Source organism: Pantoea sp. ACRSC (assembly GCF_022346785.1).
GTDB lineage: Bacteria > Pseudomonadota > Gammaproteobacteria > Enterobacterales > Enterobacteriaceae > Pantoea > Pantoea alvi.
This window is the reverse complement of sequence record NZ_JAKRNN010000003.1, coordinates 226,191-268,918: the sequence shown is the minus strand read 5'-3', so window position 1 is coordinate 268,918 and position 42,728 is coordinate 226,191. Positions and strand designations below refer to the sequence as shown.

The window sequence follows — 42,728 nt, the reverse complement described above, 5'->3', positions numbered from 1 at the left end:
CAGTCTCCTTTGAGTTCCCGACCGAATCGCTGGCAACAAAGGATAAGGGTTGCGCTCGTTGCGGGACTTAACCCAACATTTCACAACACGAGCTGACGACAGCCATGCAGCACCTGTCTCAGAGTTCCCGAAGGCACCAGTCCATCTCTGGAAAGTTCTCTGGATGTCAAGAGTAGGTAAGGTTCTTCGCGTTGCATCGAATTAAACCACATGCTCCACCGCTTGTGCGGGCCCCCGTCAATTCATTTGAGTTTTAACCTTGCGGCCGTACTCCCCAGGCGGTCGACTTAACGCGTTAGCTCCGGAAGCCACTTCTCAAGGAAACAGCCTCCAAGTCGACATCGTTTACGGCGTGGACTACCAGGGTATCTAATCCTGTTTGCTCCCCACGCTTTCGCACCTGAGCGTCAGTCTTTGTCCAGGGGGCCGCCTTCGCCACCGGTATTCCTCCAGATCTCTACGCATTTCACCGCTACACCTGGAATTCTACCCCCCTCTACAAGACTCTAGCCTGCCAGTTTCGAATGCAGTTCCCAGGTTAAGCCCGGGGATTTCACATCCGACTTGACAGACCGCCTGCGTGCGCTTTACGCCCAGTAATTCCGATTAACGCTTGCACCCTCCGTATTACCGCGGCTGCTGGCACGGAGTTAGCCGGTGCTTCTTCTGCGGGTAACGTCAATCGACGCGGTTATTAACCACGTCGCCTTCCTCCCCGCTGAAAGTACTTTACAACCCGAAGGCCTTCTTCATACACGCGGCATGGCTGCATCAGGCTTGCGCCCATTGTGCAATATTCCCCACTGCTGCCTCCCGTAGGAGTCTGGACCGTGTCTCAGTTCCAGTGTGGCTGGTCATCCTCTCAGACCAGCTAGGGATCGTCGCCTAGGTGAGCCGTTACCCCACCTACTAGCTAATCCCATCTGGGCACATCCGATGGTGTGAGGCCCGAAGGTCCCCCACTTTGGTCTTGCGACGTTATGCGGTATTAGCTACCGTTTCCAGTAGTTATCCCCCTCCATCGGGCAGTTTCCCAGACATTACTCACCCGTCCGCCACTCGTCACCCGAGGAGCAAGCTCCTCTGTGCTACCGTTCGACTTGCATGTGTTAGGCCTGCCGCCAGCGTTCAATCTGAGCCATGATCAAACTCTTCAATTTAAGTTTGATTTGCTTAAACCAGTTAAGCGGTGCTCATCTGTAAAACGTCATAATGAATGTCATTATGTGTCCACTCGTGAGGCTTGATGTTTTTTAAGCCCGAAGGCTTTTGATATCTGCTCTCGAGTGCCCACACAGATTGTCTGATAAATTGTTAAAGAGCGGTGCAGTCAGCGGCGGAGCCTGCTGCTGCGAGGTGGCGTATATTACGCTACTCTCCTTCGGAGTCAACCACTTTTTTCAGTGATTTCATCCGGCGACCCGGTAACCCGGCTCTCCTGAACACCGCATTTCGTAAGCCGTTGTGCCGTGTCAGTGGAGGCGCATTATAGGGATCCGATTTTATTGCACAACCCTTTTTTCGATCTTTTTTTCCGTATGGCGATAAAACACACTTATTGAAGAGATCTTCAACGATCGCAGGCCTTTTACGCTTGTCTGGCCCCGCGATCCGCTCCAGTCTGTAGCCGAATCTATAAGGAGAAAGCAGATGTCAGCTCTACGACGTTATAAAGAGAGTTATCCGCAGTGTGGGCAGCGCGTCATGGTTGACGCCTCTAGCGTAGTGGTTGGAGACGTTACGCTAGGAGACGATGCCAGCATCTGGCCGCTGGTCGCGATACGCGGCGACGTGAATCAGGTACGCATCGGCGCGCGCACCAACATACAGGATGGCAGCGTGCTGCACGTAACCCATAAGTCCGCCAGCAACCCGCAGGGATTTCCTCTGACCATTGGCGCGGACGTAACCGTCGGCCATAAAGCGATGCTGCACGCCTGCACTATCGGCGATCGCGTACTGGTGGGGATGGGATCAATCGTGCTGGACGGCGCCATTATTGAAGATGATGTGATGATTGGCGCTGGCAGCCTGGTGCCGCCGGGCAAGCGCCTGGAGAGCGGCTACCTTTATCTGGGTAGCCCGGTCAGGCAGGTGCGCCCGCTAAGCGAGCAGGAGATTGCGGGCCTACTTTACTCCGCCAACAACTATGTTCGCTGGAAGGATGACTATCTGGCAGAGGCGAGCCAGACCCACTCCTGATCGTCAAATGCCTGATTAGCAATGGCCGCTTCCGCCTCATCTTCCAAATCCCAGCGATGCGCGGTAAATAAGGCCATTGCTTCTCCCTGACCGAAGCGCTGTGAAAGGGCTTCGGCAGAGATCGCGCAGGTCAGCATCATGCCGTTAACCAGCGCCGGAAAGCAGACGGCTGCTTTATCCGCGTTCCACTCTTCGCGATCGGGAAACTGAATCGCCTGATTCATGGCTGCATCGCCTGTTTAAGCTGTGCGATAACGGGGGCGATCTCCGGCAGGACGCCGTGCCACAGCTGAAATGCGTGCGCGGCCTGCCCCACCAGCATGCCCAGACCATCGGCGCGCTGCTGCGCGCCATGCTGCTCGCACCAGTGCAAAAACGGCGTCGCGCCCGCCTGATAAAACATGTCGTAGCAGCGTACCTGCGCATCAATCAGCGAAGCTGGCAGCGGCGGCACTTCGCCGCTTACGCCGCTCGAGGTCGCATTCACGATAAGATTGAAGGTCCGTCCGGTCAGCTGATCAAAGCGGCAGGCGTCGATCTCGCCGCTCTGGCGGAAAAGCTGCGCCAGCTCCTCCGCACGAGCCTGGGTACGATTAACAATCGTCACCGCGCAGCCGGCGGAAAGCAGCGGCAGAATGACGCCGCGCGCCGCGCCGCCAGCCCCCACCAGCAAAATGCGATCGCCCGGGCGGATCAACGCAAGACGTTCCAGATCGCTCAGCAAACCAATACCGTCGGTATTGTCGCCCAGGATCCGCCCGTCGCTGCGCTTTTTCAGGGTATTAACAGCGCCGGAGAGCGCCGCTCGCTCACTCAGCTCGTCGGCAAACTCGCAGGCCTGCTGCTTAAAAGGCAGCGTGACGTTCGCGCCGCGTCCGCCATGGGCGAAAAAGGCAGCGATAGTCTCGGGAAATGCTTCAAGCGGCGCGCAGACCCGGCCATAACGATGCGCAATCCCGGTCTGCTCCGCAAACGCCTGGTGGATCAAAGGCGATTTACTGTGGCTGATGGGATTGCCGAATACCGCAAACTGATCCATGAATTAGCCCTGACGAATAAGATTGCCGGTTAAAACATCGCGAATTTCCGACGGATTCTGTCGGCCGCCGGTTTCGCCCACCAGTACGGGAAAGGCAGAGCCAAATTGCGCCCTGACCGCTTCGACCGTGCGACAAGGCGCTTCGCCCGACAGGTTAGCGCTGGTCGATACCAGCGGCTTGCCGAAGGCGCGGCACAGGGCCTGTACGTCTGGATGATCGCTTACGCGGATGGCCAGCGAATCGAAACGCCCCGTCAGCCAGCGCGGCGTTTGCGGCGTGGCAGGCACAACAAAGGTTACCGGGCCCGGCCAGTGAGCGAACATGCGTTCGCGCTGCTCGACGGACAGCTCACGGTCGGAGATATAGGGTTCAAGCTGAGCATAATCGGCGGCGATGAGGATCAATCCTTTCTCAACGGGACGCTGTTTTAATGCCAGCAGCGCCATGACGGCGCTTTCGCTGTCTGGGTCGCAGCCCAGACCAAATACGGCTTCGGTTGAATAAGCAATAACGGCCTGCTGGCGCAGCTGCTCAACGCAGGCATCCAGCGAACCGGAAAAAGTGTGGTTTTGCATGATATTATCTTAATTCTCTGATGCGGCGGCCTTGCCGCAACTTTTACTGGCGCAAAAGCGTTTAACGCCCTGCGCGGTTTTCTTCTCTACCAGCAGCGGAAAAGCGCAGTGCGGGCATATACCTGCGACTGGCGTTGCATTGACGGCGAACTGGCAGGCCGGATAGCGGTTACAGGCGTGGAAAGTCTTGCCGTAACGCGAACGACGCTGTACCAGTTTGCCTTCCAGACACTGCGGGCAGGCAATAAGGGTTTCATCCGGTTTATCTATCGCTTCGCTATAGTCGCATTCGGGATAGTGGCTACAGCCGATGAACATGCCGTAGCGTCCCTGACGCAACGCTTTATCTGCGCCGCACTGCGGGCAGGCGTGCCCTTCGAGCACCTTGACGATATGACCGTCAGCCTGATTTTTTAGCGGCCGGATATAGTCGCAGGCTGGATAGTTTGAACAGCCTAAAAAGGCGCCGTGTTTACCGCTGCGGATAACGAGATCTGCCCCGCAGGCGGGGCAGGGATCCTGTTTACGCACGGTGAAGAGTGCTGATTTGCTCATAACGATGGCTGCATAACCGATAATTAATGCAGCATGCCTTCATTGACGTCGAATAACAGTTCTTCCATTTGCTGATAGGCGTTTTCGCATCCCGGAAGATTGAACAACACCATCAGCACCACCCATTTGAGATCTTCCAGATCGAACTCGAGCGTATCGAGCGCCATGACTCGTTCGATGACCATTTCACGCGTTTCCATATTGAGCACCTGAATTTGCTCAAGGAACAGCAGGAAACCACGACATTCGGCATCTAAACGCTGGCCTTCTTCTTCCGTGTAGATGCGCATTGAAAGCGGATCGTTGGCTAACAGAATCGGATCGACTAAACCTTCCTGATAATCTGCCAGCTTTTCTAACCAGTTCAACGCATTGTAGATATCTTCACGATGAAAACCGGCATCGGTTAAGTCATCAGTTAATGTATCCTGATCAACCTGCATTTCTGCTTCGTTGTGGATATATGTCTCAAACAAGTACATTAGTACGTCGAACATGGCATGCCCTCCTCAATCGGACATAGCCGCCGGGTACAGCTGCGATCCATCCTGCTAACTCCAGCTCCAGCAGTTGGGCTGCAATCACTGGCACAGGTTGGCCGGCACGTTCAGCGACGACGTCAACAGGTGTAACCTCATCACCTACGTTAGCCAACACCTCAGCAAATGGCAATGCCACATCACCGCTGTCCTCAGAATATATTACTTCCGGCTGTGTAAAAGGTAGCCAGTTAAGCGCAGCGCGAAGATCTTCTACGATGTCGCCGGGTTGGGCCACCAGCAGCGCGCCCTGCTGAATAAGCCAGTGGGTGCCTTCGCTGCCGGGGTTGCCCAGCGCGCCCGGCAAGGCGTAGACATTACGATTCTGCTCCAGCGCATAGCGCGCGGTTACCAGCGAACCGCTTTTAAGCGTCGCCTCCACCACCAGCACGCCGCGGCTTAGCCCGCTAATAATGCGGTTACGTCGCGGAAAGTTAAGCGCATGCGGCGGCGTGGCCAGTGAAAACTCGGAAACCAGGGCGCCGCCTTTTTCCACGATCTCCTCCGCCAGCGCACCATGATGTTTTGGATAGAGATGCTGCAGGCCACTGCCCAGTACCGCTACGGTTTTCCCCTGCACCGCCAGCGCCGCGCGGTGCGCGATGCCGTCTATGCCGCGCGCCAGTCCGCTGGTAATGGTCAGGTCACTCAGCGCCAGCTGCTGGCTAAACCATTCGCCCCACCGCCGCCCGTAGTGCGAACAGTTACGGCTACCCACCACCGCCAGCTGCATGGAAGAGAGCAAGGCGGGCTCGCCTTTTATATAGAGCAGCGGCGGGAAGCGGTGGATCTCACGTAATGCGGCGGGATAGGCGCTATCCAGGGCCGTGATCAGGTGGTGGGCGTCGCTGGCCGCAAGCCACGCCTCGGTCGCGGCTATCTGACGCGCAGGAAGATGAGAAAACTGATGAATCTGCTGCTCACTCAGGCCGGCCGACCTCAATAGCTGCGGCGCATCGTCACCTGCATCGAGCGCCTCCGCTATGTCTAGCCAGCGTTTTCCGGTCAGTCCGGTTACGGCGGCAAGCCGCAAATAGCGCTCGATATTTCCCATGTTCGCTCCCTGCTTTAGGCACCGCTTCCTGCGGGTGAATGCTGTCAATCAGGCCTCAAAAAGTCTACAATATGAAGCAATAATCTTTTTTAATCGCATACAGATCTGGATATTTATGTCAGTTTTGCAGGTATTACATTTCCCTGACGATCGTCTCCGCAAAATCGCGGCGCCGGTGAAAGAAGTTAACGCTGAAGTTCAGCGCATCGTCGACGATATGTTTGAAACTATGTACGCCGAAGAGGGTATCGGCCTGGCGGCAACGCAGGTGGATATTCATCGTCGCATCATCGTCATCGACGTGTCGGAAAATCGCGACGAACGTCTGGTTTTGATTAACCCGGAGCTGCTGGAGAAAAGCGGCGAAACCGGTATTGAAGAGGGCTGCCTCTCTATTCCTGAGCAGCGCGCTTTCGTTCCGCGTGCCGAACGCGTGAAAGTGCGCGCGCTGGATCGCGAAGGCAACAGTTTCGAACTGGAAACCGACGGCCTGCTCGCTATCTGCATTCAGCATGAGATCGATCACCTCGACGGCAAACTGTTTATTGATTACCTGTCGCCACTCAAGCGTCAGCGCATTAAGCAAAAGCTGGAAAAACTGGCGCGCCAGAACGCGCGTCCTTCCTGACGTTCAAAGAAGAGATAACCGTGTCTGCTCCGCTGAAAATCATCTTCGCTGGCACACCTGATTTTGCAGCGCGTCATCTCGACGCGCTGCTCGCTTCTGAGCATCAGGTCGTTGGCGTCTTTACCCAACCCGATCGCCCCGCTGGCCGCGGCAATAAGCTGACGCCCAGCCCGGTGAAAACGCTGGCGCAATCTCGCGACATTCCTGTCTTTCAGCCAAAATCGCTGCGTCCCGCCGAGAATCAGCAGCTGGTCGCCGACTTAGAAGCGGATGTGATGGTGGTTGTCGCCTACGGGCTTATTCTGCCGCAGGCGGTGCTGGCAATGCCGCGTCTCGGCTGCATCAACGTACATGGCTCGCTGCTGCCACGCTGGCGCGGCGCGGCGCCTATCCAGCGCGCGCTCTGGGCTGGCGACAGCGAAACCGGCGTGACCATCATGCAGATGGATGTTGGCCTGGATACCGGCGATATGCTGTATAAGCTGAGCTGCCCGATTACCGCGCAGGACACCAGCGCCACGCTGTATGACAAGCTGGCGCAGCTCGGCCCGCAGGGACTGCTGGAAACGTTGTCTCAGCTGGCGGACGGCCGCGCGCAGCCGGAGAAGCAGGATGACGCGCAGGCTAACTATGCCGAAAAGCTTAGCAAAGAGGAGGCCCGCCTTGACTGGCAGCTCTCCGCCGCTCAGCTGGAGCGCGCTATTCGCGCCTTTAATCCCTGGCCGGTCAGCTATTTCCTGATTGAAGATCAGCCGGTGAAGGTGTGGCAGGCCAGCGTGCTGCCCCACGTCGCGAAACAGCCGGGCGAAATCCTTGCCGCCGACAAGCACGGCATTCAGGTCGCTACCGCTGAAGGCGTATTGAATCTTCAGCTGCTGCAACCCGCCGGTAAAAAAGCGATGTCGGCACAGGATCTGCTGAACTCGCGTCGCGAGTGGTTCACGTCAGGCCGCGTCTTAGCCTGACTCCAGCCCGGCTCTGTCCGGGCTTTTTGTTTAATGACGTAACGCGAATGACTAAATCAACGAATCTGCGAAGCCTTGCCGCGCAACTTATTGAGCGTGTTATTGATAAGGGCGAATCGCTCAGCGCGGTGCTGCCTGCCGCGCAGAAAAAAGTGGCCGATAAAGATGGCGCGCTGCTGCAGGAGCTCTGCTTCGGCGTGCTGCGCACGCTGCCGCAGCTCGAAGCCGTTATCGGAAAACTGATGGCGCGCCCGTTAGGCGGCAAACAGCGCGTACTGCACTATCTCATTATGGTTGGCATCTACCAGCTGCTCTATACCCGCGTACCTGCTCACGCTGCGCTGGCGGAAACCGTCGCCGGCGCTGAAGTGCTGAAGCGCGCCAACCTTAAGGGTTTGATTAACGGCGTGCTGCGTCAGTTTCAGCGTCAGCAGGCGGAGCTGATGGCAGAGGTCGATCAGGCGCCGCAGCGCTATCTGCATCCAGGCTGGCTGCTGCAAAGACTGCAAAAGGCGTGGCCGGAAAACTGGCAGCCGATCGTCGAGGCCAATAACCAGCGCCCGCCGATGTGGCTACGCGTTAATCGCCAGCATCACAGCCGCGATAGCTGGCTGGCGCTGCTGGCTGACAGCGGAAAAGTGGCCGTGCCTGACGAGACGGCTCCTGACGCGCTGCGGCTTGAGGCGCCTGCGCCGGTCGGCCAGCTGCCAGGCTTCGCAGAGGGCTGGGTTACGGTTCAGGATCTTTCCGCCCAGCGCTGCGCCCTGCTGCTGGCGCCTGAAGATGGCGAAGATATCCTCGATCTCTGCGCCGCGCCGGGCGGCAAAACCACGCATATTCTTGAAATAGCGCCCAGGGCGCGGGTATTGGCGGTCGATGTCGACGCGCAACGTCTGACGCGCGTTAAAGAGAACCTGCAGCGCCTTAATATGCAGGCAGAGGTCAAACAGGGCGACGGACGTACCCCAGCGGCATGGTGTGGCGAGCGTCAGTTCGACCGTATTTTGCTGGACGCTCCCTGCTCCGCCACCGGCGTTATTCGCCGTCATCCCGATATCAAGTGGCTGCGTCGCGACCGGGACATTGCCGAGCTGGCTACGCTGCAGCGCGAAATTCTCGATGCGGTATGGCCGCATTTGAAACCGGGCGGCGTGCTGCTGTATGCCACCTGTTCCGTGCTGCCGGATGAGAACGACGCGCAGATCGCCGCCTTTTTATCGCGCCACGCCGATGCGCGCGCCGAAGCCTTGCCGGGCGGCAAGACAAGCGGGCTGCAGGTCTTTCCGACCATCGACGGCGGAGACGGTTTTTTCTACGCTAAGCTGATAAAAGCGCACTAACAGAAGAGCACGAGACGCAATGAAAATTATTATTCTGGGCGCCGGCCAGGTTGGCGGCACGCTGGCGGAGAACCTGGTCGGCGAGAACAATGACATAACGGTGGTTGATACCGATCCTGACCGCTTACGTCAGCTGCAGGATAAGTTTGATTTGCGCGTCGTTCAGGGGCACGGGTCGCATCCGCGTATTTTACGCGAAGCCGGCGCGGAAGATGCCGATATGTTAGTGGCGGTTACCAGCTCCGACGAAACCAATATGGTGGCGTGCCAGATAGCCTATTCGCTGTTTAACACGCCTAACCGCATCGCGCGTATTCGCGCGGCGGATTATCTGCGCGACGCTGAGAAGCTGTTTATTCCCGAAGCGGTACCTATTGATCATCTAATTTCACCCGAACAGTTAGTGATCGAAAATATCTACCGGCTGATCCAGTACCCTGGCGCGCTGCAGGTGGTCAATTTTGCTGAGGGCCTGGTTAGCCTCGCCGTGGTTAAAGCCTATTATGGCGGTCCGCTGGTAGGCAATCCGCTCTCTATTCTGCGCGAGCACATGCCGCATATCGATACCCGCGTCGCCGCTATTTTCCGTCAGGACCGCCCTATTCGTCCGCAGGGCTCAACCATCGTCGAAGCGGGCGATGAGGTCTTCTTTATCGCCGCCAGCAAGAATATCCGCGCGGTGATGAGTGAAATGCAGCGGCTGGAAAGACCCTATAAGCGCATTATGCTGGTAGGCGGGGGCAATATAGGTTTCGGCCTGGCGCAGCGGCTGGAGAAAAATTACAGCGTGAAGCTGATCGAGCGCAATCCGCGCCGCGCCGCCGAGCTGGCGGAGCAGCTGCAGGACACCATCGTTTTTTACGGCGACGCGTCGGATCAAGAGCTGCTGGCGGAAGAGCATGTCGATCAGGTCGATCTTTTTATTGCGGTCACCAATGACGACGAAGCCAATATCATGTCGGCAATGCTGGCGAAAAAGATGGGCGCAAAAAAAGTAATGGTGCTGATCCAGCGTCGCGCCTATGTCGATCTGGTTCAGGGCAGCGTGATCGATATTGCGATCTCGCCTCAGCAGGCAACGATCTCTGCGCTGCTGGGCCACGTGCGCAAGGCGGATATAGTAGGCGTCTCCTCTTTACGACGCGGCATCGCTGAGGCGATCGAAGCGATCGCCCACGGCGATGAAACTACCTCGCGCGTGGTCGGCCGCATGATCAACGACATTAAACTGCCGCCGGGTACGCTTATCGGCGCGATAGTGCGCGGCGAGGATGTGCTTATCGCCAAAGACAACCTGCGCATTGAACAAGGCGATCACGTCATTATGTTCCTGACCGACAAAAAATTTGTGCCTGACGTTGAGCGTTTATTCCAGCCGAGCCCATTCTTCCTGTAAGCGCGGCCGCGGCGCAATAGCAACAAATGCCGCCGCTTAGATGGCAATTGCCGTAAGGTTTGTTAGACTTTAGCGATTGGCAAGGGAAAGGAGATAAGTATGAGTTTTTTCAAAGAGTTTCGTGATTTTGCAATGCGCGGTAACGTGGTCGATCTCGCCGTCGGTGTGATTATTGGTGCCGCCTTTGGCAAAATCGTCTCTTCACTGGTGGCGAATATCATCATGCCGCCGCTGGGACTGCTTATCGGCGGCGTTGATTTCAAACAGTTCAAGTGGGTGCTAAAACCTGCTGAAGGCGCTACCCCGCCGGTCATTATGGAATATGGCGTATTTATTCAGTCAGTATTCGACTTCATCATTGTGGCTTTCGCTATCTTTGTCGCCATCAAGCTGATGAATAAGCTGCACAAGAAGAAAGAAGTTGAAAAACCGGTAGCGAAACCCTCTAACGAAGAGGTGCTGCTGAGTGAAATTCGAGATTTGCTGAAGCAGCAGAACGGCAAAATCTAAACCTGGCCGCCCATGAGGCGGCTTTTTTATGCCCAGAAAGCAGAAGGCCAGTGATAAGCGCTTTTCTTATCACTGGCCTCCCAACCGCCACGTTTTGCATGTTTGTCTTTACGCCGATAGCTGCCTTTGCCTTTTTGCTTCGCTTCGACACGCTGGCGAAACAGCGGATCGTGTAATAAAGCCTGGATTGCGTTATCGCGGATCTCGCCTTTTGTATGCTGATATTTACTCATCACTGTCTCCTGATTTCAACCGCATAAATATAGGCCCTTTTGCGCAAAATTCAATCCCGCCGGTGCGCATGTTCCGGCCGGGGTTCCGTCCCTTTCTCAAGCGCTTCAAGAATGGAGCAGCAGTCGCTGCTGTGGGCAGCGCCGCAGCAGGCGTCGGATAAGCGCTGCAGCGAGCGCTGCACATGTTGCAGTTCGCTGATAAGGGTATTCACTTCATTCAGACGCGCCTGAACAATCGCCTTTGACTCCTCGCAGGTATGATGCGCGGGATCGACGCGGATCGAGAGAAGATCGCGGATAGCGTCCAGCCCAAAACCCATCTGCCGACCCACGCGAATAAACTTAAGCCGCTGAAGATCGCTGTCGCTGTAGAGGCGAAAGCCGCCTTCAGTTCGGATCTCGTGCCCCATCATTTGTTGTTTCTCATAGAAACGGATGGTGTCGACGGTAACGTTGGCCAGTTTGGCCAGCTGTCCGATACGGTACACTACTCCTCCTTAAGCAGACGTCCACGGATCGCTTCGCCGTAGGCGCCCTGCAAAAAAGCGGTGCTCATTCCCGCCTGGCGCAGCTGAAGCTCAAGCACAAGCAGGCGTTTGCTCTGCTCGCGATAGCGCTGGTCTTCCGGGTCGAGATTGCGCAGCAGGTCGCTGATTTCCAGCGCTTCGCGCCGCATCTCCAGCTCTGGCGGTAAAAAACCGGCGTTTTTCAGCAGTCGGTAGCCGCTGCGTAATTCAGCCGGCACGTTACTGTCGTCATCCAGCTCGAGGGGCGCGCCTTCTCCAGGCAGATTGCTGAGCTCACCCTTTTCCTGCGCCGCGCGAATATGCTGTTCAGCCAGTTGATCAATTAACCACATTAACGCCTCCTGATGTAGCCAGAATAGTGAGCTTAACGGACGGCATAAATTTTGGGCAATAAAAAACCCGCCGAAGCGGGTTTTTTACGATGCTACAGATTACTCTGCGGCAGCTTCTGCTTGAGCTTCTGGACGATCAACCAGCTCGATGTATGCCATCGGAGCGTTGTCACCAGCACGGAAGCCACACTTCAGAATGCGAGTGTAACCACCGGCACGGCTCGCGAAACGCGGGCCCAGCTCGTTAAACAGTTTTGCCACGATCTCGTTATCACGAGTACGGGCGAATGCCAGACGACGATTAGCTACGCTGTCGGTCTTGGCAAGAGTAATCAGCGGCTCAACTACGCGGCGCAGCTCTTTGGCTTTCGGCAGAGTCGTTTTGATGATCTCATGACGAACCAGAGAACCGGCCATGTTGCGGAACATAGCCTGACGATGGCTGCTGTTGCGGTTCAGTTGACGACCACTCTTACGATGGCGCATGACCTTATCCTTCTCAGTGAAACCTTAACCTGTGATCCGGTTATTCATCAGCAATGCTTGCCGGCGGCCAGTTCTCGAGGCGCATGCCCAGAGAAAGACCACGTGAGGCGAGCACATCTTTAATCTCGGTAAGAGATTTTTTACCCAGGTTAGGCGTTTTGAGCAGCTCAACCTCGGTACGCTGTACCAGATCACCGATGTAGTGGATAGCTTCTGCCTTAAGGCAGTTAGCAGAGCGGACAGTCAATTCCAGATCGTCAACAGGGCGCAGCAGGATCGGATCGAATTCTGGTTTCTCTTCCTTCACTTCTGGCTGACGTACATCACGTAAGTCAACAAAAGCTTCCAGTTGTTCTGCCAGGATGGTCGCCGCACGACGAATCGCCTCTTCAGGATCGATTGTGCCGTTGGTTTCCATTTCGATGACCAGCTTGTCCAGGTCGGTGCGCTGTTCTACACGCGCTGCTTCAACATTGTAGGCGATACGGTCTACAGGGCTGTAGCAAGCGTCGACCAACAGGCGGCCGATTGGGCGCTCATCTTCTTCCGAATGAATTCGGGCAGAAGCCGGCACATAACCACGACCACGCTGAACTTTGATACGCATGCTGATAGCGGCGTTCTCATCGGTCAGGTGACAGATCACGTGCTGCGGCTTGACGATTTCGACATCACCGTCATGGGTAATGTCGGCTGCAGTCACAGGGCCAATGCCAGATTTATTCAGGGTCAGAATGACTTCATCTTTACCCTGAACTCTTACCGCCAGCCCTTTCAGGTTGAGCAGGATTTCCAGGATATCTTCCTGTACGCCCTCTTTGGTGCTGTACTCATGCAGTACACCATCAATTTCAACCTCGGTCACCGCGCAACCCGGCATGGAAGAAAGCAGAATACGGCGCAGTGCGTTACCAAGAGTATGGCCAAAGCCACGCTCTAAAGGCTCAAGGGTCACCTTGGCGTGCGTCGAACTCACTTGCTCGATATCTACCAGGCGCGGTTTTAGAAACTCTGTCACAGAACCCTGCATTGTGTCCTCTCTTTGGTACTAAGCTTTACTTGGAGTAAAGCTCGACGATCAGGTGTTCGTTAATGTCCGCAGACAGATCGGTACGCTCAGGAATACGCTTGAACACACCTTCCATCTTAGTCGCATCAACTTCCAGCCAGGTTGGCTTTTCACGCTGCTCAGCCAGCTCCAGAGCGGCCTTCACGCGAGATTGCTTTTTGGCTTTCTCACGGATGCTTACGACATCATTCGGAGATACCTGATAAGAAGCGATGTTAACAACGCGGCCGTTAACCATTACAGACTTGTGGCTGACCAGCTGGCGTGCTTCTGCACGAGTGGCGCCGAAGCCCATACGGTAAACTACGTTATCCAGACGACCTTCCAGCAGAGCTAACAGGTTTGCACCGGTGTTGCCTTTCAGACGTGCTGCTTCTTTATAGTAGTTGCGGAACTGACGTTCCAGAACGCCGTAGATACGACGAACTTTTTGTTTTTCACGCAACTGGCCGCCGTAATCAGACAGACGCGGTTTACGCGCACCATGCTGACCAGGGGCTTGTTCAATTTTACACTTGGTATCAATCGCGCGAACGCCAGACTTCAGGAAAAGGTCTGTGCCCTCACGACGGCTCAGCTTGAGCTTAGGACCCAAATATCTTGCCATTTTCTTTCTCCAACTATCCTAAAAACGCGGCGTTATACGCGACGTTTTTTCGGCGGACGACAACCGTTGTGAGGGATCGGAGTCACATCAGTAATATTAGTGATGCGGAAACCTGCGGCGTTCAGAGCACGAATAGTTGATTCGCGACCCGGACCCGGACCCTTAACCATAACTTCCAGGTTCTTAATACCGTAATCTTTCACGGCTTCTGCACAGCGCTCTGCAGCGACCTGAGCAGCAAACGGAGTAGATTTACGTGAACCGCGGAAACCGGAACCACCGGCGGTTGCCCAACCCAGTGCGTTACCCTGACGATCGGTAATGGTAACGATGGTGTTGTTAAAAGAAGCATGGACATGAGCCACGCCATCTGAGACTTGCTTTCTTACACGCTTACGTGCACGAACTGGTGCCTTTGCCATTATTTACTCACCCCGATTATTTCTTGATCGGTTTGCGCGGACCCTTACGGGTACGTGCATTGGTCTTAGTACGCTGACCGCGTACTGGCAGACCACGACGATGGCGCAAACCACGGTAGCAACCAAGGTCCATAAGACGCTTGATGCTCAGGGTGATTTCACGGCGCAGATCACCTTCAACAACGAATTTACCAACTGCATCACGCAGCTGATCAATTTGTTCTTCAGACAGCTCACTGATCTTAACATCTTCAGCGATACCCGTTGCAGCACAGATGGCTTTAGAACGGGTCTTGCCGATACCGAAAATCGAAGTTAATGCGATAACGGTGTGTTTATGATCAGGAATGTTAATGCCTGCTATACGGGCCACTATGCACTCCTATAATTAAATAAATGCGCCCCATGCTGAAAAGCCCGTTTTCAGGATACTCAAATGGAAACGCATTGACATACAAAAGATTGGCTGGCTAATCTAGCCAGCTCAACCCGACTTTGCAAGAAAAATATGTGAAAAAATCAGCCCTGGCGCTGTTTATGCTTAGGCTCGGCGCTGCAAATCACACGTACGACACCGTCGCGGCGGATGATTTTGCAGTTACGACATAATTTCTTGACGGAAGCACGAACTTTCATTTTTACTCTCCGTAACTTCTCAAGCGCCTGAATTAACGGCCGTAGCCTTTCAGGTTTGCTTTCTTCAATGCAGACTCGTACTGACTAGACATCATCAGAGTTTGCACTTGAGCCATAAAGTCCATGATGACGACCACTACGATGAGCAGTGATGTACCGCCAAAGTAGAAGGGAACTTTCATCGCATCACGCATGAACTCCGGGATCAGGCAAATAAAAGTAATGTACAGTGCGCCGATTAAGGTCAGACGCGTCATTACTTTATCGATATACTTCGCCGTTTGCTCTCCCGGACGAATTCCCGGTACGAATGCACCAGACTTCTTCAGGTTATCTGCCGTTTCGCGCGGGTTGAAAACCAACGCCGTGTAGAAAAAGCAGAAGAAGATGATTGCAGTCGCATAGAGTAGCACATATAGCGGCTGTCCTGGCTGCAAATACAGCGAAATTGTTGTCAGCCAGTTCCAACCGGTACCGCCCCCGAACCAGGATGCTATCGTCGCGGGGAACAGGATAATGCTGGAAGCAAAAATAGCCGGAATAACACCCGCCATATTCACTTTCAACGGTAAATGTGTGCTCTGTGCAGCGTATACACGACGACCTTGCTGACGTTTCGCATAGTTCACCACAATGCGGCGCTGGCCACGCTCAACGAAAACAACGAAGAAGGTCACTGCAAATACGAGAACTGCAACCAACAGCAACAGGAGGAAGTGCAGGTCGCCTTGCCGCGCTTGCTCGATGGTATGGCCAATGGCCGGCGGAAGACCCGCAACAATACCCGCGAAGATAATGATCGAAATACCGTTACCGATACCTCGTTCAGTAATCTGTTCGCCCAGCCACATCAGGAACATCGTCCCGGTAACCAGACTTACAACAGCGGTAAAGTAGAAGGCAAAGCCTGGATTCAACACCAGGCCCTGCATTCCAGGCATATTCGGTAAACCGGTAGCAATACCGATTGACTGAAATATCGCCAATACCAACGTACCGTAGCGGGTGTACTGGCTAATCTTACGACGGCCAGCCTCCCCTTCTTTCTTAATCTCCGCTAACGCTGGATGAACCACCGTCAGCAACTGGATAATAATAGAGGCCGAAATATACGGCATAATACCCAGCGCGAAGATTGAAGCACGGCTGAGAGCACCACCAGAGAACATGTTGAACATTTCAATGATGGTGCCACGCTGTTGCTCAAGCAGTTTGGCAAGTACAGCGGCATCAATACCGGGGATTGGAATAAAAGAGCCAATTCGGAAGACAATCAGTGCACCGATTACAAACAGCAGTCTGCGTTTCAGTTCACCAAATCCGCCTTTGGCACTTTGAAAATCTAATCCCGGTTGTTTAGCCATCTGCTACTTATTCCTCGATTTTACCGCCAGCAGCTTCGATTGCAGCACGAGCACCTTTGGTGACACGCAGACCGCGAACCGTTACCGGTGCAGAAACTTCACCAGACAGAATCACTTTCGCGAATTCAATCTGAACACCGATAATGTTGGCTGCTTTCAGCGTGCTCAGGTCAACGATACCGCCTTCCACTTTCGCCAGGTCAGACAGACGCACTTCTGCAGTCACGAATGATTTACGCGAGGTGAAGCCGAATTTCGGCAGACGACGGTACAGAGGCATCTGACCACCCTCGAAACCGCGACGTACGCCACCGCCAGAACGAGAGTTCTGACCTTTGTGACCACGACCACCGGTTTTGCCGAGGCCAGAACCGATACCACGACCCAGACGCTTAGAAGCGTGCTTGGAGCCTTCGGCCGGAGACAGAGTATTTAAACGCATCTGTTACTCCTCTACTTTCAGCATGTAAGAGATCGCGTTGACCATACCGCGTACTGCCGGCGTGTCTTCACGCTCAACGGTGTGGCCAATACGACGCAGACCCAGACCAACCAGAGTGGCTTTGTGCTTAGGCAGGCGGCCGATTGAGCTACGGGTTTGAGTGATTTTAATAGTCTTAGCCATCGTGATTACCCCAGAATTTCTTCAACGGATTTACCACGCTTGGCAGCGACCATTTCTGGAGAATTCATATTTTCCAGGCCGTCGATAGTTGCACGAACCACGTTGATCGGGTTGGTAGAACCATAGGCTTTAGCCAGAACGTTATGAACTCCAGCGACTTCCAGAACGGCGCGCATTGCACCACCGGCGATGATACCGGTACCTTCTGAAGCCGGCTGCATGAACACACGGGAACCTGTGTGAGCACCTTTAACCGGGTGCTGCAGGGTGCCGTTGTTCAGCGCGACATTAATCATGTTGCGACGGGCTTTCTCCATCGCTTTCTGGATCGCTGCCGGAACTTCACGCGCTTTACCGTAACCAAAACCAACGCGGCCGTTACCATCACCCACTACAGTCAGTGCGGTGAAGGAGAAGATACGACCACCTTTCACAGTTTTAGAAACACGGTTTACCGCGATCAGTTTTTCCTGCAGTTCGCCAGCTTGTTTCTCGATGTGTGACATCCTAGACCTCTACCTTAGAACTGAAGGCCAGCTTCACGAGCAGCATCTGCCAGTGCCTGGACACGACCATGATATTGGAAACCGGAACGGTCGAAAGAAACATCTTTGATGCCTTTTTCGATAGCGCGCTCTGCAATAGCTTTACCTACTGCGGCAGCTGCATCTTTGTTGCCGGTGTACTTCAGTTGTTCAGAGATAGCTTTTTCTACAGTAGAAGCAGCAACCAGAACTTCGGAACCGTTCGGGGCGATCACCTGTGCGTAAATGTGACGCGGGGTACGATGTACCACCAGGCGAGTAGCACCCAGCTCTTTGAGCTTGCGACGTGCACGGGTCGCACGACGGATACGAGCAGATTTCTTATCCATAGTGTTACCTTACTTCTTCTTAGCCTCTTTGATACGCACGACTTCGTCGGCGTAACGGACACCCTTGCCTTTGTAAGGCTCAGGACGACGGTAGGCGCGCAAGTCAGCTGCAACCTGGCCGATCAGTTGTTTATCAGCGCCTTTCAGCACGATTTCAGTCTGAGTCGGACATTCTGCAGAGATACCCGCGGGCAGCTGATGATCAACCGGGTGAGAAAAACCCAGTGACAGGTTAACCACGTTGCCTTTAACGGCCGCACGATAACCAACACCAACCAGCTGCAGCTTCTTAGTGAAGCCTTCGGTAACACCGATAACCATGCCGTTCAGCAGCGCACGAGCGGTACCCGCCTGTGCCCAGCCGTTTGCAAAACCGTCGCGCGGAGCGAAGGTCAGTGCATTGTCAGCATGTTTAACTTCTACGGCATTATTGATAGTACGAGTCAGCTCGCCGTTTTTACCTTTAATCGAAATTACCTGACCGTCGAGTTTTACCTCTACGCCGGCAGGAACAACGACAGGTGCTTTAGCAACACGAGACATAGTTTCCTCCGATTACGCTACGTAGCAGATAATTTCGCCGCCAAGACCAGCCTGGCGTGCTGCACGATCAGTCATGACACCTTTAGAGGTAGAAATAACAGCAATACCTAATCCCGCCATAACTTTCGGCAGCTCATCTTTTTTCTTATAGATGCGCAGACCTGGGCGGCTGACACGCTGAATGCTTTCTACAACAGCTTTGCCCTGGAAATACTTAAGAGTCAGTTCCAGTTCCGGCTTGATGTCGCCTTCGATTTTGAAATCTTCAATATAACCTTCTTCCTTCAGCACGTTGGCAATTGCCACTTTCAGCTTGGAGGAAGGCATGGTGACCGCAGCTTTGTTCGCGGCCTGACCGTTACGGATACGGGTCAGCATATCCGCGATCGGATCTTGCATGCTCATCTGTCTTTACTCCCGTGATTCAATTGGTGACAATTACCAGCTAGCCTTTTTCAGACCCGGGATTTCACCGCGCATAGCGGCTTCACGGACCTTGATACGGCTCAACCCGAACTTCCGCAGGAAACCGTGCGGACGACCTGTTTGACGGCAGCGGTTACGCTGACGAGACGGGCTGGAATCACGCGGCAGAGTCTGCAGCTTGAGAACAGCGTTCCAACGATCTTCGTCGGTTGCGTTCACATCAGAAATGATCGCTTTCAGTTCAGCGCGTTTTGCGAAGAATTTGTCTGCTAATTTCACACGCTTAACTTCGCGTGCTTTCATTGATTGCTTAGCCATTAAGTAACCCTACCTTACTTGCGGAACGGGAAGTCAAAGGCAGTCAGCAGAGCACGGCCTTCATCATCAGATTTCGCAGTAGTGGTAATGGTGATATCCAAACCACGAACGCGATCGACTTTGTCGTAGTCGATTTCTGGGAAGATGATCTGCTCACGAACGCCCATGCTGTAGTTGCCACGACCGTCGAAAGACTTCGCGGACAGGCCACGGAAGTCGCGGATACGCGGTACAGCAATGGTGATCAGACGCTCAAAGAACTCCCACATGCGCTCGCCGCGCAGAGTTACTTTACAGCCGATCGGATAGCCCTGACGGATTTTGAAGCCTGCAACTGATTTGCGTGCTTTGGTGACCAGCGGTTTTTGACCGGAGATTGCTGCCAGGTCAGCTGCTGCGTTTTCCAGCAGTTTCTTGTCAGCGATCGCTTCACCAACACCCATGTTCAGGGTGATCTTCTCGACCCGAGGGACTTGCATGACAGAAGTGTAGCCAAACTCTGTCATGAGTTTCTGGACTACTTCGTCTTTGTAGTAATCATGCAGTTTCGCCATCGTACTACTCCAAATTACTTGATAGTTTCGCTGTTAGACTTGAAGAAACGGACTTTTTTGCCGTCTTCGAATCTAAAGCCTACACGGTCAGCCTTGCCGGTTGCCGCATTGAAAAGCGCAACGTTGGAAACCTGAATAGCGGCTTCTTTTTCAACGATGCCACCTGGTTGGTTCAGAGCCGGAACCGGCTTCTGGTGTTTCTTAACCAGGTTGATGCCTTCAACGATGACCTTGCCAGAAGACAGGACATTCTTAACTTTACCGCGCTTACCTTTATCTTTGCCGGTCAGCACGATAACTTCGTCGTTACGACGGATTTTCGCTGCCATTGTTCGCTCCTTAGAGTACTTCTGGTGCCAGAGAGATAATTTTCATGAACTTTTCAGTACGAAGTTCACGAGTTACCGGCCCAAAAATACGTGTTCCGATTGGCTGCTCGCTGTTATTGTTCAAAATAACGCATGCGTTACCATCGAAGCGAATGACAGAACCGTCCGGGCGACGAACACCCTTCCTGGTGCGCACCACTACCGCCTTCAGGACATCACCTTTTTTCACCTTACCACGCGGAATTGCTTCCTTGATGGTAACTTTGATGATGTCGCCGACGCCTGCGTAGCGACGGTGCGAGCCACCCAGAACCTTGATACACATTACGCGACGTGCACCGGAGTTGTCGGCGACGTTCAGCATAGTCTGTTCTTGGATCATTTTAGTGCTCCGCTAATGTCAACTACTACTTCGGGACCCAGACTTCAGGTCGTTAGAAAGCCCCATATTTGAGGGCGCGGCATTATAACACCGGTTCTCACAGATGGGTAGAAAAAATGAACGGCTCAGCAATGGAGCCGCTTATTTTCCCTGATAACAGGGAGGGCGTATTCTAGGGAATAGTCTCAGCAGTAGCAAATGTAATCTGCCTTATTTTTCGACACTCGCTATTGTCCCCTTGTTTAACGGCTTTAAGCCATCAGCTTCGCGGCCAGCCGGTTATGACGATAAAGCAGGTTTGGCAGGTCGATAACCGTTAATTCCCCGTTGCGCACCACCACTTTTCCATTGATAACGCTGTAGGCCACCTGCCCCGGATTGCAGAAGACCAGCGCGGCGACCGGATCGTGCCCTGCCCCGGCCAGCCCCAGCTGGTTGAGATTGAAGACCGCCAGATCCGCCTGCATGCCAGGCGCAATGGCGCCGATGTCGTCGCGGTTCAGCACCTTTGCGCCACCCCGCGTCGCCAGTTCCAGCGCCTGGCGCGCGCTCATCGCGTCGGATCCAAAGCCGACCCGCTGCAGCAGCATGGCCTGCCGCGCTTCGCCAATCATATTGGCACTGTCGTTAGAGGCGGAGCCGTCGACACCCAGGCCAACAGTGACGCCCGCGTCGCACATATGCCGTATCGGGGCGATACCGGAGGCGAGGCGCATGTTGGAGCAGGGGCAGTGCGCCACGCCGGTTCCGGTGCGCGCAAACAGCGCGATGCCGCGATCGTCAAGCTTTACGCAGTGCGCGTGCCAGACGTCATGCCCAACCCAGCCGAGATCTTCAACGTACTGCGCCGGCGTCATATTGAACTTCTCACGGCTGTAGCGGATGTCGCTGTCGTTCTCCGCCAGGTGGGTATGCATCGAGACCTTATAGCGGCGTGCCAGCGTGGCAGACTCCTTCATCAGCTCGCGGCTGACAGAGAAAGGCGAACAGGGTGCAACGACGATACGCAGCATGGCGCCGCGGCGGTCATCGTGATAGCGCTCAATCACGCGCTGCGTATCTTCCAGAATGGCTGACTCTTTCTCTACCAGGCTGTCCGGCGGCAGGCCGCCCTGCTTTTGACCGACGCTCATGCTGCCGCGGCTGGCGTGAAAGCGCATGCCCATCTCCGCCGCCGCGGCGATACTGTCGTCGAGTCGGCAGCCGTTGGGAAAGACGTAAAGGTGGTCGCTGGTTGTGGTGCAGCCGGAGAGCATCAGCTCGGCCATCGCCGTTTGCGTTGAGACATGTATCATCTCTGGCGTCAGCTTCTGCCAGATGGGATAAAGGTGCGTTAGCCAGTTAAACAGCTCGCCGTTTTGCACCGAAGGCACCACGCGGGTCAGGCTCTGATACATATGATGGTGGGTATTGATCAGGCCCGGCACCACGATATGCCCGCGCAAATCGATAATCTCGTCTGCGCTTTGCGGCAGCTCATCCGCTGCGCCTACCGCCTCAATCTTATCGCCTTTGATATAGATGCTGCCGTTGCGAATCTCCCGACGCGTATCATCCATACAGACCACGACTTCAGCATTCTTCAATAACAGTGTCTGTTGCATCCCCTGCCCTTTTGCTGCGGTGAGTGAAGGAACGATAGTATCGTCTCTTTTTTCACCGCGCTAACGGCAGGGGCGATTATAAAGTGGCTGGCAGCTGATCGCGCCGGATTGAGATTAGGCGCAAAAAAAAACCCTCTGCCGAAGCAGAGGGTTTCTTCAGAAAAAACAGTTCCTGTTACAGAACGGCTTTCTCGATAACGCGAACCAGAGTCCAGGATTTGGTCTTGGACAGCGGACGGGTTTCGCGGATTTCTACCACGTCACCAATACCGCATTCGTTGTTCTCGTCATGGATGTGCAGCTTAGTCGTACGCTTGATGAATTTACCGTAGATCGGGTGTTTCACGAAACGCTCGATAGCGACAACTGCAGATTTCTGCATTTTGTCACTAACAACACGACCTTGCAGAGTACGGATTTTATCGGTCATTACGCACCCGCCTTCTCAGTCAGTAAAGTCTTAACGCGTGCAACATCACGACGAACCTGTTTCAGCAGATGGGTCTGCTGCAGTTGGCCGGATGCTGCCTGCATGCGCAGGTTAAACTGCTCACGCAGCAGATTAAGCAGCTCAGTGTTCAGCTCTTCAACGCTTTTTTCACGCAGCTCTGTTGCTTTCATTACATCACCGTCTTAGTAACAAAGGTGGTTTTGATAGGCAGTTTTGCTGCTGCCAGCTTGAAGGCTTCACGGGCCAGCTCTTCTGGTACGCCGTCCATTTCATACAGGACTTTACCAGGCTGAATCAGGGCAACCCAATACTCCACGTTACCCTTACCTTTACCCATACGCACTTCCAGCGGCTTCTCGGTGATCGGTTTGTCCGGGAATACACGGATCCAGATCTTACCTTGACGCTTAACTGCACGGGTCATAGCACGACGTGCTGCTTCGATCTGACGAGCAGTCAGACGACCACGGCCAACAGCTTTCAGACCGAAAGTACCGAAGCTAACATCCGTACCCTGCGCCAGACCGCGGTTGCGGCCTTTGTGCACTTTACGGAATTTTGTACGCTTTGGTTGTAACATCAGCGACTCTCCTTACTTACGGCCTTTACGCTGCTGCTTTTTAGGTTGAGCAGCCGGTTCCGGTTGTTCAACAGCAGCCATACCACCCAGGATCTCGCCTTTGAAGATCCATACCTTAACGCCGATTACACCATAAGTGGTGTGCGCTTCAGAGGTGTTGTAGTCAATGTCAGCACGCAGAGTGTGCAGCGGTACGCGACCTTCACGGTACCATTCGGTACGTGCGATCTCAGCTCCGCCCAGACGGCCGCTAACTTCAACTTTGATACCTTTAGCGCCCAGACGCATGGCGTTCTGAACAGCACGCTTCATCGCACGACGGAACATCACGCGACGCTCCAGCTGTGAAGTGATGCTGTCAGCAACCAGTTTCGCGTCCAGTTCCGGCTTACGGACTTCGGCGATATTGATCTGTGCAGGTACGCCAGCGATGTTCGCGACGACCGTGCGCAGTTTTTCTACGTCTTCACCCTTTTTACCGATAACGATACCCGGGCGAGCGGTGTGAATGGTCACACGGATGCTCTTAGCCGGACGCTCGATAACGATGCGGGATACAGACGCTTTTGCCAGTTCTTTAGTCAGGAACTGACGAACTTTAAAATCGCTGTCCAGGTTGTCAGCGAATTCTTTGGTGTTCGCAAACCAGGTAGAGTTCCATGGTTTTACAATACCCAGGCGAATACCATTAGGATGTACTTTCTGACCCATTGCTAGTCTCCAGAGTCTCAGCGATCGGACACAACCACAGTAATGTGGCTGGTGCGCTTCAGGATGCGATCTGCACGACCTTTAGCACGCGGCATAATGCGCTTCATGCTCGGGCCTTCGTCTACGAAAATTTTCGCGACTTTCAGATCGTCGATATCAGCGCCATCGTTGTGTTCGGCGTTAGCAATGGCAGATTCCAGGACCTTCTTAACCAGTACAGCCGCTTTCTTGTTGGTGTAGGTCAGAATATCCAGAGCCTGCGACACTTTCTTACCGCGAATCAGGTCAGCAACAAGGCGGACCTTCTGAGCAGAAGAACGAGCATGGCGATGTTGAGCAATAGTTTCCATCTCTTCCTCCTACTTATTTCTTCTTGGCTTTCTTATCAGCAGCGTGGCCGCGATAAGTACGTGTCGGTGCAAATTCACCCAGCTTGTGGCCGACCATTTCGTCGGAAACAAAGACAGGAACGTGCTGACGACCATTATGGACAGCGATGGTCAAACCGATCATGTTAGGGAAGATCGTTGAACGACGGGACCAGGTGCGCAGGGGCTTCTTGTCTCCGCTTTCCACCGCTTTCTCTACCTTCTTCAGCAAGTGCAGGTCAATAAAAGGACCTTTCTTGAGAGAACGTGGCATGGCTTATCCTCTAATATTATTTGCTACGGCGACGTACGATAAATTTATCAGTACGCTTGTTGCTACGGGTCTTCTTACCTTTGGTCTGAACGCCCCACGGAGTTACCGGGTGCTTACCAAAGTTACGACCTTCACCACCACCGTGCGGGTGATCTACTGGGTTCATCGCGGTACCGCGAACGGTCGGACGAACACCACGCCAACGAGTTGCACCAGCTTTACCCAGCACGCGCAGCATATGCTCAGCGTTGCCGACTTCGCCCAGGGTTGCGCGGCAATCAGCTTCGATTTTACGCATTTCGCCTGAACGCAGACGCAGGGTAACGTAGGAGCCTTCACGCGCAACGATCTGCACGTAAGCGCCAGCAGAGCGAGCGATCTGACCGCCTTTGCCCGGCTTCATTTCTACGTTGTGTACAGTAGAACCCACCGGGATGTTACGCATCGGCAGGGTGTTACCTGCTTTGATCGCAGCATCAACGCCAGACTGAATCTGGTCGCCGGCTTTCAGGCCTTTAGGGGCCAGGATATAACGGCGCTCGCCGTCTTTGTACAGAACCAGTGCGATGTTCGCAGAACGGTTCGGATCGTACTCAAGACGCTCAACAACTGCCGGGATACCGTCTTTGTTGCGTTTGAAGTCAACAATACGGTAAGCCTGCTTGTGACCACCACCGATATGACGGGTAGTGATACGACCATTGTTGTTACGACCACCGGATTTGCTGTTCTTTTCGATCAGCGGGGCAAAAGGTTTGCCCTTGTGCAGCTCAGGGTTTACCACTTTAACGACGTGGCGACGACCCGGAGATGTCGGTTTACATTTAACAACTGCCATTGTCTTTCTCCTCCGACTTACTCAGCGCCGCCGACGAAGTCCAGATTCTGGCCTTCCTTCAGGGTGACGTAAGCTTTTTTCCAGTCGCTGCGACGACCGATACGCTGTCCGTGACGCTTAGTTTTCCCTTTAACAACCAGGGTGTTCACGTCTTTAACTTCTACTTCGAACAGTTTTTCAACAGCAGCAACGATCTCTGCTTTGGTCGCGTCTTTAGCAACTTTGAGAACGATGGTGTTGGTTTTTTCCATCGCAGCAGACGCTTTTTCAGATACGTGCGGCGCGCGCAGTACTTTCAGCAGACGTTCTTCACGGATCATGCCAGCATCTCCTCAACTTGCTTAACTGCATCAGCAGTCATAACGACTTTGTCGAAGGCGATCAGGCTAACTGGGTCGATACCCGCTGCATCGCGCACGTCAACCTTGTACAGGTTGCGGGCAGCCAGGAACAGATTCTCATCCAGTTCACCGGTGATGATCAGCACGTCTTCCAGCGCCATGTCTTTCAGTTTCTGTACCAGCAGCTTGGTTTTCGGTGCTTCTACAGAGAACGTCTCGACAACGATCAGACGATCTTGACGTACCAGTTCGGACAGGATGCTTTTCAGCGCGCCGCGGTACATCTTTTTGTTAACTTTTTGACTGTGGTCCTGCGGACGTGCAGCGAAGGTCACGCCGCCTGAACGCCAGATCGGGCTCTTTACAGAACCTGAACGCGCACGGCCGGTGCCTTTCTGGCGCCACGGCTTTTTGCCTGAACCAGTTACTTCAGCACGCGTTTTCTGCGCGCGGGTACCCTGACGGGCGCCTGCAGCGTAAGCAACAACAACCTGGTGAACCAGCGCTTCGTTGAAATCACGACCGAAGGTAGTTTCGGAAACAGTCAGCGCGCTCTGCGCGTCTTTCAGTACTAATTCCATTGCTATCCCCTTACGCCTTCACAGCTGGTTTAACGATCAGGTCGCTACCGGTCGCACCCGGGACAGCACCTTTCACCAGCAGCAGGTTGCGCTCAGCGTCAACACGTACCACATCCAGGCTCTGAACGGTTACGCGCTCATTACCCAGCTGACCTGCCATTTTCTTGCCCTTGAACACTTTGCCCGGAGTCTGGTTCTGACCGATAGAACCCGGAACGCGGTGAGAAAGGGAGTTACCGTGAGTAGCGTCCTGGGTACGGAAGTTCCAGCGCTTAACGGTACCTGCGAAACCTTTACCTTTAGAGGTACCGGTTACGTCTACTTTTTTAACGTCAGCGAAAATTTCAACACTGATGCTCTGGCCAACTGAGTACTCTTCACCTTCAGCGGTGCGGAATTCCCACAGACCACGGCCGGCTTCAACGCCAGCTTTAGCAAAATGACCAGCTTCAGGTTTGGTCACACGGTTCGCTTTTTTCGCACCGGTGGTAACCTGGATTGCCTGGTAACCATCGTTCTCCAGGCCTTTGACCTGAGTAACGCGGTTTGCTTCAACTTCGATTACGGTTACTGGGATTGAAACGCCGTCTTCAGTGAAGACGCGGGTCATGCCCACTTTTTTACCGACTAAACCAATCATTGTATCAACCTCTCAATCGCTCGATGACCTGATTAACCCAGGCTGATCTGCACGTCTACACCGGCAGCCAGATCCAGACGCATCAGAGCATCAACGGTTTTTTCAGTTGGCTCAACGATGTCTACCAGACGCTTGTGAGTGCGGATTTCGTACTGATCGCGCGCATCTTTGTTAACGTGCGGAGAGATCAGAACGGTGAAGCGCTCTTTGCGAGTCGGCAGCGGGATCGGACCACGAACCTGCGCACCAGTGCGCTTGGCGGTCTCAACGATTTCCGCGGTTGATTGATCGATCAGACGATGATCAAACGCTTTAAGACGGATACGGATTCTTTGGTTCTGCATGAGACCAGAGCTCCAAACTTTTTATAGACGAAAAAAATTACTACTCGCACCCATTACGATTGATGGGAGAGTGTAATCGTTCAGCATATAACTCCACAATTGGGAGTATTGTCAGGCGACCTAACATGCTGCCGCCTGCGATTCTGCTCGAATCGCGCCTGCTAATATTGGCAAGCCCGCGCATTATACGTAAATCTGCTCAGGAAGCAACCCGTGTTCTGTTTTTAACCTTATTTTCTGGTGGCATTTTTATGGCGGCAATAGCGAAGCGCGCGCAAGGCGGGCAAGGTCTGGTAGGGAAAGCAAAAGAGATTAAGCCCGCTTGCGCCATCAGAGAGCGCAAGCGGGCTCGATAAGGGGATATGTCACAGCGGGTCTACTCTTCGTCTCTTTCCCGGATTTGCGCCTGCAGATAGTTCTGGATGCCCAGCTTATTGATGAGATCCAGCTCGGTTTCAATCCAGTCGATATGGTGCTCTTCATCCGCGAGAATTTCGATCATCATGTCGCGGCTAACGTAGTCATGCACCTTATCCGCATAGGCGATCGCCTCGCGCAGGTCCTTCGCCCCTTCCAGCTCCAGCTGAAGATCGGCGCGCAGCATCTCCTCAACATCTTCGCCAATCCGCAACCGGCCTAAATCCTGCAAATTGGGAATCCCCTCCAGAAACAGAATACGCTCGATATATTTATCGGCGTGCTTCATCTCGTCGATGGATTCATGGTACTCGGTGTCGTTGAGGCGCATCAGGCCCCAGTTTTTGAACATTCGCGCATGAAGAAAGTACTGATTGATTGCAACCAGTTCATTTCCCAGCAATTTATTGAGATGGCTTATGATTTTAATGTCGCCCTTCATTTTGCTTCCTCCGCTTCCAGTTAAATTAGAGCGTAGATGCGGATAAAAAGAAGTCAAAAAAACGCGACCAAATCTGTGGGTATTACAGTCGGCACGCGCGAACGATCAGGCGATCTCTTTATAGAGCGGCACGTTTTGCAGCTCGTCTTCCATGATTTCTCGCGCTACGCGAATGCACTTACCGCACTGCTTTCCAACCGGGACAAGCTGGCGCAGCTGCTGGATAGATTTAGGCTGATAGCGGCGAACCGCCTCGCGGAGGGTTTTGTCACTGACGGCGTTACACAAACAAACGTACATTTACTGCTCACCTCGATCAATTTATGATCAAAGCTTAAATGAGAATAATTTTTATTTCAAACCCAGAATTAGTGTGGATAAGGCGGGTTGCGCAGGCCTCAGACAAAAAAAAAGAGCACCGAAGTGCTCTTTTCTGCTCTGGTGGCCCGAAGGCCACCTGCTAACGCAATTAAGCGATAACTTCAGCAACAACGCCCGCGCCAACGGTACGGCCGCCTTCGCGGATTGCGAAGCGCAGACCCTGGTCCATCGCGATCGGGTGGATCAGAGTAACGGTCATCTTGATGTTGTCGCCCGGCATTACCATCTCAACGCCTTCCGGCAGTTCGATGTTGCCAGTCACGTCAGTAGTACGGAAGTAGAACTGCGGACGGTAGCCTTTGAAGAACGGAGTGTGACGACCGCCTTCTTCTTTGGACAGAACGTATACTTCTGACACGAAAGTGGTGTGCGGCTTGATTGAGCCCGGCTTAGCCAGTACCTGGCCACGCTCGATCTCTTCACGCTTGATACCACGCAGCAGAACGCCGACGTTCTCACCAGCCTGACCCTGATCCAGCAGTTTGCGGAACATTTCAACGCCAGTACAGGTTGATTTCGCGGTGTCTTTGATACCAACGATTTCAACTTCGTCGCCCACTTTCACGATGCCGCGCTCAACACGACCGGTAACAACGGTACCACGGCCAGAGATTGAGAATACGTCTTCGATCGGCAGCAGGAACGGCAGGTCGATAGCACGAACCGGATCCGGGATATAGGTATCCAGGTGGCCAGCCAGCTCAACGATCTTCGCTTCCCACTCTGCGTCGCCTTCCAGTGCTTTCAGCGCTGAACCGCGAACGATCGGCGTGTCGTCGCCCGGGAAGTCGTACTGTGACAGCAGGTCACGAACTTCCATCTCAACCAGCTCCAGCAGCTCTTCGTCATCAACCATGTCGCACTTGTTCAGGAACACGATGATGTAAGGAACGCCAACCTGACGACCCAGCAGGATGTGCTCACGGGTCTGCGGCATCGGGCCGTCAGTCGCAGCAACAACCAGGATAGCGCCGTCCATCTGAGCAGCACCGGTGATCATGTTTTTCACGTAGTCGGCGTGGCCCGGGCAGTCAACGTGCGCGTAGTGACGAGTCGGGGTTTCGTACTCAACGTGAGAGGTGTTGATGGTGATACCACGAGCCTTCTCTTCCGGCGCGTTATCGATCTGGTCGAATGCGCGAGCCTGGCCGCCGTAGGTTTTAGCCAGAACGGTGGTGATTGCTGCAGTCAGGGTGGTTTTACCGTGGTCAACGTGACCGATGGTGCCCACGTTTACGTGCAGTTTGTTACGTTGAAATTGCTCTTTCGCCATGGCGATAATCCTTACTGTTATGCCTTCATCATTGATGAAGGCATCTGTTCACAATTTTTAAACCGTAGCCTTATTTGCTACGAGCTTCAATAACGGCCTGAGCGACGTTGTTCGGCGCATCATCGTACTTCAGGAACTCCATGGAGTAAGAAGCACGGCCTTTAGTCAGAGAACGCAACTGCGTCGCGTATCCGAACATTTCAGACAGCGGAACTTCAGCGTGAATCTGAACGCCGGTAGCGTTAGATTCCTGCCCTTTCAGCATACCACGACGACGGCTAAGGTCACCGATGACGTCACCGGTGTTCTCTTCCGGAGTCTCTACTTCAACCTTCATGATCGGCTCAAGCAGTACCGGCTGCGCTTTCTTAAAGCCATCTTTAAAGGCGATAGAAGCGGCCAGTTTAAACGCCAGCTCTGAGGAGTCCACGTCATGGTAAGAACCGAAGTGCAGACGCACGCCCAGATCAACAACCGGATAACCTGCCAGCGGGCCAGATTTCAGCTGTTCCTGGATGCCTTTGTCAACCGCAGGGATGTATTCGCCAGGAATCACACCACCTTTGATGTCGTTGACAAATTCGTAGCCTTTCGGGTTTGAACCCGGCTCCAGCGGGTACATGTCGATAACAACATGACCGTACTGACCGCGACCACCAGACTGCTTAGCGTGCTTACCTTCGATGTCGGTAACTTTAGAGCGAATTGCTTCGCGGTAAGCTACCTGCGGTTTGCCCACGTTCGCTTCAACGTTGAATTCACGCTTCATGCGGTCAACGATGATGTCGAGGTGCAGCTCACCCATACCAGCGATGATGGTCTGGTTAGATTCTTCGTCAGTCCATACGCGGAATGACGGGTCTTCTTTCGCCAGACGGCCCAGAGCCAGACCCATTTTTTCCTGGTCAGCTTTGGTTTTCGGCTCAACGGCGATAGAGATTACCGGCTCCGGGAACTCCATACGTTCCAGGATGATCGGGCTGTTCGGATCACACAGGGTATCACCGGTGATCACGTCTTTCAGACCGATTGCCGCTGCGATGTCGCCTGCGCGAACTTCGCTGATCTCTTCACGTTTGTTAGCGTGCATCTGTACGATACGGCCGAAACGCTCACGAGCAGATTTCACTGAGTTCAGTACGGTATCACCTGAGTTAACCACGCCAGAGTAGACGCGGAAGAAGGTCAGGTTGCCCACGAACGGGTCGTTGGCGATTTTGAACGCCAGCGCAGAGAACGGCTCGCTGTCGTCAGCGTGACGCTCAGCAGGCGTGTCTTTACCGTCGTCCAGCATACCGTTGATCGCAGGAACGTCAGTCGGTGCCGGCAGGTATTCAACCACGGCATCCAGCATTGCCTGAACACCTTTGTTCTTGAACGCAGAACCACAGGTAACCAGGATGATTTCGTTACGCAGTACGCGCTGACGCAGAGCGGTTTTGATCTCTTCTTCGCTCAGCTCTTCGCCGCTGAAGAATTTCTCCATCAGCTCTTCAGAAGCTTCTGCTGCTGCTTCGATCAGCTTGCCGCGCCATTCTTCAGCCAGTTCCTGCATGTCGGCCGGGATATCTTCGTAAACGAAGGTAACGCCCTGGTCGGCATCGTTCCAGTTGATGGCTTTCATTTTGATCAGGTCAACAACGCCGGTGAAGTTCTCTTCAGCGCCGATAGCCAGCTGCAGCGGAACCGGAGTCGCGCCCAGACGGGATTCGATCTGACCAACAACTTTCAGGAAGTTCGCGCCCATGCGGTCCATTTTGTTAACGAACGCAATACGCGGAACTTTATATTTGTTTGCCTGACGCCATACGGTCTCAGACTGCGGCTGCACGCCACCTACAGCACAGTAAACCATTACTGCGCCATCGAGCACACGCATTGAACGTTCTACTTCGATGGTGAAGTCAACGTGTCCAGGGGTGTCGATGATGTTGATACGGTGCGGCTCAAACTGCTTAGCCATACCGGACCAGAATGCGGTGGTCGCTGCAGACGTGATGGTGATACCACGCTCCTGCTCCTGCGCCATCCAGTCCATGGTCGCTGCGCCATCGTGTACTTCACCGATTTTGTGGTTAACACCGGTGTAGAACAGGATGCGCTCGGTCGTCGTGGTTTTACCGGCGTCGATGTGTGCGCTGATACCGATGTTACGGTAGCGCGCAATGGGTGTTGTACGAGCCATTTGATTCCTCTGATTCTCGGACGTTCAAAATTAGTCGAACCCAGCGGGTTAGCATTTTGCACGCCCGCTGGTTTAACAACAACTACGTGGCGATTACCAGCGGTAGTGAGCGAACGCCTTGTTGGCTTCTGCCATGCGGTGAACGTCTTCACGTTTCTTAACTGCAGTACCTTTGTTTTCTGCAGCGTCAGAAAGTTCGTTCGCCAGGCGGAGAGCCATAGATTTATCACCGCGTTTACGAGCAGCTTCTACGATCCAGCGCATTGCCAGGGCATTACGACGAACCGGACGGACTTCTACTGGTACCTGATAGGTAGAACCACCAACGCGACGTGACTTAACTTCGACAGTCGGACGCACGTTTTCGAGGGCTACTTCAAAGGCTTCCAGCTCGTTTTTACCAGAACGCTGAGCCAGGGTCTCAAGCGCGGTATAAACGATTGATTCAGCAGTAGATTTTTTACCATCTACCATCAGGATATTTACAAATTTGGCCAGCAGCTCTGATCCGAACTTAGGATCCGGCAGAATTTTACGCTGACCAATGACGCGACGACGTGGCATGGAAATACTCCGTTGTTAATTCAGGATTGTCCAAAACTCTACGAGTTTAGTTTGACATTTAAGTTAAAACGTTTGGCCTTACTTAACGGAGAACCATTAAGCCTTTGGCTTCTTCACGCCGTACTTGGAGCGAGCCTGCTTACGGTCTTTAACACCTGAGCAGTCCAGCGCGCCACGAACGGTGTGGTAACGCACACCTGGCAGGTCTTTAACACGACCGCCACGGATCAGGATCACGGAGTGTTCCTGCAGGTTATGACCTTCACCGCCGATATAGGAGGTAACTTCAAAACCGTTAGTCAGACGAACACGGCAAACTTTACGCAGTGCGGAGTTCGGTTTTTTCGGAGTGGTGGTGTACACACGGGTACAAACGCCACGTTTTTGCGGGCAAGCTTCCAGCGCAGGCACGTTGCTCTTTGCAACTTTGCGTACGCGTGGTTTGCGAACCAGCTGGTTAACTGTTGCCATTAAATAGCTCCTGGATTTGCTTTTGCTTCGTAAACACGTAATAAATCGCCCCGTATAACTACGAGGACGCAGAATTTTAGGGCTGAGCCAATAGGGTGTCAAGAAATAACCAGGCTTTACGACATTACCAGGTCATCTGCTGCTGATGTTTTTCAGTGAGCGCGACGAAACCAGTATAGTCCACCGGCCTTACTTTGGCTGAAATTTGAGCAGCAAGGCCGCGCGCGGTCACGTCCTCCGTCAGTACCCACAGGGTAGCGGGCGCAGTCAGCAAACGGCTCAGGGCGCTGCTGCCTTCCAGCGCGCCCAGCACGCCATCCTGCAGCAGCAGCAGATCGTCCTCTGCCGTCAGCAACAGCAGCAGCGTGTCGAGATCGCTGTAATAGGGTGAATGCATCAGGGTGTGCAACATAGGCGCTCTTAAAAGGTGATGATGCGATCGTAGGTCGCCAGCTGCTGCCGCAGCGCTGCCGCATCCAGAATCCCTACGTCCATTACGCGCGCGCCCTCCTCCGCCAGGCCGCGTTCGCGCAGCGCCTCACGGCTGATATAGCACTGTTCAATATCATACAGCGCCAGCACGCCGAAGGTGGCGGCGTGATTGCGCGCGAGAATAACGTCCGGCTGCTGGCCGGGCATCAGCTGCAGCACGCCGTCGCCAATAAAAAACAGCCCTATCGACTCGCTCAGCGCGCCGGTGGCCAGCGCGGCGTCGAGCCCTTCCCGGCCTGCGCTGCTGCCGTGCGGCGCGCGGGTAAATACAAAAGCGACGCGATTCATTAAAACTGCACCAGTCGATCGCAGCCGAGCGCGGCTTCCGCCAGCGCACCCAGGCCGCTAAGCTCAAACCCCGGCTGCAGATTGCTGCCTGCCAGCTGCAGCCGCTCTGCCTCCTGAGCGTCGGTAACGCCGCGACGCAGCGCGGCGGCCACGCAGATATTGAGCGCCACGCCCTGCTCCTGATGCAGCGCTTGCCAGGCGCGCACGATATCCGCCTCGTCGCTGGCCGGCGCGGTCAGCTCATTGGCGTTCAGCACGCCCTCGCGGTAGAAGAAGACGCTCTGCAGCTGATGGCCAGCAGCCAGCAGCGCGCGGGCGAACAGCAAGGCGCTGCTCGCCTGCTGCGTGCCGTAGGCTGGACCGGTCACCAGCAGGGTGTAGCGCATCAGCGCTCCTGCCCCTGGAAGTCGCCGTTCTTGAACTGGCGAATATAGAGATAGACGGTGTGCTTAGAGATATTGAGGCGATCCGCAACCTGGTTAATGGCGTCTTTGATATCAAAGATGCCCTTCTCATAGAGATTCAGCACGATCTGACGATTCTTGGCGTTATTGGAAACGTTGCGATCGGCGCTCACCTCTTCAATGGTGAACTCCAGCGTTTGCGTTACCAGATCCTCCACCGAGCTGGCGAAGTTAACGTTGGAATCGACCTGATGCATCTCCGGCGGCATAAAGGTCGACATAATCTGCGAGAACGGCACGTCGAGGTTCATGTTAATGCACAACAGCCCGATAACGCGCTGCTGCCGGTTGCGTATCGCGATAGTGACCGACTTCATCAGCACGCCGCTTTTAGCGCGGGTGAAGTAGGCGCGTGAAACGTTGCTGTCCGCGCCGTGCATATCGTGCAGCATGCGCAGCGCCAGATCGGTAATCGGTGAGCCCACTTTACGACCGGTGTGTTCGCCGTTGGCGATGCGCACCGCCGAACATTTCAGATCTTCCAGCGAGTGCAGCACGATTTCGCAGTGCGAACCAATCAGCATCGCCAGGCCGTCAACCACCGCCTCATAGGAGCGGAGGATATCGTAGTCCGTTTGCTCGAAGGGACGCTGCTCCAGTAAATCGAAGTCGCTCAGTTCGCCGGGATTGAATGGATTTGACATCGAAGACATTACCCTAAATGGCTGGAGCCTGTCTCAGCGCAGCGGGCAGACTCTTTTTATTGGGAAAGTTATGCAGAGGATAGTCTGGCAAATGTCGCTCGCTTATGCCAGAGCTTTGTCGCAGGGGGGAAATGAAACCGCCGCCCGAAGGCGGCGGCAGACAGATTATTGAGATTTCTTCGCGTCGGCGGCAGGCGCCTGCGCTTTCTCATCTGCTTTAGGCGCCGGCTTAATGTCGAGCAGTTCAACATCGAATACCAGCGTCGAGTTAGCCGGGATGCCCGGCACGCCATTTTTACCGTAGGCGAGCTGCGGCGGGATTACCAGCTTGATTTTACCGCCTTTCTTCACGTGCTTCAGACCTTCAGTCCAGCCTGGAATCACACCGTCAAGACGGAAAGAGAGCGGTTCGCCACGGGTATAGGAGTTGTCGAACTCGGTGCCGTCAATCAGCGTACCTTTGTAGTTCACGACAACGGTATCGCTGTCTTTCGGCGCGTCGCCGCTGCCTTCTTTCTCTACTTTATACAGCAGGCCAGATTCGGTTTTCTTCACGCCGCTCTCTTTGGCGAATTTGTCGGCAAAAGCGGTGCCTTTATCGGCGTTCTCTTTCGCGTCTTTTTCCATCTTCGCCTGCGCAGCGCCTTTCACACGGCCTTCAAAGGCCTGCAGCGTCTGCTCGATCTCTTGATCGGAGAGTTTGCTCTTGCCGCCGAACGCATCCTGAACGCCCGCGATCAGCTGCTCTTTGTCCAGCTTGATGCCCAGTTTCTCCTGTTCCTTCAGGGAGTTGTCCATGTAGCGACCCAGCGAGGCGCCCAGAGCATAGGCTGATTGCTGGTCTTCATTTTTGAAGGCCGCATTTTTCGGTGCCTGCGGTGCCGCATCGGTCGCAGCAGGCGCTGCGGTCGCTTCGGCTGCCATCGCCAGCGGCGCGTTCAGCGCGATGGCCATGGTGGTGGCTAACATAGTGACTTTAAACAGTGATTTCATCCTTTCTCCAAAACCGAAGCGTCTCACCTCGGGAATTATTGCGGACTAAAGGCCCACACTATAACTGTACGCGGCAGCGGCGAACACTCCCGCAGCGTAATTACCCGGTTCTCCTCCGACCTTTTTTGCATCAGGAAGTTTCATCAGAGATGATGCTGCCACAGCCGTTATTCAACCCTTTGCAGGCGAGACGGCAAAGAAATCGGGTGATTCTTACCGGGGAAGCCGTAGAATCAGCGTCTGATGCGAGATTCGCAGCGTCGAACCAGGAGGAGAGGTCATGCAACAATCAGAGTGGGAACAACGGCTTGAAGCGCTGGAAAGCAAGCTGGCCTTTCAGGAGCTGACTATCGATCAGCTTAATCAGACGGTGGTGCAGCACGAGCTGGAGATGGCGAAAATGCGCGAGCAGCAGCGCCTGCTGCTGGATAAGCTAAAAGCGGCCGCGCCGTCGATGGTCGCGTCGCAGTCGGAGGAGACGCCGCCTCCGCATTATTGATCTGTTCAGACCGGCTGCGCATTCTTCGATCGCAAAGGCAAAAAAAAGCCACCTCGAAGGTGGCCTTTGAAATCTGGGTGGCTTAGTGGCTGCAGCCGCAACCGCCGTGGCTGCCGCAGCCGCCGTTGCCGTGATCGTGACCATGGTCATGATCATGGTCATGGTCGTGACCGTGCTCGCCGTGAACGTGACCGTGCGCCAGCTCTTCCGGGGTCGCTTCGCGGATCGCGACAACTTCCACGTTGAAGTTCAGGTTCTGGCCCGCCAGCATATGGTTGCCGTCAACCACCACGTGCTCGTCTTCCACTTCGGTGATTTCGACCGGAACCGGACCCTGATCGGTTTCCGCCAGGAAGCGCATGCCAACCTGCAGTTCGTCAACGCCCATAAAGACGTCTTTAGGTACGCGCTGCACCAGGTTGTCGTCATACTGGCCGTATGCATCGTTAGCCGGAATATGCACGTCAAACTTGTCGCCGACATCGTGATTTTCCAGCGCTTTTTCCAGACCAGAAATCAGGGAACCATGACCGTGCAGATAGTCTAACGGCGCACTTACCGGCGACTCGTCAACCAACACACCATCTTCTGTACGTACCTGATAGGCCAGGCTCACCACCAGGTCTTTTGCTACTTTCATGATATCTCCTAACCGTTGAGAACTGAGATCCCGTCTCATTGGTCTATTCTTACGTGCAATAACACCAACCAGAAAGGTTCGGGGCTGAGGTCGCCTCTTGTGCGACGCGATTAACCTCAGCGTTAGTGGCGCCGATTGTATCGGAATTCAATCCCACTGTAAGTTTAAGCGTAAAAAAAGCTGCGCCATTTCGCTACTCAGGATGGAAAATACCTATCACTTGCTCCTGGCTGCGAACCTGATCGCGAACCTGCTTATCCGCCTCGCGCATCTGATGTCCACACTTCACGCACTCCACGACGTCGACATTGTTTTCACGCCACATCGCCAGCGTGTCTTTTTCCTGACAGTGCGGGCAAACCGCACCGGCAATAAATCGTTTACGCATAATGGTTAACCTGTGTGCTGTTACTGATCTTCATCCCAGTCGTCAATCTGCCGTCTCTCATGCTGCATCTCGCGCCGGAAAATATCCTCCAGCTCGCGCCGCGCCTCGCGCACGCGGGAGATCTGCGCGTTGTCGGTGTGGTTCGGCATCAGCTCGCGCAGCATGCGCATATCGAGGCGGCGGAAGTGCAGCTGCGCGCGCTGCGCCTGATGCGGATGCATACCCACCGAAATCAGCGCCTTGCGTCCCAGCTCCAGCGCGCTGGAGAAGGTTTCGCGCGAGAACTGCGTGACGCCCGCCTGCAGCAGCTCGTGCGCTTCCACGCGTCCGCGGGCCCGCGCCACGATCTCCAGCTGCGGGAAATGCTGCTGGCAGAGGTGCACAATCGCCATGGTATCTTCCGGCTCGTTGCAGGTAATCACAATCGACTGCGCGCTGGCCGCGCCGGCGGCGCGCAGCAGCTCAAGCTCGGTGGCGTCGCCATAGTAAACCTTGTAGCCGTACTTGCGCATCAGGCTTACCGCGCTGATGTCGCGCTCCAGCACCGTAATCCTTTTATTATTGGCCATCAGCAGACGACCCACCACCTGCCCCATGCGTCCGAAGCCCACCACAATCACCTGCGGCTGGTCATCTTCCACAAACGGCTTTTCGCCATCTTCATCGACTTCATTAAAGCGTCGCGCCAGCAGCTTATCGATCGCCTGCATCAGCAGCGGCGTGGTCATCATCGACAGCGTGACCGTCACCAGCAGCAGCGGCAGCTGATCGCCGGTGAAAAGATGCGCCGAAGAGGCAGCGGAAAAGAGCACAAAGGCGAATTCGCCGCCCTGGCTCAGCACGCCGGCGAACTGCTGACGCTCGGAGCTGCGCAGGCCGTAGACGCGCGCCAGCACGTAAAGCACCAGCGTTTTCACCGTGACCAGAATCAGCACGCCGAGCAGGATCTCCAGAATATGGGTATAGAGCACGCCAAGGTTGAGCGCCATGCCAACGGAGATAAAGAACAGCCCGAGCAGCAGCCCCTTAAAGGGATCGATGGCGACCTCCAGCTCGTGGCGATACTCGCTTTCCGCCAGCAGGATGCCGGCGATAAAAGTACCCAGCGCCATCGACAGGCCGAGCGCGTCCATAAAAAGCGCCGAACCCAGCACCAGCAGCAGCGCAGCGGCGGTGAAGACCTCGCGCACGCCGGAGGCGGCGATAAAGCGGAAAATCGGCCGCAGCAGGTAGCGCCCGCCCACCAGCATGCCGGCGAACGCCAGCACCTTCATGCCAATCTTCATCCAGTCGATATTGCCGCTGTCGCTGCCCGCCAGCAGCGGTACCAGCGCCAGCGCCGGGATAACCGCCAGGTCCTGAAACAGCAGCACCGAGAAGCCGAGCTGCCCCGCCTCGCTGCGGTTCATGCCTTTATCGCGCATCAGCTGCAGCGCCATCGCGGTGGAGGACATGGCGAGGCCGATGCCGCCAATCACCGCCGCCTGCCAGCTAAAGTCGCTGAGCCACAGCAGCGCGCCGAGAATGCCGGCGGAGATCAGCACCTGCGCCGCGCCGACGCCGAAAATCGAACGCCGCAGCGCCCAGAGCTTCGAAGGGTTCAGCTCCAGCCCGATGATAAACATCAGGAACACCACGCCCAGCTCCGAGAAGTGCAGGATCTCTTCCACGTCGCTGATAAAACCCAGCCCCCAGGGACCGATCGCGATGCCGGCCACCAGATAGCCCAGCACGGCCCCGATGCCAAGCCGCGCGGCGACAGGCACGATCAGCACCGCCGCCACCAGATAGATCACGCCTGCGGTCAGCAGCGTTTGTCCTTCCATCAGAGACCTCCGTTGGGCAGCGGCGCGGCCAGCCATTCGCCATAGGCGCGGGCGAAGTGGCTCATCACCTCTTTCGGCTGTCGTCGCGCCCAGTACAGGATCATCGGCGTCATCCAGTGCATGCGGCACATCTGCGCGGTCAGCTCGAACGGGCGCATAATGTCCGACATGGAATAGCGGTTGAGGCCGCTCTGCTGATAGGCACTCTCCGGCTCGCCGGTGGTAATCACGCTGCGCCAGTATTTGCCCTCCAGCGCGTTGCCGTCGACGCCGCTGGCGAAGCCGCGCGACAGCACGCGATCCAGCCACTCTTTCAGCAGCGCAGGACAGCTATAGGTATAAAGCGGATGCTGGAAAACGATGACCTGATGCTCGCGCAGCAGCTGCTGTTCATAGTGAATATCAATAAAGAAATCAGGATAGTGCGCGTACAGATCGTGTACGGTGACGTTTTCCTGTTTCTGCGCCGACTGCAGCAGAACCCGATTCGCTATCGACTCCTGCATTTCCGGATGAGCGTAAAGCAGCAAAACTTTTGCTGGCTGCGACATAGTTATCCTCTTCCAAAGCGTCGTCATAGCGGCGCTTTTCCGCTACCATGCACGACGCGACACCCTCTAATTATGTGGTGGGTAAATTAACATATTCTGACGATACGGCGCTTATGATTGTCTTTTCTTCTCTGCAAATCCGCCGCGGCGTCCGCGTGCTGCTCGATAACGCTTCCGCCACCATTAATCCCGGTCAGAAAGTCGGCCTGGTGGGTAAAAACGGCTGCGGTAAATCGACCCTGCTGTCGCTGTTAAAAGGCGAGATCGCCAGCGACGCGGGCGGCGTGACCTTTCCCGGCAACTGGGCGCTGGCCTGGGTTAACCAGGAGACTCCGGCGCTGAGCAAACCGGCGCTGGAATACGTTATCGACGGCGATCGCGAATACCGCGAGCTTGAGGCGCAGCTGGCGGACGCCAACCAGCGCAACGACGGCAACGCCATCGCCCTGCTGCACGGCAAGCTGGACGCGATTCAGGCCTGGAGCATTCACGCCCGCGCCTCAAGCCTGCTGCACGGCCTGGGCTTTAGCCAGGAGCAGCTGAACCGCCCGGTGAGCGACTTTTCCGGCGGCTGGCGCATGCGCCTTAACCTTGCGCAGGCGCTGGTCTGCCGTTCGGATCTGCTGCTGCTCGACGAACCCACCAACCACCTCGATCTCGACGCGGTGATCTGGCTGGAGCGCTGGCTGAAAAGCTATGAGGGCACGCTGATCCTGATTTCGCATGACCGCGACTTCCTCGATCCGGTGGTAGATAAGATAATTCATATCGAGCAGGAGAGCCTGTTCGAATACACCGGCAACTACAGCTCGTTCGAACGGCAGCGCGTCGCGAAGCTGGCGCAGCAGCAGGCGCTGTTTGAAAGCCAGCAGGAGAAAGTGGCGCATCTGCAAAGCTATATCGATCGCTTCCGCGCCAAGGCTTCGAAAGCGAAGCAGGCGCAGAGCCGCATCAAAATGCTGGAGCGGATGGAGATGATCGCCCCGGCGCACGTCGATAACCCGTTCAGCTTTAGCTTCCGCGCGCCGGAAAGCCTGCCAAACCCGCTGCTGAAGATGGAGAAGGTCACCGCCGGCTACGGCGAGCGCATTATTCTCGACGCCATCAAGCTCAACCTGGTGCCGGGCTCGCGCATCGGCCTGCTGGGGCGTAACGGCGCGGGCAAATCAACGCTGATTAAGCTGCTGGCGGGCGAGCTGACCCCGCTCGACGGCGAGGTCGGGCTGGCGAAAGGCATTAAGCTTGGCTACTTCGCGCAGCATCAGCTGGAGTATCTGCGCAGCGACGAGTCGCCGCTGCAGCACCTGGCGCGCCTTGCGCCGAAGGTGCTGGAGCAGCAGCTGCGCGACTATCTTGGCGGCTTCGGCTTCCAGGGAGACAAAGTCAGCGAAGTTACGGCGCGCTTCTCCGGCGGCGAAAAGGCGCGGCTGGTGCTGGCGCTGATCGTCTGGCAGCGCCCTAACCTGCTGCTGCTCGACGAACCCACTAACCACCTCGATCTCGATATGCGCCAGGCGCTGACCGAAGCGCTCATCGACTTCGAAGGCGCGCTGGTGGTGGTGTCGCACGATCGCCATCTGCTGCGCGCCACCACCGACGATCTCTATCTGGTGCATGACCGCAAGGTTGATGTCTTCCCGGGCGATCTGGAGGATTACCAGCAGTGGCTGAGCGACCTGCAGAAGCAGCAGGCGCAGGCGGACGCCGCGCCGAAGCAGGAGAACGGCAACAGCGCGCAGGCGCGCAAAGATCAGAAGCGTCGCGACGCTGAACTGCGTGCTCAGACGCAGCCGCTGCGCAAAGAGATCGAGAAGCTGGAGAAGCAGATGGCGAAATGGCAGAGCCAGCTCTCCGAAGCGGAAAACCAGCTGGCCGACGGCGATATTTACGATCCCGCGCGCAAAGCCGACTTAACCGCGGCGTTGCAGCGTCAGGCGGAGAGCAAAGCGGCGCTGGAAGAGGTCGAGATGGCGTGGCTGGATGCGCAGGAGCAGCTGGAGGCGATGCTCGCCTCCTGACGGTTAGCTGTTAATTTCAGTTTTCAGCGGACTTAAAACGATCGTACCGGCGCGAGACAAGGCGCCAGCCGCGCCATAAGCGGAGCATACTGATGTATGTGAGCATTATGGCGCGGCGCAGCAACGCCGTCGCAGCCCGGTACGGACGTTTTAAAAAGGCCGATCCCCCAGCACCGTCGCCCGGTGCATCACCCGCCTTGCCGGATAATAATCCGCATTCGCATAGTGCTGCGTCACGCGGTTATCCCAGATCGCCACGTCGTCTGGCTGCCAGCGCCAGCGCACCTGAAACTCCGGTTTGGTCGCATGGGCATAGAGCAGTTCCAGCAGCGCGTGACTCTCTTTTTCGCTCAGCTCGACAATACGCGTGGTAAAACCTTCATTCACAAACAGCGCCTTGCGCCCGCTGACCGGATGGGTGCGGATCACCGGATGCTGCACCGGCGGATGCTTCGCCACGGCCTCCTGCCAGCGCTGATGCTCCTCTTCGCTGCGGCGATACTTATACTCCTGGAACGACTTCCTGAAGTCGTGCTCGGCATGTAGCCCATCCAGCAACGTCTTAATCGGGGCGGAGAGGGTTTCATAGGCCGCGATGCCGCTCGCCCAGAGGGTATCGCCGCCTGATTCAGGCAGCAGCTTCGACGCCAGAATCGCCACCGCTGGCGGCGTGTCGATAAAGGTCACGTCGGTGTGCCAGTTGTCGTTGTCCGGCGGATTATCCTGATGGGTATCCAGCACGATGATCTCCTCTACGCCGTCGGCGTGCGGGTAAACCGGATGGATATGCAGGTCGCCGAAGCGCGCCGCCAGCGCGCGCTGCTGGTGCGGGGTCAACTGCTGGTCGCGCAGAAACAGCACCTGATGGCGCAGCAGCGCGTGGTAAAGCTGCTCAAACTGGGCGTCGCTGAGCGGCCGGGTTAAATCAA

The 42,728-nt window shown here is 55.2% G+C and carries 63 protein-coding genes and 1 rRNA gene (1 of these 64 only partly in view); 9 read left to right on the top strand and 55 right to left on the bottom strand.

Annotation, left to right across the window (positions count from 1 at the left end; genetic code table 11):
* Nucleotides 1–1,160, bottom strand: a 16S ribosomal RNA gene (locus tag MHZ97_RS06130); the annotation flags it as partial.
* 490 nt (nt 1,161–1,650) lie between these two features.
* On the opposite strand from MHZ97_RS06130, the gene MHZ97_RS06125 reads away from it, so the two are divergent.
* Entirely contained in the window at nt 1,651–2,202 is a 552-nt protein-coding gene (locus MHZ97_RS06125; RefSeq protein WP_103797648.1) for a gamma carbonic anhydrase family protein, read from the top strand.
* Here MHZ97_RS06125 and MHZ97_RS06120 read toward each other — a convergent pair.
* Genes MHZ97_RS06120 through dprA form a run of 6 tightly spaced genes read right to left on the bottom strand, consistent with a single transcriptional unit; the run spans nt 2,169 to nt 5,965 of the window.
* On the bottom strand, nt 2,169–2,426 hold the full coding sequence (locus MHZ97_RS06120) for a DUF1488 domain-containing protein (protein WP_103797649.1): 258 nt from the start codon (nt 2,424–2,426) through the stop codon (nt 2,169–2,171). The genes MHZ97_RS06125 and MHZ97_RS06120 overlap by 34 nt on opposite strands.
* Complete coding sequence (aroE, locus tag MHZ97_RS06115; protein ID WP_239314878.1) at nt 2,423–3,241, bottom strand: shikimate dehydrogenase; 819 nt, start codon at nt 3,239–3,241, stop codon at nt 2,423–2,425. The genes MHZ97_RS06120 and aroE overlap by 4 nt, the downstream gene beginning before the upstream one ends.
* A gap of 3 nt (nt 3,242–3,244) precedes the next feature.
* Nucleotides 3,245–3,817, bottom strand: coding sequence for an L-threonylcarbamoyladenylate synthase type 1 TsaC (gene tsaC, locus MHZ97_RS06110; RefSeq protein ID WP_239314879.1), 573 nt, complete (start codon nt 3,815–3,817; stop codon nt 3,245–3,247).
* A 9-nt stretch (nt 3,818–3,826) separates the two neighbouring features.
* Nucleotides 3,827–4,372: a type I DNA topoisomerase gene (locus MHZ97_RS06105; RefSeq protein ID WP_103797652.1), complete on the bottom strand. Its 546-nt coding sequence runs from the start codon at nt 4,370–4,372 to the stop codon at nt 3,827–3,829.
* A 23-nt stretch (nt 4,373–4,395) separates the two neighbouring features.
* A complete protein-coding gene (gene smg / locus MHZ97_RS06100) occupies nt 4,396–4,869 on the bottom strand; it encodes a DUF494 family protein Smg (protein ID WP_033752918.1) in 474 nt (157 codons plus the stop codon).
* Complete coding sequence (gene dprA, locus MHZ97_RS06095) at nt 4,841–5,965, bottom strand: DNA-protecting protein DprA (protein WP_103797653.1); 1,125 nt, start codon at nt 5,963–5,965, stop codon at nt 4,841–4,843. The genes smg and dprA overlap by 29 nt, the downstream gene beginning before the upstream one ends.
* Before the next feature lie 115 nt (nt 5,966–6,080).
* On the opposite strand from dprA, the gene def reads away from it, so the two are divergent.
* The 5 genes from def to mscL all read left to right on the top strand — a co-directional run bounded on the left by def (nt 6,081) and on the right by mscL (nt 10,804).
* Nucleotides 6,081–6,593 (top strand): peptide deformylase, encoded by a 513-nt coding sequence (gene def / locus MHZ97_RS06090; protein WP_103797654.1) that lies wholly within the window; start codon nt 6,081–6,083, stop codon nt 6,591–6,593.
* A gap of 20 nt (nt 6,594–6,613) precedes the next feature.
* Complete coding sequence (gene fmt / locus MHZ97_RS06085) at nt 6,614–7,558, top strand: methionyl-tRNA formyltransferase (RefSeq protein WP_239314880.1); 945 nt, start codon at nt 6,614–6,616, stop codon at nt 7,556–7,558.
* A gap of 47 nt (nt 7,559–7,605) precedes the next feature.
* Nucleotides 7,606–8,898: a 16S rRNA (cytosine(967)-C(5))-methyltransferase RsmB gene (rsmB, locus tag MHZ97_RS06080; protein ID WP_239314881.1), complete on the top strand. Its 1,293-nt coding sequence runs from the start codon at nt 7,606–7,608 to the stop codon at nt 8,896–8,898.
* Between the two features lie 19 nt (nt 8,899–8,917).
* Entirely contained in the window at nt 8,918–10,294 is a 1,377-nt protein-coding gene (gene trkA / locus MHZ97_RS06075; RefSeq protein WP_103797657.1) for a Trk system potassium transporter TrkA, read from the top strand.
* A gap of 99 nt (nt 10,295–10,393) precedes the next feature.
* Complete coding sequence (gene mscL / locus MHZ97_RS06070) at nt 10,394–10,804, top strand: large-conductance mechanosensitive channel protein MscL (RefSeq protein ID WP_033792399.1); 411 nt, start codon at nt 10,394–10,396, stop codon at nt 10,802–10,804.
* Nucleotides 10,805–10,830: 26 nt separating this feature from the next.
* Here the strand turns inward: mscL and MHZ97_RS06065 are convergent, their stop codons facing one another.
* The 32 genes from MHZ97_RS06065 to rpsJ form a co-directional block, all read right to left on the bottom strand.
* On the bottom strand, nt 10,831–11,037 hold the full coding sequence (locus MHZ97_RS06065; protein WP_103797658.1) for an alternative ribosome-rescue factor A: 207 nt from the start codon (nt 11,035–11,037) through the stop codon (nt 10,831–10,833).
* Between the two features lie 50 nt (nt 11,038–11,087).
* Nucleotides 11,088–11,525, bottom strand: a complete 438-nt coding sequence (gene zntR, locus MHZ97_RS06060) for a Zn(2+)-responsive transcriptional regulator (protein WP_103797659.1) — start codon at nt 11,523–11,525, stop codon at nt 11,088–11,090.
* Complete coding sequence (locus MHZ97_RS06055; RefSeq protein ID WP_103797660.1) at nt 11,525–11,896, bottom strand: DUF1992 domain-containing protein; 372 nt, start codon at nt 11,894–11,896, stop codon at nt 11,525–11,527. Before MHZ97_RS06055 ends, zntR begins: the two co-directional genes overlap by 1 nt.
* 99 nt (nt 11,897–11,995) lie before the next feature.
* Complete coding sequence (gene rplQ, locus MHZ97_RS06050) at nt 11,996–12,382, bottom strand: 50S ribosomal protein L17 (protein WP_003850180.1); 387 nt, start codon at nt 12,380–12,382, stop codon at nt 11,996–11,998.
* A gap of 40 nt (nt 12,383–12,422) precedes the next feature.
* Nucleotides 12,423–13,412 (bottom strand): DNA-directed RNA polymerase subunit alpha, encoded by a 990-nt coding sequence (locus tag MHZ97_RS06045; RefSeq protein ID WP_003850179.1) that lies wholly within the window; start codon nt 13,410–13,412, stop codon nt 12,423–12,425.
* Between the two features lie 25 nt (nt 13,413–13,437).
* Nucleotides 13,438–14,058, bottom strand: coding sequence for a 30S ribosomal protein S4 (gene rpsD / locus MHZ97_RS06040; RefSeq protein ID WP_103797661.1), 621 nt, complete (start codon nt 14,056–14,058; stop codon nt 13,438–13,440).
* Between the two features lie 32 nt (nt 14,059–14,090).
* The gene (rpsK, locus tag MHZ97_RS06035; RefSeq protein WP_004160563.1) at nt 14,091–14,480 is read right to left on the bottom strand and encodes a 30S ribosomal protein S11; all 390 of its coding nucleotides are present in this window, start codon (nt 14,478–14,480) and stop codon (nt 14,091–14,093) included.
* Between the two features lie 16 nt (nt 14,481–14,496).
* Nucleotides 14,497–14,853, bottom strand: a complete 357-nt coding sequence (gene rpsM, locus MHZ97_RS06030; protein WP_033752934.1) for a 30S ribosomal protein S13 — start codon at nt 14,851–14,853, stop codon at nt 14,497–14,499.
* A gap of 146 nt (nt 14,854–14,999) precedes the next feature.
* Nucleotides 15,000–15,116: a 50S ribosomal protein L36 gene (gene rpmJ / locus MHZ97_RS06025; protein ID WP_004160566.1), complete on the bottom strand. Its 117-nt coding sequence runs from the start codon at nt 15,114–15,116 to the stop codon at nt 15,000–15,002.
* Between the two features lie 32 nt (nt 15,117–15,148).
* Nucleotides 15,149–16,480, bottom strand: a complete 1,332-nt coding sequence (gene secY, locus MHZ97_RS06020) for a preprotein translocase subunit SecY (RefSeq protein ID WP_033752936.1) — start codon at nt 16,478–16,480, stop codon at nt 15,149–15,151.
* 7 nt (nt 16,481–16,487) lie between these two features.
* The gene (gene rplO / locus MHZ97_RS06015) at nt 16,488–16,922 is read right to left on the bottom strand and encodes a 50S ribosomal protein L15 (protein WP_033752938.1); all 435 of its coding nucleotides are present in this window, start codon (nt 16,920–16,922) and stop codon (nt 16,488–16,490) included.
* 3 nt (nt 16,923–16,925) lie between these two features.
* Nucleotides 16,926–17,105, bottom strand: a complete 180-nt coding sequence (gene rpmD, locus MHZ97_RS06010) for a 50S ribosomal protein L30 (RefSeq protein ID WP_021186404.1) — start codon at nt 17,103–17,105, stop codon at nt 16,926–16,928.
* Nucleotides 17,106–17,110: 5 nt separating this feature from the next.
* On the bottom strand, nt 17,111–17,611 hold the full coding sequence (gene rpsE / locus MHZ97_RS06005) for a 30S ribosomal protein S5 (RefSeq protein ID WP_033752940.1): 501 nt from the start codon (nt 17,609–17,611) through the stop codon (nt 17,111–17,113).
* A gap of 14 nt (nt 17,612–17,625) precedes the next feature.
* Nucleotides 17,626–17,979 (bottom strand): 50S ribosomal protein L18, encoded by a 354-nt coding sequence (gene rplR / locus MHZ97_RS06000; RefSeq protein WP_033752941.1) that lies wholly within the window; start codon nt 17,977–17,979, stop codon nt 17,626–17,628.
* A 9-nt stretch (nt 17,980–17,988) separates the two neighbouring features.
* Nucleotides 17,989–18,522: a 50S ribosomal protein L6 gene (rplF, locus tag MHZ97_RS05995; protein WP_033752942.1), complete on the bottom strand. Its 534-nt coding sequence runs from the start codon at nt 18,520–18,522 to the stop codon at nt 17,989–17,991.
* Between the two features lie 12 nt (nt 18,523–18,534).
* Nucleotides 18,535–18,927: a 30S ribosomal protein S8 gene (gene rpsH, locus MHZ97_RS05990; RefSeq protein ID WP_033752943.1), complete on the bottom strand. Its 393-nt coding sequence runs from the start codon at nt 18,925–18,927 to the stop codon at nt 18,535–18,537.
* A gap of 33 nt (nt 18,928–18,960) precedes the next feature.
* Nucleotides 18,961–19,266: a 30S ribosomal protein S14 gene (gene rpsN / locus MHZ97_RS05985; protein WP_033752945.1), complete on the bottom strand. Its 306-nt coding sequence runs from the start codon at nt 19,264–19,266 to the stop codon at nt 18,961–18,963.
* 14 nt (nt 19,267–19,280) lie between these two features.
* Nucleotides 19,281–19,820 carry a 50S ribosomal protein L5 gene (gene rplE, locus MHZ97_RS05980; RefSeq protein ID WP_033752947.1) on the bottom strand — a complete coding sequence of 180 codons (540 nt, stop codon included), beginning with the start codon at nt 19,818–19,820 and terminating at the stop codon, nt 19,281–19,283.
* A gap of 14 nt (nt 19,821–19,834) precedes the next feature.
* The gene (gene rplX, locus MHZ97_RS05975; protein WP_003850150.1) at nt 19,835–20,149 is read right to left on the bottom strand and encodes a 50S ribosomal protein L24; all 315 of its coding nucleotides are present in this window, start codon (nt 20,147–20,149) and stop codon (nt 19,835–19,837) included.
* A 10-nt stretch (nt 20,150–20,159) separates the two neighbouring features.
* Entirely contained in the window at nt 20,160–20,531 is a 372-nt protein-coding gene (gene rplN, locus MHZ97_RS05970) for a 50S ribosomal protein L14 (protein WP_006120590.1), read from the bottom strand.
* Between the two features lie 251 nt (nt 20,532–20,782).
* Nucleotides 20,783–22,135 (bottom strand): 8-oxoguanine deaminase, encoded by a 1,353-nt coding sequence (locus MHZ97_RS05965; protein ID WP_239314882.1) that lies wholly within the window; start codon nt 22,133–22,135, stop codon nt 20,783–20,785.
* 175 nt (nt 22,136–22,310) lie between these two features.
* Nucleotides 22,311–22,565 carry a 30S ribosomal protein S17 gene (rpsQ, locus tag MHZ97_RS05960; RefSeq protein WP_033752951.1) on the bottom strand — a complete coding sequence of 85 codons (255 nt, stop codon included), beginning with the start codon at nt 22,563–22,565 and terminating at the stop codon, nt 22,311–22,313.
* On the bottom strand, nt 22,565–22,756 hold the full coding sequence (gene rpmC, locus MHZ97_RS05955; protein ID WP_025902044.1) for a 50S ribosomal protein L29: 192 nt from the start codon (nt 22,754–22,756) through the stop codon (nt 22,565–22,567). The genes rpsQ and rpmC overlap by 1 nt, the downstream gene beginning before the upstream one ends.
* A complete protein-coding gene (gene rplP / locus MHZ97_RS05950; protein ID WP_002438716.1) occupies nt 22,756–23,166 on the bottom strand; it encodes a 50S ribosomal protein L16 in 411 nt (136 codons plus the stop codon). The genes rpmC and rplP overlap by 1 nt, the downstream gene beginning before the upstream one ends.
* A 12-nt stretch (nt 23,167–23,178) precedes the next feature.
* Nucleotides 23,179–23,877, bottom strand: coding sequence for a 30S ribosomal protein S3 (rpsC, locus tag MHZ97_RS05945; RefSeq protein WP_009087585.1), 699 nt, complete (start codon nt 23,875–23,877; stop codon nt 23,179–23,181).
* A gap of 17 nt (nt 23,878–23,894) precedes the next feature.
* On the bottom strand, nt 23,895–24,227 hold the full coding sequence (gene rplV / locus MHZ97_RS05940) for a 50S ribosomal protein L22 (RefSeq protein ID WP_007891659.1): 333 nt from the start codon (nt 24,225–24,227) through the stop codon (nt 23,895–23,897).
* Nucleotides 24,228–24,240: 13 nt separating this feature from the next.
* Entirely contained in the window at nt 24,241–24,519 is a 279-nt protein-coding gene (gene rpsS / locus MHZ97_RS05935; RefSeq protein WP_001138115.1) for a 30S ribosomal protein S19, read from the bottom strand.
* A 16-nt stretch (nt 24,520–24,535) separates the two neighbouring features.
* A complete protein-coding gene (gene rplB / locus MHZ97_RS05930; protein ID WP_033752967.1) occupies nt 24,536–25,357 on the bottom strand; it encodes a 50S ribosomal protein L2 in 822 nt (273 codons plus the stop codon).
* Nucleotides 25,358–25,374: 17 nt separating this feature from the next.
* Nucleotides 25,375–25,677: a 50S ribosomal protein L23 gene (gene rplW, locus MHZ97_RS05925; RefSeq protein WP_033752969.1), complete on the bottom strand. Its 303-nt coding sequence runs from the start codon at nt 25,675–25,677 to the stop codon at nt 25,375–25,377.
* Nucleotides 25,674–26,279 (bottom strand): 50S ribosomal protein L4, encoded by a 606-nt coding sequence (gene rplD / locus MHZ97_RS05920; RefSeq protein ID WP_033752971.1) that lies wholly within the window; start codon nt 26,277–26,279, stop codon nt 25,674–25,676. The genes rplW and rplD overlap by 4 nt, the downstream gene beginning before the upstream one ends.
* Nucleotides 26,280–26,289: 10 nt before the next feature.
* Nucleotides 26,290–26,919 (bottom strand): 50S ribosomal protein L3, encoded by a 630-nt coding sequence (gene rplC / locus MHZ97_RS05915; RefSeq protein WP_033792404.1) that lies wholly within the window; start codon nt 26,917–26,919, stop codon nt 26,290–26,292.
* A 32-nt stretch (nt 26,920–26,951) separates the two neighbouring features.
* Complete coding sequence (rpsJ, locus tag MHZ97_RS05910; protein WP_001181005.1) at nt 26,952–27,263, bottom strand: 30S ribosomal protein S10; 312 nt, start codon at nt 27,261–27,263, stop codon at nt 26,952–26,954.
* Nucleotides 27,264–27,388: 125 nt separating this feature from the next.
* Here rpsJ and MHZ97_RS05905 point away from each other — a divergent pair, with 125 nt between their 5' ends.
* Nucleotides 27,389–27,619: a hypothetical protein gene (locus tag MHZ97_RS05905; protein ID WP_103797665.1), complete on the top strand. Its 231-nt coding sequence runs from the start codon at nt 27,389–27,391 to the stop codon at nt 27,617–27,619.
* 20 nt (nt 27,620–27,639) lie between these two features.
* Here the strand turns inward: MHZ97_RS05905 and bfr are convergent, their stop codons facing one another.
* The 11 genes from bfr to fkpA all read right to left on the bottom strand — a co-directional run bounded on the left by bfr (nt 27,640) and on the right by fkpA (nt 35,877).
* Complete coding sequence (gene bfr, locus MHZ97_RS05900) at nt 27,640–28,122, bottom strand: bacterioferritin (protein ID WP_103797666.1); 483 nt, start codon at nt 28,120–28,122, stop codon at nt 27,640–27,642.
* A 105-nt stretch (nt 28,123–28,227) separates the two neighbouring features.
* Nucleotides 28,228–28,422: a bacterioferritin-associated ferredoxin gene (bfd, locus tag MHZ97_RS05895; RefSeq protein ID WP_033752979.1), complete on the bottom strand. Its 195-nt coding sequence runs from the start codon at nt 28,420–28,422 to the stop codon at nt 28,228–28,230.
* 169 nt (nt 28,423–28,591) lie between these two features.
* Nucleotides 28,592–29,776 (bottom strand): elongation factor Tu, encoded by a 1,185-nt coding sequence (gene tuf / locus MHZ97_RS05890; RefSeq protein WP_224481567.1) that lies wholly within the window; start codon nt 29,774–29,776, stop codon nt 28,592–28,594.
* 70 nt (nt 29,777–29,846) lie between these two features.
* Nucleotides 29,847–31,961 carry an elongation factor G gene (gene fusA, locus MHZ97_RS05885; protein WP_103796388.1) on the bottom strand — a complete coding sequence of 705 codons (2,115 nt, stop codon included), beginning with the start codon at nt 31,959–31,961 and terminating at the stop codon, nt 29,847–29,849.
* A gap of 93 nt (nt 31,962–32,054) precedes the next feature.
* A complete protein-coding gene (rpsG, locus tag MHZ97_RS05880) occupies nt 32,055–32,525 on the bottom strand; it encodes a 30S ribosomal protein S7 (RefSeq protein ID WP_013510774.1) in 471 nt (156 codons plus the stop codon).
* Between the two features lie 96 nt (nt 32,526–32,621).
* Nucleotides 32,622–32,996 carry a 30S ribosomal protein S12 gene (rpsL, locus tag MHZ97_RS05875; protein ID WP_003852912.1) on the bottom strand — a complete coding sequence of 125 codons (375 nt, stop codon included), beginning with the start codon at nt 32,994–32,996 and terminating at the stop codon, nt 32,622–32,624.
* 124 nt (nt 32,997–33,120) lie between these two features.
* A complete protein-coding gene (gene tusB / locus MHZ97_RS05870; RefSeq protein ID WP_103796387.1) occupies nt 33,121–33,408 on the bottom strand; it encodes a sulfurtransferase complex subunit TusB in 288 nt (95 codons plus the stop codon).
* An 8-nt stretch (nt 33,409–33,416) separates the two neighbouring features.
* Nucleotides 33,417–33,776 carry a sulfurtransferase complex subunit TusC gene (gene tusC / locus MHZ97_RS05865; protein ID WP_239314883.1) on the bottom strand — a complete coding sequence of 120 codons (360 nt, stop codon included), beginning with the start codon at nt 33,774–33,776 and terminating at the stop codon, nt 33,417–33,419.
* Nucleotides 33,776–34,162 carry a sulfurtransferase complex subunit TusD gene (gene tusD, locus MHZ97_RS05860; RefSeq protein WP_103796385.1) on the bottom strand — a complete coding sequence of 129 codons (387 nt, stop codon included), beginning with the start codon at nt 34,160–34,162 and terminating at the stop codon, nt 33,776–33,778. The genes tusC and tusD overlap by 1 nt, the downstream gene beginning before the upstream one ends.
* Nucleotides 34,162–34,884, bottom strand: coding sequence for a transcriptional regulator (locus tag MHZ97_RS05855; RefSeq protein WP_033752999.1), 723 nt, complete (start codon nt 34,882–34,884; stop codon nt 34,162–34,164). The genes tusD and MHZ97_RS05855 overlap by 1 nt, the downstream gene beginning before the upstream one ends.
* 165 nt (nt 34,885–35,049) lie before the next feature.
* Nucleotides 35,050–35,877 carry an FKBP-type peptidyl-prolyl cis-trans isomerase gene (fkpA, locus tag MHZ97_RS05850; protein WP_103796383.1) on the bottom strand — a complete coding sequence of 276 codons (828 nt, stop codon included), beginning with the start codon at nt 35,875–35,877 and terminating at the stop codon, nt 35,050–35,052.
* Between the two features lie 280 nt (nt 35,878–36,157).
* Here fkpA and MHZ97_RS05845 point away from each other — a divergent pair, with 280 nt between their 5' ends.
* Nucleotides 36,158–36,376 (top strand): SlyX family protein, encoded by a 219-nt coding sequence (locus MHZ97_RS05845; protein ID WP_033753004.1) that lies wholly within the window; start codon nt 36,158–36,160, stop codon nt 36,374–36,376.
* An 82-nt stretch (nt 36,377–36,458) separates the two neighbouring features.
* Here the strand turns inward: MHZ97_RS05845 and slyD are convergent, their stop codons facing one another.
* The 4 genes from slyD to kefG all read right to left on the bottom strand — a co-directional run bounded on the left by slyD (nt 36,459) and on the right by kefG (nt 39,781).
* The gene (gene slyD, locus MHZ97_RS05840; protein ID WP_103796382.1) at nt 36,459–37,016 is read right to left on the bottom strand and encodes a peptidylprolyl isomerase; all 558 of its coding nucleotides are present in this window, start codon (nt 37,014–37,016) and stop codon (nt 36,459–36,461) included.
* Nucleotides 37,017–37,209: 193 nt separating this feature from the next.
* The gene (locus MHZ97_RS05835; protein ID WP_033753007.1) at nt 37,210–37,404 is read right to left on the bottom strand and encodes a YheV family putative zinc ribbon protein; all 195 of its coding nucleotides are present in this window, start codon (nt 37,402–37,404) and stop codon (nt 37,210–37,212) included.
* 20 nt (nt 37,405–37,424) lie between these two features.
* Nucleotides 37,425–39,230 carry a glutathione-regulated potassium-efflux system protein KefB gene (gene kefB / locus MHZ97_RS05830; RefSeq protein WP_103796381.1) on the bottom strand — a complete coding sequence of 602 codons (1,806 nt, stop codon included), beginning with the start codon at nt 39,228–39,230 and terminating at the stop codon, nt 37,425–37,427.
* Nucleotides 39,230–39,781: a glutathione-regulated potassium-efflux system ancillary protein KefG gene (gene kefG, locus MHZ97_RS05825; RefSeq protein ID WP_103796380.1), complete on the bottom strand. Its 552-nt coding sequence runs from the start codon at nt 39,779–39,781 to the stop codon at nt 39,230–39,232. Before kefG ends, kefB begins: the two co-directional genes overlap by 1 nt.
* Before the next feature lie 113 nt (nt 39,782–39,894).
* On the opposite strand from kefG, the gene MHZ97_RS05820 reads away from it, so the two are divergent.
* Nucleotides 39,895–41,799 (top strand): ABC transporter ATP-binding protein, encoded by a 1,905-nt coding sequence (locus tag MHZ97_RS05820; RefSeq protein ID WP_239314884.1) that lies wholly within the window; start codon nt 39,895–39,897, stop codon nt 41,797–41,799.
* Nucleotides 41,800–41,949: 150 nt separating this feature from the next.
* On the opposite strand, the gene tauD is transcribed toward MHZ97_RS05820, so the two are convergent.
* Nucleotides 41,950–42,728, bottom strand: the 3' portion of a protein-coding gene (tauD, locus tag MHZ97_RS05815) for a taurine dioxygenase (protein WP_103796378.1). The gene runs 61 nt beyond the window's last position; 779 of the gene's 840 nt are visible here — the last part of the coding sequence; the start codon falls outside the window, past its right edge; its stop codon occupies nt 41,950–41,952.

Coding starts and splice junctions, on each gene's coding strand:
- rpsC (WP_009087585.1), bottom strand. CDS start 23,877: ATGGGTCAGAAAGTACATCCTAATGGTATTCGCCTGGGTATTGTAAAA.
- slyD (WP_103796382.1), bottom strand. CDS start 37,016: ATGAAAGTAGCAAAAGACCTGGTGGTGAGCCTGGCCTATCAGGTACGT.
- secY (WP_033752936.1), bottom strand. CDS start 16,480: ATGGCTAAACAACCGGGATTAGATTTTCAAAGTGCCAAAGGCGGATTT.
- MHZ97_RS05855 (WP_033752999.1), bottom strand. CDS start 34,884: ATGTCAAATCCATTCAATCCCGGCGAACTGAGCGACTTCGATTTACTG.
- MHZ97_RS06065 (WP_103797658.1), bottom strand. CDS start 11,037: ATGAGTAAATATCAGCATACAAAAGGCGAGATCCGCGATAACGCAATC.
- rpmD (WP_021186404.1), bottom strand. CDS start 17,105: ATGGCTAAGACTATTAAAATCACTCAAACCCGTAGCTCAATCGGCCGC.
- rpsK (WP_004160563.1), bottom strand. CDS start 14,480: ATGGCAAAGGCACCAGTTCGTGCACGTAAGCGTGTAAGAAAGCAAGTC.
- tuf (WP_224481567.1), bottom strand. CDS start 29,776: ATGGCGAAAGAGCAATTTCAACGTAACAAACTGCACGTAAACGTGGGC.
- MHZ97_RS06055 (WP_103797660.1), bottom strand. CDS start 11,896: ATGTGGTTAATTGATCAACTGGCTGAACAGCATATTCGCGCGGCGCAG.
- rpsE (WP_033752940.1), bottom strand. CDS start 17,611: ATGTCACACATCGAGAAACAAGCTGGCGAACTGCAGGAAAAACTGATC.
- def (WP_103797654.1), top strand. CDS start 6,081: ATGTCAGTTTTGCAGGTATTACATTTCCCTGACGATCGTCTCCGCAAA.
- rpsH (WP_033752943.1), bottom strand. CDS start 18,927: ATGAGCATGCAAGATCCGATCGCGGATATGCTGACCCGTATCCGTAAC.
- rpsS (WP_001138115.1), bottom strand. CDS start 24,519: ATGCCACGTTCTCTCAAGAAAGGTCCTTTTATTGACCTGCACTTGCTG.
- rpsN (WP_033752945.1), bottom strand. CDS start 19,266: ATGGCTAAGCAATCAATGAAAGCACGCGAAGTTAAGCGTGTGAAATTA.
- MHZ97_RS05845 (WP_033753004.1), top strand. CDS start 36,158: ATGCAACAATCAGAGTGGGAACAACGGCTTGAAGCGCTGGAAAGCAAG.
- fusA (WP_103796388.1), bottom strand. CDS start 31,961: ATGGCTCGTACAACACCCATTGCGCGCTACCGTAACATCGGTATCAGC.
- mscL (WP_033792399.1), top strand. CDS start 10,394: ATGAGTTTTTTCAAAGAGTTTCGTGATTTTGCAATGCGCGGTAACGTG.
- smg (WP_033752918.1), bottom strand. CDS start 4,869: ATGTTCGACGTACTAATGTACTTGTTTGAGACATATATCCACAACGAA.
- MHZ97_RS06120 (WP_103797649.1), bottom strand. CDS start 2,426: ATGAATCAGGCGATTCAGTTTCCCGATCGCGAAGAGTGGAACGCGGAT.
- rplO (WP_033752938.1), bottom strand. CDS start 16,922: ATGCGTTTAAATACTCTGTCTCCGGCCGAAGGCTCCAAGCACGCTTCT.
- rplP (WP_002438716.1), bottom strand. CDS start 23,166: ATGTTACAACCAAAGCGTACAAAATTCCGTAAAGTGCACAAAGGCCGC.
- rpsG (WP_013510774.1), bottom strand. CDS start 32,525: ATGCCACGTCGTCGCGTCATTGGTCAGCGTAAAATTCTGCCGGATCCT.
- MHZ97_RS05905 (WP_103797665.1), top strand. CDS start 27,389: ATGCTGCCGCCTGCGATTCTGCTCGAATCGCGCCTGCTAATATTGGCA.
- rplX (WP_003850150.1), bottom strand. CDS start 20,149: ATGGCAGCGAAAATCCGTCGTAACGACGAAGTTATCGTGCTGACCGGC.
- MHZ97_RS06105 (WP_103797652.1), bottom strand. CDS start 4,372: ATGAGCAAATCAGCACTCTTCACCGTGCGTAAACAGGATCCCTGCCCC.
- rplW (WP_033752969.1), bottom strand. CDS start 25,677: ATGATCCGTGAAGAACGTCTGCTGAAAGTACTGCGCGCGCCGCACGTA.
- rplN (WP_006120590.1), bottom strand. CDS start 20,531: ATGATCCAAGAACAGACTATGCTGAACGTCGCCGACAACTCCGGTGCA.
- bfr (WP_103797666.1), bottom strand. CDS start 28,122: ATGAAGGGCGACATTAAAATCATAAGCCATCTCAATAAATTGCTGGGA.
- tusD (WP_103796385.1), bottom strand. CDS start 34,162: ATGCGCTACACCCTGCTGGTGACCGGTCCAGCCTACGGCACGCAGCAG.
- rplC (WP_033792404.1), bottom strand. CDS start 26,919: ATGATTGGTTTAGTCGGTAAAAAAGTGGGCATGACCCGCGTCTTCACT.
- rplV (WP_007891659.1), bottom strand. CDS start 24,227: ATGGAAACTATTGCTCAACATCGCCATGCTCGTTCTTCTGCTCAGAAG.
- rplE (WP_033752947.1), bottom strand. CDS start 19,820: ATGGCGAAACTGCATGATTACTACAAAGACGAAGTAGTCCAGAAACTC.
- fkpA (WP_103796383.1), bottom strand. CDS start 35,877: ATGAAATCACTGTTTAAAGTCACTATGTTAGCCACCACCATGGCCATC.
- rpsL (WP_003852912.1), bottom strand. CDS start 32,996: ATGGCAACAGTTAACCAGCTGGTTCGCAAACCACGCGTACGCAAAGTT.
- rpmJ (WP_004160566.1), bottom strand. CDS start 15,116: ATGAAAGTTCGTGCTTCCGTCAAGAAATTATGTCGTAACTGCAAAATC.
- MHZ97_RS05835 (WP_033753007.1), bottom strand. CDS start 37,404: ATGCGTAAACGATTTATTGCCGGTGCGGTTTGCCCGCACTGTCAGGAA.
- MHZ97_RS05820 (WP_239314884.1), top strand. CDS start 39,895: ATGATTGTCTTTTCTTCTCTGCAAATCCGCCGCGGCGTCCGCGTGCTG.
- bfd (WP_033752979.1), bottom strand. CDS start 28,422: ATGTACGTTTGTTTGTGTAACGCCGTCAGTGACAAAACCCTCCGCGAG.
- dprA (WP_103797653.1), bottom strand. CDS start 5,965: ATGGGAAATATCGAGCGCTATTTGCGGCTTGCCGCCGTAACCGGACTG.
- tusC (WP_239314883.1), bottom strand. CDS start 33,776: ATGAATCGCGTCGCTTTTGTATTTACCCGCGCGCCGCACGGCAGCAGC.
- rplF (WP_033752942.1), bottom strand. CDS start 18,522: ATGTCTCGTGTTGCTAAAGCACCTGTCGTTGTTCCTGCCGGCGTAGAG.
- rplR (WP_033752941.1), bottom strand. CDS start 17,979: ATGGATAAGAAATCTGCTCGTATCCGTCGTGCGACCCGTGCACGTCGC.
- tusB (WP_103796387.1), bottom strand. CDS start 33,408: ATGTTGCACACCCTGATGCATTCACCCTATTACAGCGATCTCGACACG.
- aroE (WP_239314878.1), bottom strand. CDS start 3,241: ATGGATCAGTTTGCGGTATTCGGCAATCCCATCAGCCACAGTAAATCG.
- trkA (WP_103797657.1), top strand. CDS start 8,918: ATGAAAATTATTATTCTGGGCGCCGGCCAGGTTGGCGGCACGCTGGCG.
- MHZ97_RS06045 (WP_003850179.1), bottom strand. CDS start 13,412: ATGCAGGGTTCTGTGACAGAGTTTCTAAAACCGCGCCTGGTAGATATC.
- MHZ97_RS05965 (WP_239314882.1), bottom strand. CDS start 22,135: ATGCAACAGACACTGTTATTGAAGAATGCTGAAGTCGTGGTCTGTATG.
- tsaC (WP_239314879.1), bottom strand. CDS start 3,817: ATGCAAAACCACACTTTTTCCGGTTCGCTGGATGCCTGCGTTGAGCAG.
- kefB (WP_103796381.1), bottom strand. CDS start 39,230: ATGGAAGGACAAACGCTGCTGACCGCAGGCGTGATCTATCTGGTGGCG.
- rpsJ (WP_001181005.1), bottom strand. CDS start 27,263: ATGCAGAACCAAAGAATCCGTATCCGTCTTAAAGCGTTTGATCATCGT.
- rplD (WP_033752971.1), bottom strand. CDS start 26,279: ATGGAATTAGTACTGAAAGACGCGCAGAGCGCGCTGACTGTTTCCGAA.
- rsmB (WP_239314881.1), top strand. CDS start 7,606: ATGACTAAATCAACGAATCTGCGAAGCCTTGCCGCGCAACTTATTGAG.
- kefG (WP_103796380.1), bottom strand. CDS start 39,781: ATGTCGCAGCCAGCAAAAGTTTTGCTGCTTTACGCTCATCCGGAAATG.
- rpmC (WP_025902044.1), bottom strand. CDS start 22,756: ATGAAAGCAACAGAGCTGCGTGAAAAAAGCGTTGAAGAGCTGAACACT.
- MHZ97_RS06125 (WP_103797648.1), top strand. CDS start 1,651: ATGTCAGCTCTACGACGTTATAAAGAGAGTTATCCGCAGTGTGGGCAG.
- rplB (WP_033752967.1), bottom strand. CDS start 25,357: ATGGCAGTTGTTAAATGTAAACCGACATCTCCGGGTCGTCGCCACGTC.
- rpsQ (WP_033752951.1), bottom strand. CDS start 22,565: ATGACCGATAAAATCCGTACTCTGCAAGGTCGTGTTGTTAGTGACAAA.
- rpsD (WP_103797661.1), bottom strand. CDS start 14,058: ATGGCAAGATATTTGGGTCCTAAGCTCAAGCTGAGCCGTCGTGAGGGC.
- rplQ (WP_003850180.1), bottom strand. CDS start 12,382: ATGCGCCATCGTAAGAGTGGTCGTCAACTGAACCGCAACAGCAGCCAT.